The following is a 57,671-nucleotide window of genomic DNA, read 5'->3' as shown; positions in this document are numbered from 1 at the left end:
CTAAATAACTAAGTTACTTATTTAATTCTGATTATTTTGGATCATCAACGCTAATAATGTTTTGCAGGTCTAAGTGTTCTGATTGAATGCGTCTAATAATGTAAAATCTTCTAAAATGAGTATATTTAAGGAAACTATTTTACGGGTCTGCTGTATTGAAAATTTGCACGCTCTTAATACTGTTAAATGTAAAAATTTTCTACGGTATTTTTTTTGAAAGTTTTTTATTACGTTATCTTTTCTAGCCTTTTATTTACGGATCTCTATTGTACCAGTTTTTGGTTGTTTGACGGGAAAAAGACTCCTTTTGACAGATTAATTTGTTGTTTGTCGATTATTTTGATCGGGTATTCTATTATTAATACATATATTCGCAAAAATTTTTTGCATGAAAGTAATACAATACGTATCAATTTTTTTTTGTTTTTTTACTACAGCCCTTTACAGTCAAAATGAGTCCAATATAACCTACGGTTTGAAATTTGGCGCACTACATTCTAAAATCAGTAATCTGCCCGAAAGCATAAAAGGCAGAGACAATACATTTGACAACAGCGTTATGCAAAGTAAAGGCACTTACGGTTTAGAAGGTGGCTTTTTCTTAAATTTCAAACTTCATGATACCCGCGTTGCCATACAACCGGAAATTCTGTTCAGACAATCCGGTGAGAAAGTTTCTTATCGCGATGCGGTAGGAAAAGAATTTGAATTAGGACTCAATTATTCTTATTTAGAAATTGGTGCTTTGTATAAAGTTTATCCTTACGAAGGATTAAATCTGGGTTTTGGTGCTTTTTACGGCATTAGTTTATCTCCTAATAATGTTACTTATACTTCGAATGAAGCCGGAGGAATGTACGATGTTGCGACAAGACAGTTTTACCAGGACGGTCTTAACGGAGCGGATGACTTTTCACTGTGTTTTGCGGTTGGGTATGAATTGCATAAAAGTATACATTTTGATATGCGCTATTATTTAGGTGTAAAAGATGTAGTAAACAGTAATGCTTCCTCTTTTCAGTTTATCGAAAATCAAAACAAGAGCAGTGTCTTTTGTTTCTCTTTAGGTTATAGTTTTCATCAATGGTAATTTCAATTAAAAAAATGAAAAAAATTATTTTGCTTCTTCTTTTAGTAAGCACAAAATCTTTGTTTGCACAAGGCGACAGAGAGATTACGTATGGCTTTTTTGCAGGTGGAATTTATTCTAAAATGTCTAATCTTCCTGATGTGATAGTACCCAAAGGAATTTATCAGGGATATTCGCTAGAGGAAGAAGGAAAGTTTGGTGCAACAACGGGATTTGTAATCAATTGGAAATACCCGTATGCCAATGTAGCTATTCAGACCGAAGTTTCTTATTCCATGCAGGGGACAGATTTAAATTATAAAGATAATAAGGGACTTCAATACAAAATGACTTTTGGATACAGTTATATAAACGTTGGAGCGTCTTTTAAATATTATCCGATTGAAGGTTTTTATGTTGGTGTCGGACCTTATGTAGGTTTTAATTTGGACAGCAACAATATTAAATATACTTCTAACGCTCAACAAGTGTTTGGTAATTCAGGTGTTTATTTTGAGCCGGACGCCAATGTACAGAAAGTACTGAAAGAGTCGCTTACCGGTAAGAATTATTTTTACGGAATGTTGTCTGCAGGATACGAATTCAGTTCGAATTTGTCTGTTGGTGCCCGTTATACTTTAGGACTTACGGATGCTTTAACTACCGAAGAAAATGGCCATCGTTACAGTGAAAACAAAAATAAAATGAACAGTATTTCATTGATTATTGGATATTCATTTGATTTTGATGACCTGGGTAATTTTTAATAAACGATCATCTTGAAAATCAGGAGATATGAATAAGAAGATTTTTTTACTGCTAATGCTGCTGTCCACAACGACAGGTAGTTTGGTTTTTGCACAACAAAAAAGCGTACCCGGCAATGTTCAGGAACCTTTTTTTTGGATAAAATCAAGAGCCAATAACGACGCTTACTATTGGGAAAGCCTTACTAAAACAGAAGCAAAAGTTCCAACAAATACGCAAAAAGGAACGGCTTTTAATTTTAACCCCAGTATTATTTTTGATACCGCTCAGGATTCTTTAGTCCTGCCTTTGGGCGTTAACAGCAAAAAAAAGCAAACCGTATTTATGGTTTATAAAGTAAAAGACAGTTTGAAAGAACAACTTTTATGGACGATAAATGATACTAAAAAAACGGTTTCTGTTGCAACAAATAAACGCCTTGTTGATTTGAAAAAATACAGTTACAGGTCGTACAATGAAAAAGTCAAACTTCAAAAGGCGAATATTCATTTTTTCCAGCAAAACATAACCGACACTGTTGCGAAACCTTCTTCGCTGACTATTGGTTTAAAATCTAAGTTTGAAAAATTACCACCCGAAGAATTCAACGGAAACATAAGCGAAATTTTGGTTTATAACCGTGTTTTATCAGGTGTTGAAACTCAGAAAGTAGCCAGTTATCTCGCGGTTAAATACGGTATTTCATTGTCACAGTTTGAAATCAAAAATTATCTCAGCAGTTCGGGGATGACCATTTGGGACAACGATAAACACAAAGGATTTCAGTCTTCGATTACGGCAGTAGGACGAGACGATGTTAGTGGATTGCTGCAGCTAAAAAGCAGTAATATGGCCGAAGAAGGTTTATTGACGATGGAACTTAAAAGTAAAACGAACAAAATCCCAAATGATTATTTTGTTTTTTGGAGTGATAATGCAAAAAATCTTTTTGTAAAAAAGCAAGAACAAGGAGAGCCGGTAGGTGTTGACAGACAATGGCAACTAGATTTCACAGGTACTTCAGATCTAAACCTCGATTGGACTTTTGATCCAAAATTCATCAAAGGGACTTTACCTAAAGACACTTATTACTGGTTGTTGGTAGATAAGTCGGGAAAAGGAACTTATGAGGAGAATAATTCCGAGTACATTAAATTAGGAAGCACATCGAGTAAAGAAAAATTGGTACTAAAAGATTTTAACTGGGATCAGCAAAAATCAGGCAGTGTTAAATTTACTTTGAAAGTAGCGCCTCAAATGTTCAGTCGTGTTTGGATTACGCAGGCAAATTGTGGTGTAAATGCTTCAGGAGAATTAAATTATACGATTGAAGGCGGAGAAGGACCCTTCACAGTAACCGTTAAAAAACAAGGAACTGAAACCATTTTAAAACAATGGAGCCAAACAGCAAAAAGCAGCAACGGAGTTAAACTTTCTTCGGGGAATTATGATTATATCGTAAGAGACGCCAAAGGAAATTTATATTCGGAAACTGTTTTTGTGGCAGACAAACAAGGTACAGTTCCCAACTTAAAACCAGAATATCAATTAACAAACGGAAACGCTTTAACGCTGGACGCAAGTCTTGGTTTACCAACCGGGAATTATGAATATGAATGGTATTACGAGGGTAATTTTATCGATAATAATCCTAAAATACTCGTAGATCAGCCGGGTAATTATGAGCTAAGATTGTCTAATGAGCAGGAATGTAAAACGTCAAGTAAAATTGCAATTGCGACAGATGGAAAAGAAAATACAGACTCAAGTGTATTGATTTTATATCCAAATCCTACTGTTGACGGTCATTTTACTATTGCCATGCAGTTTGCCACAAAAACAAATGTCACGGTTAGTATTTATAGTCCAACGGGTACTTTGGTACAACAAAAGCAGTTTTCTCAGATTGAAAATTACATTTACGATGATGTGATTAAAGCCTCATCAGGAATGTATCTCGTTACCGTTAATTCAGATTTCGGAACAAAGACTTTTAAAGTTATTGTGCGATAATCTGACCGCTTAAAATTTAAATATTTTATACGAATAAATAAAATAAACGATTGCTCCCAGTCGATTACTATATGAAAAATAAAATTATAATTCTTGTCCTTTTAGTAAGCTCCTTTTTGTTTGCAGTGAATTTTAAGAACTATCCTGTAGTTTCTTCGTTTGCACAAGATCTTTTTGAAAACGAAAACGAAAGTAAAGCTCCAGTAACAGATTCAATTGATACGGCTCCAAAAGCAGTTAATAAAATAAAAGTATTTGATGCCGATATAAAAGAAGGTTTTATTGGGGTAAAAGACGAATCGGATACGGATGATGCCTACGATAATGTTTTTCATCTTGCGATAAACGAGATGCCTACTGTTTATGAAAATGCTTATTTGGAGTATGAATTATACGGTTACGATCAGTCGGCTTCGATCTCGAGAAGTTTAAATAATCAGGCGAGTATCGGGGGACAATTTTTGTCTAAGAATACGAGTTGGAGTTTACAATCAGAATTGCTTTCAGAAAAATCTTTGAGACAGGGAGATAACGTAATATTGTTCACCGCTCCCGAAGGAACTTCGAATAATTATAAAGTTAAAAACGTACAAATTGTATATCGTCCATTAAAACTTTCAAGTAAGTATACTTTATTAAAATCGGATGATAAATTGTATATCAAAGGGACTAATTTTCCTTCGCATATTAGCAAATTGAGTATTGATGGTATTGCTGTTAATGTCAATCAGCCGGAGTTTGAATTGATTTTGGATCGAAAAGATTTAAATTCGGATCAATATGTTACGGTTTATAAAGAAACCACAACAGGAGTTGGTAGCACTGAAAAATTAAAAATCAATGATTTCTTAAAAGCAGATACTTTCAGACCGCTTGAAAATGCTAAAGAAAGTTTTTCTAAGACCATCGATTTTAAAACGGCTAATACCCTTTCGTATAAAGATTTTTTTGCAGTTTTTCCATTAGGAGCATTAAAATCAGATGTTCAGGTGTCGGTAAGAGGCTTGCGTAAAATTGATATTGCGCCTTTAAACTCCGCAATGGTTAACGTTACGGGAGCAAATGCCGGATTTAGATTATTACCACACGGAACTCTTTTCGAAAAAGCGGTACGTTTATCACTTCCATTTGATAAAAAAGCAATTCCGGAAGGTTATACAGAGAAAGATATCAATGTCTTTTATTTTGATGAAAACAAACGTCTTTGGCAAGAAGTAAGCAAAGATTCGTTAGACATTAAAAGAGGAATTATCACTGCGAAAACAACACATTTCACGGATTTTATTGCCGGAATTATAAAAATGCCCGAATCTCCTGAAACTTCAGGGTATACACCAACAAGTATAAAAGATTTAAAAGCAGCAAGTCCGTTGGTTGGAATCCAATCGATCGCACCACCTTCAGCAAACGGAAGAGGAACGATGAGTACTGGTTTTAGTATTGTTTTACCAAGTGGAAGAGGGGGTATGCAGCCTTCGTTTAATTTGCAGTATGATAGTGATGGTGGGCACAGTTGGGCAGGAACGGGTTGGGATGTTTCGGCTCCTGCAGTAAGTATAGAAACCCGTTGGGGAGCACCACGTTATGATGCTCAAAACGAAACAGAAAGTTATGCGATTGCGGGCGAACAGTTAATCCCTAATTCACATAGAGCAACTTGGGTAGGCAGAACAGCAGACAAACAGTTTTATCCAAGAAGAGAAGGCGCTTTCCAGCAGATTATCAGAAAAGGAGCTTCAACTAAAGATTATTATTGGGTGGTAAGAGACAAAAGCGGTGTTGCCAGTTATTATGGTGGTAATGCATTTGGTCTGGCAACAAATGCAGTATTGCAGGATGCTTCGGGAAATATTGGTCATTGGGCACTTTGTTTCCAAGTCGATTTAAAAGGAAACTCGGTAAGTTATGAGTACGATAAGAAAGACGGAGAGCTGTATCTTAAAAATGTCTATTACACCGGTTTTGGATCAGAGAAAGGAAATTACAGTGTCTCTTTCATTAAAAATAGCGATTTAGGAGAAGTCAACAGACCCGATGTTCAGGTTTCGGCCAGACTTGGTTTTAAACAAACGAACAATCAGTTGTTGCGAAAGATAGAAGTTCGCTATAAAAACCAAATGATTCGCAGTTATGAACTGAATTATAAAGAAGGAGCTTTTAAGAAAACCTTACTGAAATCGGTTGCAGAATACGATTCAGAATCGAAATTATTCTACACGAATACGCTGGATTATTTTGATGATGTAAGAGAGACTTCAGGCAAATACAATCCTTTTGGACCCGAGCAGGTATGGAGTGTTCCAAGTGATAATATCAAGCAGGGATTCACAGGAATTAAAGACTTTGAAAGCAATCATACTTTAGCTGGAAGTACCAATGGAACTTCAACCGGAATCAATTACAGAATAGGTATAGGACTTCCTACTTTAGGGACTTTTAAATCGAATACGATAGGACCACACGGAGGAAATAGCTGGGGATCATCAGACGTTTCTGTCGTTTTACAAGATTTAGACGGAGATTCATTTCCGGATAAAATTTTTAAGATTGGTAATGATGTTTATTATCGCAAAAACTTATACGGTTCAGGGCAAAATGCCTTTGGAGAAGCGATTCGTATTGAGAATCTGGGGAATTTAGGTTTTACGAAATCAAAAACATTCAGTTGGGGAGTTGACGCGACCGTAGGTTTTGGATCGGCTTCTGTAAATGTCGGTTATGACGAACAACGCTCGACCAATAAAACCCAAAGTTACTTTATGGACTTTAACGGGGATGGACTGGTAGATTTTGCAGATGGCGGGAAAGTATATTACAACCGTATTATCAATGGTGTACCTCATTTTCTACCCAATAGTTCAGGAACTCCTTCGCCTGTTTCGGGTGATGGAAATCTAATTATAACGACTCCGGATCGTACTCAGGAATTACAGGAATTATTAGATAAAAATCCTTTGCATGATGTGGTAAGAGTATGGCAGGCTCCGGCAACGGGAGAAATTACTGTGACCCAAAGTTTTGCCTTGCTAGAAGATCTTTCCGTAGAACGTCAACAGTATAAAACGCGTGACGGACAAGGGAAAGCAGATGGTGTGCATTTGTATTTTCAAAAAAACAACAATTTGATATGGGATCAGGTTATTGGTGCTGATGATTATGGATTAAAAATAAAACCGGCTACAACTTTGTCCGTTCAAAAAGGAGAACGCTTGTATTTCAGAGTAAGTTCTATAAAGGATGGTAACTATGATAAAGTGGTTTGGGATCCAAAAATAGAATACACTAAAGCAATCGATTATTATAATGAGAGTGGGATTTTAAGAAATAAATTGATTGATGTTACTACTGTTACAGATGCAAATTTATTGTCTTTAAAAACCTATCAGGCTTCGAAAGACTTTTTTGTAAGTTCATCCAATCCGATAATAGTTCCAAAAGCCGGATTGATTCGTTTTTCAGGGCAATTTAAAAAACCGCTGACATCAGATCACGTTACTTTAAAAGTGGTTAAAACGGTAGTAGGTTCGGTAAACGAAACGGTGTTGTACGAAAAGAGATTTTTAGCTTCAGAAATTGTTACTTTAGATTTAGCGACACTTAGTTTTGCTATTGCTGAAGACAATGCTTTTGTGCGAATGAGGATTGAGACGGTTACGAATATTGATTTGAAAGCATTGGTGGTTGATCCAACCGTTACGATTCCGGGAGTAGCAGGAACAAGACCGGAAGACAATATTAAAAAGGTAGAGATCTCGCATTCGTTTTATAATAAAATAGATGGAAACTATATTATAACAGGAAAGAAACCTACTATTAACGGTAAACTAAATCTATCTGTAAATCCGGCAGATTACCAGTTAATTGCAGGTCCTGCCGCTTCAAGATACAATGGTAGACTAGTAATTTCTGCCAAACAGGGCACTAATTTAGTGGCTAGAAAGACGTTTAATGTGGTCAATGGAACATTGGTAGAAACGACTTCCGTTTTTGATGGTACCTATACCTATGCAGAGGCTAAAAAAGACCTTCCAATTGAATTGGAATTCTATGTAAGTGATCCAACTTTAACAGATATTGTCAGAGCTTATCCTAAAAATAATGCGCTGCAAATTGCTTATAATATAGTTGATGCGATCACAGATCCATTACTACCTGTGGTTTGGAATGACACTACAACTGAGTTTTCAATTTACAGTAACCTGCCATCGGAAGCCATTACTTTAGGATTATTGTACCGAAATTGGGGAAGTTTTATTGTAAATGGAAATCTTGCCGGTACTACAATTGACCAAACGAGATTAAAACCGCAGACCAATAGTGTAGACCCAAACAATTTTCCGGATTTAAACAATCTGAATCCGGATGCGATGCCTCCGGGCTTTGAAAGTTTCAAAGATTATTTCACGCAGTCTACCCAGATTTATTCCGAAAATATAGTATTTGGTGCAGAAAAAGCATCTTTTATTCAAAATGAATTTATTGGAAGTTCCCGTTTAGGAGAAGACGATATAGCGGAATATGTCGATTTTTCGTTGCCTCCAAACAATTTAGCAGGAGGAGCGACCGCAGCATTTGATATGATTACCGAAAGCAAAAGTAAAAGTTTTGCTGCCGGTGCCAGTGCAGGACCTGTTGGAGGAGGTTTGAGTACTTCTAAAGGAGATTCTTATGTGGTGCAGACCATGAGTGATTTTAACGGTGATGGTTTCCCCGATTATATCAGGGACGGTCAGGTGCAGTTTACCTCGCCTACAGGAGGACTTACTGGTAATAAAGCTGCGATAGGTGATTTTAGCCACTCCGAAAATACAGCTCAGGGAGGCAGTTTGTCCGGTAGTTATAGTCATGGTTCACCTGCAAATTCACTACAGTTAAGTGTCAGCAAAGCGGCCGTTACAAAAAATTACATGCAAACAGGAGCCTCCGGAGATGCCGAAAAAGGAGGTAAATCCGTTTCCTTAGGTGGAAATATAGGAAAAGGAGAAGACCATTCTGAGCAGGTATTTTCAGACGTAAACGGTGATGGACTGGCAGATAAAATCATAGCTGACGGAAGGGTGTCTTTAAACACCGGATATGGCTTTTTACCCGAAGAAAATTGGACGAATCTTAATTTTATCAATAAAGGGAAGTCAAAGGATTTTAGTGCCAATTTAGGATATAGCATCTATAATGGTTCTTTCTCCGGTGGTTTGAATTACGGAAGTTCTGTTTCTGACGGGACAAATACCTTTATGGATGTAAACTCAGACGGATTAGCAGATAAAATTACATATCGTGACAATGATGTTTTGGTTGAATTGAATATGGGTAATTATTTTGGTGCCCCTATTACTTATCCAAAATATTCGGCGATGTCAAGAAATAAATCCGTTAGTTACGGAGCCAGTATTGGTGTTTCTTATGATATTCCGTTGGTTCCACCAATTATTGTTATGAAATTAACACCAAGTATTGGTGGTAGTTTTGGAGCCAGTACATCTCGTTCCGAAGCTTCATTTTCTGATGTCGACGGGGATGGCAACATAGATTACATCGTGTCAAAAGATCAGAATAATTTAATTGTACGTCTTTCAAACATAAAAAGAACCAACAAATTAAAAAGCGTTACCAACGCAGCCGGAAACAGCTATGTGGTCGAATATGAGTTATTAAAGCCAACATATGAAAATCCTGCGTCTAAATGGGTTTTGCAATCCGTTGATATTTTTGACGGACATATTGGTGATGGTATTGATCATTCGATTACTAAGTTCAGATATGAAAATGGTTATTTTGATCGTCGTGAAAGAGAATTTTATGGTTTCGGAAAAATAATTCAGGAGCAAATTGATGCTGCCGATAATTCAGTTTTTTCAACTTTTATTGAAGAATTTTACAATCAGGATTATTTCAGAAAGAATCTTCTAAGATATAGTGCTAAGATTGACAAAAATAATAAAACACGTCAGGAATCAGAAAACGAATATAGTTTTATAGATGTGGCTACACAGGCAAGTGTTTCGGTTTCTGACTTGAATTTACCGGTGTGTGATGCCAAACGTATTTTTGTTGGATTGATACATACCAATCAAAAATCGTATGAAGGAGGAAGTGAGTATCTGGAAACTAACCTTTTTAATACTTATGATGCTAAAGGAAACATTACGCAATATGAAGATTTAGGGAATGGTAGTGCAGATGATAAGGTTACCGCTAAAATTACTTATCATGAGAGTACGACACCTTATTACAGTGGAATTGCAAAACAATTAGAAGTATATACTATTGAAGGATTACGTCGTAAAAGAGTAACAGAAATAAAAGCGACAACAGCTGACGTTACCCAAATTAGAAATTACAGCGCAGCGGATAAGATCGCAATTACTGATTTTATCTACGATGCATATGGGAATCTTCAGAAAATAACGGGGCCAGAAAACCACAAAGGGCAACGTATGACACTCGATTATACATATGATCCTGAAAATCATAGTTTTCTAACCGAAATAAAAGATGCTTTTGGATATCATAATACAATGGAATATGATTATCGTTTTGGAGATCTATTAAAAACGACTGATCGTAATGATCAGAGTACAGAATATAAGCTTGACGCCAAAGGTCGTACGGAATTGGTTCGTGGCTCTTATGAAATTGCCAGTGGAAAACCGTATACGATTTTTTACGAATATTTTCCGGAGGCAAAGGTACCATATTCTAAAACAAGAAATTATGATCCTGAATTGGATAAAGATATTGAAACTTACAGTTATACAGACGGGTTAGGACGGGCTTTGCAAGTTAAAAAAACAGCAAGTTTATTTACACAATCCGGCAGTCCTGATCAGGAAGCACAAATTATATCAGGTAAAATTATTTACGATGGTTTAGGACGTCCGACAGCGAGTTTTTATCCAACAACGACGAGTGTAATAGATAACAATTTTAGTACAGGGGTTTCAAATATAATGCCGACTAAAACGGACTATGATGAAATGGGACGTCCCGTTAAAGAAACCTTAACGGATGGAAGTTATAATACAACGAGTTTTGCTTTAGATAACATTGATGGTTTGCCAGTTTTACGTGCCACACAGACGGATGCCTTAAATAACACTATTCAAACCTTTACCGATGCTAAGGGAGAAAATATTGCCAGTCAGCACAATGATTTGCTGACTAAGTTTGAGACAAATGCGTTGGGTGAAACTGTAAAAGTAACTGATGCAATGGATCATGTTACTAAAAGTAGCTATGATTGGTTGGGGAGACGCGTTGAGTATATAAATCCGGACGCTGGAACAACAACTACAAAATACGATTTGGCAGGAAACATGACTTCCCGAATTACACAGGATATTAAAAATACAGTTCCAAATGGTGGTGCGATACAATATGAATACAATTTTAACCGACTTGAAAGTATAAAATACCCTAAAAATCCACAGAATAATGTACAGTATAATTTCGGTAAAGCTGACGGAACTGCATCCCGCAGAGGAAGGTTATGGTTTGTTCAGGATGCAAGTGGGGGACAAGAGTTTTTTTACGGAAAACTAGGTGAAATCGAGAAAGAAATTCGTACGCTTCGTATTACTCCTACAGATGTACAAACCTATATTTCACAGTTTGAATATGATACTTGGAATCGTATGCAAAAAATGACTTATCCGGATGGAGAAGTAGTTGATTACACCTATAATCGTGCTGGAAACCTGCAAAGTATGCAAGGTAAAAAAGAAAGTCATGTATATGATTATATAAAACAATTGTCGTACGATGAATTTGAACAGCGTAAGTACTTAAAATATGGAAATAATACAGAAACGAACTATACTTACGATTCGTCCATGCGCAGATTACAGCAGTTACAGGTCAAAAGTGGTTCGCGACAAGTGTTTGATAATTCGTATAGTTATGATTTAGAGGGTAATGTATTAAGCATAAAAAATGTTGCGCCTATTGTAAACAATACTCTTGGAGGTACAGCTTTGCACGAATATCAATATGATGGATTTTACAGGCTAAAATCAGCGAAAGCAACCTATCAGGGAGAATTTGTTAAAGCACAGTATGAGCTGAATATGAGCTATAATAAAATGCATAATATTACCAAAAAAGATTTGGTACATATTGTAAACAATGAGCAAAAAGGTTATGTTTTAGATTATAATTATGATAATGAACTTCATCCTAACGCTCCTAATAAAATTGTAGAAGCAGGAAAGACTGAACCAAGAGAATATGTTTATGATGGTAACGGAAACCCAACGAGTTATTCTGAATCTCAGAGTTTCAGAAAAATGACATGGGATGAAGAAAATCATTTGATGGGAATTAATGATAACGGACGAATACATCAATATACTTATGATTCAAATGGAGAGCGTGTAATAAAGAGTAGTGGTGACAGTCAAAACATAGCCATTAATGGTCAAACTGCTGCAACGATAGTTCATTCGGATGATTACACGGGTTATGTAAGCCCTTATTTCGTAATCAGCAAAGGGAAATTTACGAAGCATTATTATGAGAGTATGCGACGTATAGTAAGTAAGCTGGGTAATGGTGCGTTTGCACAACCATTAGGTATAACAGCCGGAGGTATAAACTATACGAAGCGAACTGCTGAACAGCAAAAAGCTTTGGATGCTTATGTAAAAAGTTTAGGCGTGCCTCCCGGGCCACCAACACAACATGGGATTTATGGAACACCTGAATTTACCGGTGACCCATATCCAAGTGAAGTTCTTAAACCAGTAGAGGAAAATCAGGAACCACCGGAAGGCTGGCCGAGAAATCCAATTTTCAACGCACCGGGTGATGTACCGGGACCACCCGTACAGTTTGGTCCGCCAATTGAACCAACAACAGTTAAAGCAGGTCAAGGTTTTACCGGAATTGGTTTGCCTGAAAATGATATTTTTTATTTTCACCCCGATCATTTAGGAAGTACGTCATACATTACTGTTAAAAACGGTAGTGTAAGTCAACATGTCGAATATGTTGCTTTTGGTGAAATACTGTTTGAGGAGCATAATTCGTCATTTTCTTCTCCTTATTTATTTAATGGAAAGGAATTAGACAGAGAAACAAACTTATCTTATTACGGAGCCAGATACCTGGACATGAAAACCAGTATGTGGTTGTCTGTGGATCCCTTGACTTTAAGAGAAGACTTTTTTGAAGCAGATGAAGAGAATCAATCGTCTACCGTTTTTAATCCTCAAAATCTTTCTTCTTATGTTTATTGTTATCAATCGCCAGTAAAATTTAATGATCCTGATGGGGAAAACCCTATATTAGGAGCCGTTTTAGGAGCTGCTGTTGACTATGGTATTCAAGTTGCTTCAAATTATGCTCAGGGTAAAAGAGGGATGGATGCATTTACTAAAAACATAAATTTATCTTCCATAGCGCTTTCTGCCGTTGAGGGTGGACTTACGTCAGGTGGAAGTGTAATAAAGAAAATAGCGGTTAAAAGTGCTGTTTTAGTGGTTAATAATGTTGTCGAAATTAAAACAAATGATAAAGGTGGCTTTGAAGCAAAAGTGGATAAGAACCCTAGAAATATTATTAAAAATATAGCTATTGATGCCACTGTAAATGGTCTTGCTAAAGGGGTAGGAACGAAAGGAGTTAAATTGCTTTCAAAAGCTGATATCAATAAAGGTACAATCGCTAAAACAATTAAAAAAGTTATAAGAGCAAGCGGCGGACGAGTAACTCGTGATGTAAATAATAAGGTTAAGAAGTTTTCAACAAAACTAATAGAACAAACAGCAAAAACTTTAGAAAATACGGCAAAGGCCGCTACATTAAAAACTGTTAATGATGCAAAAGACAAAACAAATGAATAATAAGAAAAAGAACAGTTTTTTAGTAAAACTAAAAAAGAGGATGTATTTACTAATTGCATTAAGTCCAATTCTTTACTTGTGCTTTAGTATATTTAAATGGCCCGTTTATAATTCTTTATTGGATAAGTATGCTGTCGTAAAAGAGGCAACAATTATTAATGAAAAAAACATTCAAGGTAAGGGAGTCATAACTCAGATGTTTACCTATTCATATGCGTTTTCTGCGAATGGGAAATTATATAACGGAGATTCCAAAAAGAGAGGCTATAAAATCGGTAATAAAATTGAGGTAGAGTATTTGGAATCTTTTCCAAGTATTAACAGACCCAAACAAATAAAAGAATAAGAGAAAAAGTTTTTTAATTAAGGTCTTTGGGTATTTCTTTATTGGGAATCCTTTGTTTTATTAAACTTTTAGGATGAAAATAAAAGACAAAATGGATACTTATACTAATGATAAAAAAACGCCAACCAAGCCAACCACCAAAGAGTACTTTAAATTAGCAGGTGTATTACTTGGTATTATAGCTTTTTTTGTATGGCTTTGTATCTATCTTATTGATGAAAAAACGGATGAAATTCAATATGTTAAAGAGGATTATACCACTTCGAAAGGAATAATTACTAAAATGTCTTTGTATAAAGGAAAAGCAGTGAGGATTAAATACGTTGTCAATGGAAAAGTATATGAGGAATCTGATGGAATGGGGAAAAAATTAAATAAAAAAGAAGGAGATTCAATAGCCATAAAATATTCCAATAAAAAACCGGAATTAATGGTTAGTGAATACAATTGGGATTATTAAAAAATCTCCCGTGTTTTGTCAATATGATTTTCGGTAGGAACGAGTACTGAAAACAAAAAAATAAGAATAATCGTAAGGATAAGTAAAAGGTACAGCAAAATATTTGACTGTACCTTTTTTTATTTTTGGAGTTTATGAAAAAAGATATCCAGCTTAAAAATCGTTTGACCGCAAAGAATGTGCGTAGATTTGAAAGCTTCGCTTAGGAAAACTGATCAAAGTTTAGGTGTTTGTGAATCCCTTCAATAATTGTTTTTCTGTTGCGGATAACTGCCCGTAATTTTTATACCGAAAGTCCGTAATTTTTAGTGGAGTGTAGCTTTTATTTTCGCTTAGGGTCAATTATGCGATCTGCGTTGTGACCTGAATTGCAAGAACATAAAAGTAGATTACAGGCTTCAGATCATTTGTTATATAGCTTCTTGGTAACAAAAGACAACAGTGATTAGCCTAGTTAACTCCTTGTCAAATAAACTAATGGTATAAAAGAATTACACTAAAATGGATCACATTAACCACAAAATTGGTAAAGACTATTGGAATAAAAAAATCAGTAAACTTACTTATTCTAAAGAAAATTTTCCGGAAAACTCTTCAACAGATTTTAGTACCGTTTCGGCTTCTGAACTTTCTTACTTCTATAAATTAACGGCTGAAAATACTATTGTAGAATTTACGGTGTTAATCGCCCTTTATAATATGTTGCTTCAAAGGTATTTTGAAGAGTCTAATTTTGTGTCCTCGAATATGTTTTTGAATGCTGAAAATGCAGTGTCATTTTATGTATTTCAAGCCATAGCTCAAAAGACGGTAAAAGAATTTATACAGGAAGCAAAAGAAGAAGTTCAGGACGTTTATAAGCATACAAACTATTACGAAGAGCATAGTATTGCCACAACATCGAATGTAAATGCTATTCCCTTTCAGTTTAATTACGGAGCAGAAAAAGAACAGCAAGTATTGTGCTGCGGCTGGTCCTTTCAAATCGAAAAACTGGAAAACAAAGATTTTAGAATGGCATTACATCATTCGGATAAATTTGTGGAAAGTGCTCTCGCCGGACATTTTTTAGCAAATTTTAAAAATCTATTAGCAGGACTAGAAGACAATATTACGACTTCAATTTCTAAGCTGCCTTTAGTTTTGAATGAAGAAAAAGAATTGCTGTTGCATACTTTTAATGCGACAAAAAGGAACTATGATACGACTCTGTCATTAGCCGAAATAGTAGAAAAACAAGTACAGAAAACACCACAGCATATTGCCGTTGTTTGTAAAGAAACCGTACTTACCTATGAGTCGCTTAATGAGCAGGCCAATCAGGTTTCGGATTGGCTGATTAAAGAGTATGCTATTGCAGCAGGCGATTTTGTCGGGGTTAAAATGGAGAGAAACGAAAAACTACTGATAACTCTATTAGCGGTTCTAAAGGCGGGAGCTACTTATGTACCCATAGATGTCAATTATCCGGAGGAAAGAATTGCCTTCATTGAAAAAGACAGTAATTGCAAGCTCGTTGTTGATGCTGTTCTTTATAAAGATTTTGAGGAGAAAAAGAACAACTACTCCAAAGAAAATCAGTCTGCGAACAGAAAATCAGCTGAGCTGGCGTACATTATATACACTTCGGGAACTACCGGAAACCCTAAAGGCGTGATGATCACGCATCAAAATGCTGTAGCCTTAATTGATTGGGCACAAAGAGAGTTTGACACAGATAGTTTTGATGTAGTGTATGCCGCCACATCACATTGTTTTGATCTTTCCGTTTATGAGATGTTTTACACACTTTCTGTTGGAAAAAAAATCAAAATACTAAATAATGCTTTAGAGATTGGCGCAGAATTGGCCAAGGATCAGAAGATTTTATTAAATACAGTACCTTCAAGTATTCGAAAGGTTTTGGAGGAAGGTTTTAGCCTTAAAAACGTGAGTGTAATAAATCTTGCAGGAGAACCTTTTCCGGTAGATATTGCAAAAAAATTGTTACTAACGAATGCCGAAATAAGAAACTTATACGGCCCTTCAGAAGATACTACTTATAGCACTTGTTACAAGTTATCTTCAGAAAAAAACTACACGACCATTCCTATTGGTAAACCCATTAGCAATACACAAGCTTATATTTTAGATGAAGCTTTACAACTGGTACCGGCTGGTATTGTTGGAAAATTATATCTTTCGGGAGACGGTGTGACAAAAGGCTACCTCAATCAACCCGAACTAACTTCGGCAAAATTTATAGAAAATCCTTTTGAGGAAGGAAATAAAATGTACGATACCGGTGATTTGGCAAAATGGGGCCCTGACGGGAATCTGATTTTCTTGGGAAGAAAAGACCATCAAATAAAACTCAGAGGGTATCGTATTGAACTTGGTGAAATTGAGAACGCCATTTCTTCTTTTTCAGAAAACATACTGCAAGCCGTTGTGGCGGTCAAAGAGCGTAAAGGAGAAGATGTTTTAGTAGGCTATTATGTAGAAAACGAGTTTATCGATAAAACAGTTTTAAGGGGACATTTAGAAAAACTCCTCCCAGGATATATGATTCCTGCTTATTTTATTAAACTAGAGGCAATTCCGTTGACTCCAAATGGTAAAGTAGATAAAAAAGCGCTTTCAGAAATTACGGAAACGGCAATCGTAAAAAGAGAATATGTAGCTGCGGCTGATGTTCTTGAAAAAACACTAGTCGAGATTTGGGAACAAGCCTTAGGAGTAGCGCCTATTGGTATGAACGATCATTTTTTTGAAATGGGAGGCCATAGTTTAATGATTTCGCAAATTATTAATGCCATCTACAAAAAACTTGAGAAGAGTGTTCCATATAAAATGTTTTATACCAATCCAACCCTCTCTGAGTTAAAAAAAGTATTAAAAAATAAAGAATATTTGCCAATTCCTTTGGCTGCTTTTTCAGAATCCTATCCATTGACGCACTCACAAAACCGACTGTGGTTGTTAAGTCAACTCGACGGCGGGAATGATGCCTATGAGATTTCAGGAGCGGTGGTGCTAAAAGGAGCTGTCAACCAAGCTAAATTTATTGAAGCCTTTAATCAAGTAGTGGCACATCACGAAATTCTGAGGACTTTTTTTAAGAAAGATCAAAACGGAGCGGTAAATCAATACATTCTGCCCAAAGAAGAATTTCATTTTGCCATAGACACTAAAGATTTTTCTCATCAGCAATCGCCATACGATGAGGTAAAGCATTATATTGAAGGAAAAAGTAAAAACTCCTATGATCTGACGAAAACTCCTTTATTCAGCGCTTCGTTATTGAAAACTACACCGGATAATTTTGTGTTTTATTTATCAATGCATCACCTGATAAGTGATGGATGGTCATTGGAAGTATTGACCGCACAGGTTTTAGCCTGTTATGATGCTTTGCATACCGGAGAGGCAATCAAGTGGTCTCAGGAAGCTGTTCAATTTAAAGATTATGCCGTTTGGTTGTTGGAAGAACAGAAAAAAGAAAGCTATCAGACCGCCCGATCGTATTGGCTTAAACAATTTGAAGACACCGTTCCGGTACTTCAATTACCGGTTTATGCGAACCGTCCCGCAGTAAAAACGTATGGAGGAAGTCAGTTGTATCATGTTTTAAAACCAGAAGTACTTACCGAGCTAAAAAACCTTTCCAAAAACTATCAGGTAACGCTATTTACAGTGTTAATGACGGGTATAAAAGCAGTATTATCCCGATATAGCAATCAAGACGACATTATCATCGGAACGCCAATAGCGGGGCGCGAACATCCTGATTTAGAAGATCAAATAGGGTTGTTTACCAATACGCTGGCCATACGAAATTCAGTAAATCAGAATGAAGGATTTTCGACCTTACTTCAAAGAGAAGGAAAACTGCTTTTGGAAGCTTATGAGCATCAGAATTTTCCATTTGATGCCTTGGTAGAAGAACTAAAAATAGCAAGAGACACCACAAGATCACCTTTGTTTGATGTGATGGTAGTGCTGCAAAATCAACAGCAATTAGCCAACTTTAAGCACTCCGCTTCTTCTACAGTAACGATCGAAGAGTTCGAAATTAACAGAGCAATTGCCCCTTTTGATCTCGTATTTACTTTTACAGAAAAAGAGGAGCTTACTTTAGAAATACTTTACAATACAGACCTTTATACAGAAAATTTCATCAAAGGATTGTCCCAACATTTGGAGAACTTGTTTGTTCAGGTGATAAAGAGCCCTGAAATGGTAGTAGGGGAAATAGATTTGGTTTCCGAAAATGAAAAAGAAACTTTACTACAGGTATTCAACGATACTGATATCGCTTTTGATACGGAGAAAACCATAATCCATTTGTTTTTAGAGCAAGTAGAAAAAACGCCACACCATATCGCTGTCCAATCAGAAAATCAGTCTTTGAGTTATGCCGAACTGGATAAAAGATCGAATAAATTGGCGAATTACCTGATTGAGAACTATCAAATTGTTCCGCATGATCTGGTAGCAGTTTTATTAGAAAGAAACGAACACTTGGTGGTTTCCTTGTTGGCCATACTAAAAACTGGTGCTGCATATGTGCCTATAGACAAGAATTATCCCGAGAACAGAATTAAAGATATTATAGATGATGTTGCGGGCAAAGTAGTGATAGACAATGCTTTTTTGGATGTTTTTTATAATGAAAAACAATTGTCCGCCGTTCAACCCGATGTAAAAACTGAAAGTACTGATCTAGCCTATGTAATCTATACTTCCGGATCTACCGGAAAACCAAAAGGCGTTATGATTGCACATCAGGGATTGGTTAATTTGTGTTTTTGGCACAAAGAAGTCTATAACGTTACAGCATCCAGCAGAGGAACTTTGTTTTCCGGGGTTGCCTTTGATGCATCGGTTTGGGAAATCTATCCGTATTTGCTATCAGGTGCCACACTTTACCCTATTGAAAACGAAGAAGTACGTCTGCAAACCAAATTGTTGACTTCTTTTTTGAAAGAAAACGAGATTACTCATGCGTATTTGCCTTCAAAAATATGTCAGGATATCATGGCAGATAACAGTTTGGCTCTATCGACTACGATACTTACAGGAGGAGAGAGTTTAAATTATGCAGTGGGTACTTCTTTACAAGTATATAATAATTACGGACCAACAGAAAACACGGTCGTAACAACCTATTACGATTGTAAAGAAAGCACAAAAGAGAAAGTATCGATCGGAAAACCTATCGCAAATACAAAGGTTTACATATTGTCTGAAAATTTAAAATTACAACCAATTGGAGTTATTGGAGAATTGTGTATTTCAGGAATCGGACTTTCAAAAGGGTATTTGCATCAACCGGAACTTACGGCTGAAAAATTTATTCAAAACCCATTTGCAGCAACAGAAAAATTATACAAAACCGGAGATTTAGCCCGATGGTTACCTGATGGAAATCTTGAATTTATAGAGAGAAAAGACAATCAGGTAAAAATACGAGGCAACAGGGTTGAATTGGCAGAAATAGAACATGTGATCAGAAGCTATGAACCTGCAATTTCTACTGCCCTGGTTCTGGCCAAAGAAATCAACAATGAACAGACCATTATAGCGTATTATACCGCAACGGTGCCTATTGACAGAAAAGCACTTAGAGCCTATTTAAAAGAACAGTTAGCCGATTATATGGTGCCGGCGTATTATATTGCATTAGAAACAGTGCCCTTAAATGCAAACGGTAAAATAGATCTGGCCAAGCTACCTGCAATCACCGAAGCCGATGTTCTGAAAAAAGAATACGTGGCACCGGTTAGCGAAACTGAAACAAAAATTGCCGTTATCTGGCAAGAACTTTTGGGGCACCAAATCATAGGTAGCACCGACGATTTTTTTGAACTTGGAGGACATAGTTTGCTGCTAACAAAATTAGTAAGCGAATATCAAAAGACATTCAAAATAGCGATTCCGCTAAAAACGCTTTATGCCAATACCAGTCTGAGAAGCCATGCCGCTCTTTTAAATGATTTAGCTCCAGACGTATATGAGATTGATAAATTACCTTCTCAGGAATACTATGAATTATCGCCATCGCAAATGCGCTATTGGTTGCTTTATAAAATCAAAGGAAAGTCAAGAGAGTTTAATATATACAGTACGCTGCAGTTACCGGATAACTTTGATCTAACCGCTTTTAAAACCGCGTTTGATCTTCTTTTAGAACGTCATGAGATTTTAAGAAGTGTATTTGTAGAAGAGGCCGGAATTCCAAAACAAAAAATCCGATCCCATTTATCAGTAGAAATCCCATGCTTCGAATCGGAATCGGATGCTAAAAAAGAGGTATTCGAACAGGAGTTTGATCTTGAAGCAGATGTTTTGTTTAAAGTGGCTATTTTGAAAGAAGGCCCGGCTCACCGTTTGTATTTTAACATCCATCATAGTATAAGTGACGGCTGGTCTATGGGAATTATATCGAGAGATTTAATGGATATTTATACAGCCACTATTCTCGGCAAACCTACTGAACTTCCTGAATTGGCTATACAATATAAAGAATATGCCCACTGGCAAAATAAGGTATTGCGGTCGTCGGATGTTAGTGTTTCCGAAAAATACTGGAAAGAACAGTTTGCCGGACAATTATCGTATTTGCAATTGCCAACAGACTACACGGCAAAAGTAAAAACGAACTATGGAACCTCTTCTTCTTATACCGTTTACATTTCAGAAGAACAGAAGAAAAAAATAGAAAAACTATCGGGAGAAAAAAAGACGAGTGTTTTCGCAATTTTTGTGGCTACGCTAAAGATCCTGTTGTTCAGACTCACTTCCGAAGAAGATATTACACTGGGGATTCCTGTGGCTAACCGAAATCATTACCAATTAAAAGAGGTAGTGGGGTGTTTTATAAATACGCTTATGTTGCGGGATAAAATAAATGAGAAGGAGTCTTTTGAAACCTGGTTGCAACGCGTTAATGAAACTTTAATAAACGCTCTGGCACATCAGAACTATCCTTTTGAACAGTTATTGGAACTCATAGATGCCCCCAAAAATGACAATGGTTTTCCGCTAAGTCCTGTGTTTTTGAATATGGTTGATTTTGATGCAAAATCGTTGGAAAGGATAGCCGATTTTAGGCCAAATCACGAACTACTGGAAGCAACTCCAAAGTTTGATATGGAATGTTACATAAAAAGTTTTACAAACGGATACAGTATCAACTGCGTATACGATCAGGAACTCTTTAAAAAAGAAACCATAACGTATTGGATAGACGCCTATTTGTCAATCATAGATCAGGTAGTGGTCGATGGCAAAAAAGCAGTACAGGACATACAAATATTTGAAGACTATATTTTTGAGGAAGACGATTCAAAACCGACCAATGATTTTGATTATTTTGAAGCAAGTGAAATTGAACAAAGTATCACACAGCGATTTGAAAAACAGGTAGCCAAATTTCCCGATCATTCCGCTGTATTTGCGAATCAAACAGTACTTACTTACAAAACGCTGAATAATTGCGCCAATTATTTGGCATTAGAAATCAATAAAAAAGCCAATCCGCAGACACGACGAGTAGCCTTGCTTTTAAACCATAATGAAACCTGCGTAATAGGAATGTTGGGAGTGCTAAAAGCTGGTTATGCCTATGTGCCTATAGATGCGAACAGTCCTTTGAGTAGAATTCAGTACCTTATTGAAGACTCAGGTTGTACGCTTTTGGTCTGTAATGCAACCACTGTAGAAAAAGCCCGACAGTTGGAGCAGGAAGTACCACAGCTAGCTATTATAACGATATCTGAAAACTATACTCTTCCCGAAATTTCAAATCCAAATAACAGTATAAGTCCTTCAGCGGAGGCTTATGTTTTGTACACTTCCGGTTCTACGGGAATGCCAAAAGGAGTTTTACAAAAGCAAAGAAATGTACTTCATTTTATCAGAGTATATACCAATAATGTTCGCATTGCCATAAAAGACAACCTAAGTGTTTTCTCTACTTATACTTTTGATGCCTCGGTAAAAGATATTTATGGTGCGATTTTAAACGGTGCTACCGTGAGCATTTACGATATTGTTGAAAATGGTCTTGACCCGCTTTCAGACTGGTTATTTGCGCAGAATATCACAATTATACATATGGTACCCACGATCTACAGGAATTTTTTAAAAGGACTGGAAGAGGACAAAGTCCTACCAACAGTGCGATTAATAGATTTGGGAGGAGAATCATGTCATAAGCCCGATTTGGATTTATTTAAAAAACATTTCCTTGAAGGTGCTTTTTTAGTAAACGATTATGGGCCGACGGAATCTACAATTGTGGCGCAAAAATTCTTAAAACACGCCTCACAGTTGACGAGAAGCAATGTGCCTCTGGGCAGATCGGTTGAGGAAACGGAGCTCTTTTTATTGGGTGAAAACAACCAGCGAAGAGGGGTTTATCAAACAGGAGAAATTGTTTTCAAAAGCGACTTCCTTTCATTGGGCTACCTAAACAGAGAGGAATTAACTGCGCAGGTTTTTACAACAGATCCCGCTACAGGAGAAGGAAGAATTTATAAATCAGGCGATATCGGAAAGATGCTCCCTACGGGTGAAATTGAGTTTTTGCAACGCAAAGATTCTCAGGTAAAAATCAACGGATTTCGAATAGAGCTGTCTGAAATAGAATACCAATTAGAACAAATTGAGTGGATAAAAGAGGCCGTGGTTTTACTTAAAGAATTAAATGGAAATAACCACATAACGGCCTATATAAAGGTAACCGAAGCTTTAGAAGTAACAAAAATTAAAATGCTTTTAGGAGAAATATTACCTAAATATATGATTCCGACGATCTATATAACCATGGAAGAATTTCCATTAACGAGAACCGGAAAAATAGAACGAAAAGCATTACCAAACCCTGAGGTATCGGATTTAAAAACCGTTCCTTATGTAGCGCCGAAAAATGACATAGAAAAAACCTTGGTCACGATTTGGGCTGAGGTGCTGAAAATTGATGCGCCAATTATAGGAACCGAAGATAATTTCTTCGAATTAGGAGGCAACAGTTTACAAGCCGTTGTTTTAATCAATAAAATAAATAAGACCTATAATACGGTATTTTCGATCGCTAATCTTTACGAAACTTTAAACATTCGGGATTTATCTGCTTTGTTGCACTTTTCGATACTTCAGAATAATGAAGATGATACGGTCTTGCAGGAATTGGATCAGGACGAAATTATTTTGTAAACCCGTCAATAAAAAATAATCAAAATTTGAATAGCCGTTGGTTTTAACCAGCGGCTATTTGCGTTTGAGTCAGGAAGCTTTAAGAAAAAAACTTGTGAATAAAGTTTTGGCTAAAGCTTCGTATTAAAAAACACCTACTAACCTGATTTTGATTATTAAGATGTTGATTTTTTACTATCGAGGTTTTCCTACAAGGTCTTTTTTTGACCTTGCAGGTATCCTAATTTATGCTTTACACCTAACAAGGTCAAGAAAAAGGCCTTGCAGGAAATAGAATAGTTCATAAAACACAATATGGATTGAACGTACTGCGCATTTTGTAAGTTTTTTCTAAGATAAAAATTCAGTGTTTTGGATGTTTTACAAAAGAATCAATTTTTTTTAGTTAAAATTAACATGCTTATTTGTTTGATTCTTAATGTTTTAGGGGCTTCACTGAAAAGACCGTAAATTAGATATCAAAAGTCCGTAATTTTTATTATTTGGTTACTGATATTTTTGATTAAAGTATTTTATGTGTAGCTACTAGAAGGGATTTTTATATGGCACATAACTGTAAATGAGGATGGTAAATGTGTGTTTTTTTTTGAAAATTAGATTTTTTGCATCACGTGCAGTTTACAAAGATTGGCGTTTTTATATCCGTTAAAGTTTGTGTTGAGAAAAAAGCTTGCGAAGTATTAAGAAACTAATCCATTATTTTTTTAGCAGTAGTTAAAGAATGAGGTAAAAAAAAAAAAAAAGAAAATGATCTGGAAAATAGAATAAAATACAAGACTAGATTAAAACTGTTTTTTTTATGAAAAATGAAATGATTAATAAGCTTCTTTCTTTGGGAGTTCAGTTGAAAATAATTGACGGAAATCTTAAGGTGAATGCTCCAAAGGGAGTATTGACAAAAGAGTTGCTGGAAGAGATTAAAGAGCACAAGGCCTACTTGATTAGCTTGATCTCTTCGAATATTTCAATTTCTAAAGCTAAGGTAATGGAAAGTTACCCGCTGACTCCCACGCAATATTTTATGTGGTTTACTCATGAATATCTGGGAGGAAACAAAGCTTACAACATCACTTCGACATTGAAGTTAAGTGGAAAACTCAATGCGACACTTCTGGAACAAGCATTTCAAAAAGTAGTTGCACGACACGAATCACTTCGAACCATTTTTAGAAAAAATCAAAAAGAAGAAATACAACAATATATCCGGACTAAGGAAGAAGCAAATTTTAAGCTTCAAACCATAGTTTCGGAGGATTCCTCTGTAGTGCAACTTCACAATCAAATAAAAAAAGAGTACCAAAAAGCTTTCGATCTGGAAAAAGATCTTTTGCTGAGCGCTACTTTATTAAAAAGAAACGAAGAAGAGCACATTTTGTTATTTGTGTTGCACCATATCATAGGCGATGGCTGGTCCTTGCAAATTCTAACCAGAGAAGTAATGCTGGTTTACAATAGTTTAGTCCATAACCAGGAAATACAATTGGCAGAACTGTCGATACAATACAAAGACTACAGCGAATGGCTCAATGAGAAACTTGCAAGTCCTGAATATCATAACAAATTAGAATATTGGAAGCAACAGTTTGAAACCAATTCCCCTCTATTAAATTTAGTTCCGGGAAAACGTCCGGTCATGAAAACGTATAACGGAAATATTCTTCAGCACGAATTTTCAAAATCGTTTTTAGCAGCATTAAACACATTTGGTAAAGAACAGCAAATGACTTTGTTTATGCTCTTAGTTGGAGGCCTTAATGGATTGTTTTCCAGATATACAGGTCAGAGCGATATAACCCTTGGTACTACTGTGGCAGGAAGAGAACATTCTGATATTGAGAATCAAATAGGTTTATACTCTAATGCACTGCCAATTCGAACAAAATTTGATAAGGAAGACAGCTTTTTGGAACTCATGCAGAAACAAAAGCAGACGCTTATCAAAGCATACGAAAACAAAGAATATCCTTTTACAGCACTTGTCAATCAATTAGCACTTCCTAAAGACCAAAGCAGATCACCATTGTTTGATATTATGGTGTTGTTGCAAAATCATCAGGGCTTGGAACTAAACGATCAAAAAGAAATTGATGGGATTGTGGCTACTGAATACAGCGAAATAGAAAGAGGTGTAAGCCAACTGGACATTAGTTTTGTATTTGTAGAAAGTGAAAAAGGACTGACATTAAACGTAGAATACAATACAGATATCTATCAGGAGAATTTTATAGCTAATTTGTTACAGCACTTTGAAGCTTTTGTAAGTTCGGGTTTGAGAAAGCCCGAACAAGCAATAAATGCTATTGAAATTGTATCTCCGGCAGAAAAAAATAAACTTCTTAACGAGTTCAATACGGCACTAACGCCTTACGATTCTTCTTTGACAGTAGTAAATCTTATACAATCAAAGGCTAAGGAAGCCCCAAATCAAACCGCATTTGTACACCAGGGAGAGAAAATCAGCTATGCCCAATTAGAAACCTACAGTACTAAACTGGCCAATTGTCTTTCGCAAAAATTCAACATAAAAAAAGGTGATTTTATTGGAATTGAACTGGAAAGAAATCCATGGATGATTATTGCGATTCTGGGTGTATTAAAAGCAGGAGCGGTCTACGTACCCATAGATCCTGCCTATCCCGAAGCACGAAAAAAGTACATACAAGAAGACAGCGGATGTAAACTGATTGTCAATACGCAAATCATAGACGAGTTTAAAAATAATGTAGAGCAATATGCTGAGACGCCTGTTGCTACGATTGCCCAAGAAGATTTAGCTTATGTGATCTACACTTCGGGATCGACCGGAAATCCGAAAGGGGTTCAGATTACACATGAATCTTTTGTAGATTATGTGTTAACGTTTAAAAATCATTTTCGATTAACGGCTCAGGATAGTGTAGTGCAGCAAGCCAGCATTTCTTTTGACACGTCTATAGAAGAAATATTTCCGATTCTTAGTAGCGGAGGAACCTTGTTTTTTCATTACGAAAAAGGGGATTTTGATGCGTTATTCAAGCTTTGCGAACAACACAAAATAACGGTTTTAAGTACGAATCCTTATGCATTGCAATACCTGAATGATACATACGATCAGTACGATCTTGGGATCAGAACACTGATTAGTGGCGGAGATACTTTACAAGCCGATCATGTTAGTAATTTATGGGACAAACTTGCCGTATTTAATACTTATGGCCCCACAGAAAGCACTGTTTGTGCGACCTATTATCAGCTAACAAATAAAGAAACAGTCATTCCAATTGGTAAACCAATAGTGAACAGGCAAGTATATATTATGGAGTCGGGTGCTACTCAATTAACTCCTGTTGGAATTGTTGGTGAACTTTGTATTTCGGGAAAAGGAATAGCAGCCGGATACTTGAATCAGCCTGAATTGACGAGAGAGAAATTTGTCTCCAATCCGTTTAATTCTGATTTGTTGCTGTACCGTACAGGAGATTTAGGTTATTGGATGCCCGACGGGAACATTGGTTTCATAGGCCGAAAAGACCAACAGATAAAAATTAGAGGATATCGTGTAGAACTTGGCGAGATTGAACAGGCACTACAAGAAGATAAAACCGTAACCACGGCAGTAGTACTAGCCAAAGAACGAGCCGGAGAACAAGTTCTTGTGGCTTATGTAGTCGGTACAAACATCAATATTGAAGCTTTAAAAAACGGCTTAAGAACAAGTTTACCGGATTATATGATTCCTGGGTTTTATGTAGAACTGGAAACAATTCCTTTAACTTCTAATGGAAAAATAAACAAACAAGCGTTATTGGCCATTGAAGATCTTGGCGTAAAAAATAACGAATATGTGGCCCCCGGAAACGATCTGGAATCTCAAATGGTTTTGTTATGGGAAGAGATTTTAGGAATATCCAAGATCGGCATTACCACCAGTTTTTTTGACTTGGGAGGACACAGTCTGAAAGTGATAAGACTCATCAATAAATTAGAAAAACTAGGATATAAATTAAAAGTCAAGGATGTTTTTGAATCCCCGACCATACTGGGAATTATAGCAAAATTACAACTGTCTGCGAGCGCACAATTTACCAAAATACCGGAGCAGGAATACTATCCGGTGACTTCTTCACAAAGACGTTTATGGACACTAAGTCAATTTGAGGGAGGCAGTGCGGCTTACAACATTGCGAATGTATTAGAATTGAAAGGCAAATTAGACCTGTCCTTATTTCAACAATCAGTAGATAAACTCATTGACCGACACGAGAGTCTTCGCACGGTTTTTAAAGCAGATGAATCGGGAGTGTTGAGCCAATATGTACTGCCAGCAGCATCGGTTGTTTGTCCGATAGACCTGCATCATGGATTAAATGAAGAAGCGTTATCAGCAAAAATAACCAGTCATGTCAACCATCCTTTTGATCTGGGTGAGGCACCACTGCTAAAAGTAGAAATTATAAGCTTTAACGATGCGCATTATTTACTCTTGTTTAATCTGCATCATATTGTAGGAGATGGCTGGTCGATGGAAATTTTATCCAGAGAAATAGTAGCCCAATACAACCATCTAAAACAGGCTACAGGAATTGCGTTACCGGATTTACCGATTCAATATAAAGATTACGCGCATTGGTACAACAGTGTGCCAAATCAGGAAAAATTAGCCGAATCAGGAAGTTACTGGCGCGAGCAATTTGCAGGTAATCTTCCGGTATTGGAATTGTTGACCACAGCCACACGTCCAAAAGTAAAAACGTATAATGGCGATAGTATTTCACATGCTTTCTCAATAGATTTTATTACCAAATTAAAGGGTTTTTGCCAACAGCATCAAGCTACTTTGTTCATGGCAGTAATGGCAGGATTAAACGGCTTGTTTTACAGATACAGCGGACAAACTGATATCATTCTCGGAACTCCGGTAGCAGGACGAGATTATCCGGATTTAGAAGATCAAATAGGATTATACCTGAACACACTGGCAATTCGAACTCGTTTTGAAGTAACCGATACGTATGGCAGTTTAGTAAAAAAACAAAAGAAGGTTTTGCTGGAAGGGTATGAGAATCAATCTTATCCTTTTGATGTACTGGTAGAAGAATTGGGGTTAAAACGAGACCTTTCAAGATCGGCACTTTTTGATGTTATGGTTGTTTTACACAATCAGCAAGATCTTTTTTCTAAAGAAGAAACTTTCGAAGAAATAACAATAGCGCCCTATAAAAAAATACAAAAGAACACAAGCCAGTTTGATTTGAGTTTTTCTTTTGCGGAAGGAAAAGAGAGTCTGAATCTGACGTTGAATTACAATACTGATATATATACCAAGGGTTTTGTTCAAAAACTGGTACACTATTTAGAAAAATTTATTTCTGAAGGGATAGAAAAACCGAACGATAGCATTGCCAAAATTGACTTTGTTCCCAGTGAAGAAAAACAACGTTTGCTGCACACTTATAACGCGACAAATAGAGCCTATCAAGAAAATAGAACTATAGTAGATTTGGTTAACGCTCAAATGCGTAAAACACCCGAGGCCATTGCGCTTGTGTGTGAAGATAAAACGATTACGTACAAAACGTTATCGGAAAAATCAAATCAGTTGGCACACTACCTGTTGGATCAATACGCTGTACGTCCGGGAGATTTTGTAGGTATAAAAGTAAAAAGAGATGAATGGTTGGTTATAGCCCTGCTAGCGGTCTTAAAAACCGGAGCGATTTACGTTCCTATCGATTTAAATTATCCGGAAGAACGAATCGCTTATATCGAACAGGACAGTTCCTGTAAAATTACAATAACCGAAAAAGTATTGCATGATTTTGAACAGGCAAACATACCGGTTGCAGAACTGCCGGAAATTAAAATAACATCCGATTCATTAGCTTACATCATCTATACTTCGGGATCTACCGGAAGACCAAAAGGCGTTATGTTAACCCATGATAATGCTGTAGCCTTTTTAGAGTGGAGTAAAGAAGAATTTGCTGCTGCTGATTTTGACATTCTCTATGCAGCAACTTCACATTGTTTTGATTTATCGGTGTTTGAAATGTTTTATCCACTGAGCACCGGAAAAAAAATCAGAATCATTACCAACGGATTGGCCATTGCCGATTACGTAGACAGCGACCAAAAAATATTCATAAACACAGTTCCTTCTGTAGTGGATAATTTACTGGAAAGAGAGATTTCTTTAAAAAATGTTTCGGTATTAAATATGGCGGGAGAACCTATTCCGATAGCGTTGAGCAATGCCCTGATCAAATATCCGATCGAGATAAGAAATCTGTACGGTCCGTCTGAAGATACGACTTATAGCAGTTGTTACAGGATTGAAAAAAAGCAGGAACATTCGCTTCCAATTGGAAAACCTATTTCTAACACCCGTTTTTATATCGTATCAGAGGAATTAGCCTTACAAGGAGAAGGACTAATAGGCGAGATCTGTATCTCCGGAAAGGGATTATCGGTGGGTTATTTGAATCAACCTGAGCTGACTAAGGAGAAATTTGTACCAAATCCGTTTGATCCCGGAACTGTCATGTATCGCACGGGAGATTTGGGCTATTGGATGCCCGATCAAAATATAGGTTTTGCAGGACGAAAAGACGATCAGATAAAAATTCGTGGATACCGTATAGAGCTGGGCGAAATAGAACATGCTTTACAAGAAGAAGAAACCATAAGCAATGCAGTAGTACTCACCAAGGAGCATGACGGAGAAAAACAAATTGTTGCTTACTTAAAAGGCGAGAATATTGACATGCAGCAAATACGTAAAAGCCTGTCACAAAAACTGCCGGGTTATATGTTGCCAACCTATTCTCTGTTGTTAGACGAAATACCCTTAACAGCTAATGGTAAAGTTGATAAAACGGCACTTTTAAAACTGGAAATTTTCAAAATAAAAGCTTCAGACTATGTAGCACCAACCTCAGAAACAGAAGCAAAAATAGCCGCCATATGGCAGGACATACTTGGTTTGGAAAAGGTAGGTATAACAGATGATTTCTTCGAATTGGGCGGACATAGTTTAAAAGCGACTGAGCTATTATCAGTTCTTCAAAAACAATTTGATGTATCGATCAATATTCAGGAATTATTCCTGCGTCCTACCATTCAGAATTTAGCAATGAATATTGAAAATGTGAAATGGGTGGAAGAAATAGATAACGAACGGTCTGTAAAAAAGATACTAATATAAAATTACACATGGAAACAATCTTTTTAATTAAAGAACTAAGAGAAAAAGGAGTAGCGGTAAAGCTAGTCGGGAATCAGCTGGAAGTATCTCTGTTAAAAGAGACTGTGGAGGATGAGGTAGTGGAAATAGTAAGAAATAATAAAGAACAGATTATAAGTTATTTACAATCTATTTCGATCAATAAATTTAAAGAAATACCCAAAGCCAAAGAAGCACTTAGTTATCCTGTTTCCAATGCACAATTTAGAATTTGGTTTGAATCACAGTCCACTACAGCCTCTATTGCCTATCACATTCCTTTTGAAGTTAAACTAGAAGGCGATTATGATCAAAATAGCTTAGAAGATGCTATAATTTATGTCCTGAACCGACATGAAATATTGCGTACCGTATTTCGACTCAATGCAGAAAAAGAACCACAACAACAGATACTATCCGTACAAGAATTAAACTTTAATCTCGATTACGAGGATTATTCAGAAGCTGCGGACTCTTTGTACAAAGTAAACGAATACATCAAAGAAAAAGCAAATGTGCCGTTTGATTTAGAGAATGGTCCTTTGTTGAGAGCTGCTTTATTAAAGTATGACAACAACAGCTATTATTTCTCCTGTATTTTACATCATATTATCTGCGACGCCTGGTCAATTCCAATTTTAAAGAGCGAAATATTGACCGCTTATAAGGCCTTACAGACGAATAAAGTACCCGCACTGGAAGAATTAAGAATTCAGTATAAAGATTATACGTTATGGAATTTGGATAATCTTGAAGGAGCATCTTTTCTAAAACAAAAGGATTATTGGTTGGCTAAACTTTCAACCGAAACTCCGGTTTTAGAATTACCCATTTCAGGTACACGTCCACCCGTAAAAACGTATAACGGACAAACGTTGAAAACCTATTTTAATACCGACATTTCTAATGCTGTAAGCTCTTACCAAAAAAGCCAGGAAGGTTCATTGTATATGGTAATGTTAAGCACTTTGCATGTGATGTTGGCGAAATACACGGGAAATAATGACACTATTATAGGAAGCCCTTTTGCTGCGAGAGAGCATATAGATTTACATAATCAAATAGGGTTTTATACCAATACTTTGGCCATTAGAAACAAAGTAGAACAATCCGATTCATTTGATACTTTTTTTACAGCTGTAAAACAATCCATATTAGAAGCACATAACAATCAGCAATATCCTTTTGAAGAAGTAGTAAAAGCTTTGAATTTAAAAAAGGATGCTTCAAGAAATCCTCTTTTTGATGTGATGCTGGTGGTTTTGCCAAAAGAAGGAGCAAAAAACGAAGAACAATTTGACGATGAGGCTTTTTCAGAAGCAATTACAGTCGAAAAATATACGACCAGTAAATTTGATCTATTAGTGTATGTAGAAGAGACCGAAAATGACTTGTTATCCCTTAAGGTAGAATACAATACCGATTTATTTGAGGAAAAATTCATAGCACAGTTTATAACGCATTATAAAAAATTAGTACACCTATTATTGACTCAACCTGCAAAAAGAATAGGAGCACTTAACTATCTTACAGAGAAGGAAGGAGTACTTAAACAAGAAGCTGCAACGGAAAAATATGTAAAAAAATGCGTGATAGAATTTTTTGAAAATCAAGTACAACGCACACCGGAAAATGTAGCGGTTAAATACGAAGATATTTCATTAACATATAAAGAAGTAAATGAATACACCAATCAGTTAGCACATTGCTTAAGAGAAAAATACAACGTAACTCCACAAACTAACGTAGGAGTAATTTTGGGACGTTCACATTTAAATGTCCTGGCAATGATAGGCATTATAAAAGCCGGTGGATGTTATGTTCCAATTGATCATAAATATCATATTGAACGTAAAGAGTATATCTTGGAAGATGCTGAAATACAAACAGTAATTTCAACAATAGATTTATTTGACGAAGAATTATCAGAAAAGGCAGCTATAATCAATTTAGATCAATTTGCATTTTCTGAATGGGATGATACTAATCTGAATATCGTAAATCAATTAGATGATCCTTCCTTCGTTATTTACACCTCAGGCTCTACCGGACATCCTAAGGGGGTGGTACAAACCCATAGAATGCTCAGCAATTTAATTCAATGGAATATTTATGACTCGGGTATAGAATCAGGATTAAAGCATTTGCAATATACCTCCTTTAGTTTTGACGTCTCCTTACAGGATTGCTGGTTTGTGTTAAGTAGTGGAGGGGTTCTGTTTATAACTCCGGAAGCAATGAAAATTGATTTCAGGAGACTTTTAGATTTCATTGTTGGCAATGCTATTGAAGTGTTGTGTTTTCCATTTTCTGCCTTGACGAACTTTTTTGATTTTCCAAAAGAAACATTTGTTAAAAACCATGAGATTAAACACATTATATCTTCCGGGGAGCAATTAATGGCGAATAATACGTTACAAGAATTTTTGGTACAAAACCCAAAAGTTAAATTACACAACCATTATGGCCCTTCAGAAACCCATGTAGTGACCAGTTATACAATGTGTAAGGAGGAAAACGAGATTGTATCTTATGTTCCAATAGGAAAACCGGTAGCCAATACTGCCATATATTTATTAGATAAGAATCAGCAACCGGTACCTAAAAAAGTAATAGGCGAGATCTATGTTGGAGGGGAACATTTAGCGCTGGGCTATTTAAAATTACCTGACCTGACTAACGAGCGATTCATCGCCAATCCGTTTGAAAAAGACGAGCGTTTATACAAAACAGGAGATTTAGCCTATGAAGATTATACAGGCAATATGATCTATTTAGGCAGGAATGATAATCAAATAAAAATTAGAGGATATAGAATTGAATTAGAAGAAATTAAAAACGTTATTCTGATTCAAGATCATGTAAATCAGGCTTTTGTTGATGTTGTGAATAAAGAAAAGGAGCAACTGATAGTGGCTTATATTGTACCAACTGCAGCCATTGACCGACTTTACTTAAAAAAACAATTAAGCAAGGTTCTTCCGGACTACATGTTACCTTCTCATATCGTTATCTTGGATGAAATCCCGCTTACACCTAACGGGAAAATCAATAAAAAAGCATTGCCTGAGATCGATGACAGTGCTTTAGTTACTACACAATATATAGCACCGGAAACGGACATAGAAAAGCAATTAGCAGAAATCTGGAAAGATCTATTAGGGATCGATAAGGTAGGAATCCTGGATAACTTTTTTGAATTAGGCGGGCATAGTCTGAGAATGCATAAAATGTTAAATCAAATAAAGACAGAGTTAACTACTGAAATAACATTTGAATTGTTTTTAAGTGATCCGACTATTGAATCGGTAGCGCTACATATCGAAAATTTAAAGTCGTTACAAAATCAAGTAACATTAACGGAGAAGAAAAAAATTCTTATATAAAATGAAAGCAGCCTCTATTTTAAAAGAAATAAGATTAAAGGGTTTAGATGTGAAACTATCCGGGGAAAATCTTGAATTGATTTTTCTGGAAGAAGATATTGATAACTCGCTCATTGAACTGGTAAAAGAAAATAAAGAAAGTATTCTCGATTACTTAAAGAAAATAACATTAGTTAGTTCTTCTAATAAAATTCTTAAAGCAGCTATAAAAGAGTTATACCCGGTAACCTCTTCTCAATTGCGATTTTGGATTTTATGCCAAATGGAAGATATTAACAGTGCCTACAATTTGCCTATTGTTTTAAAATTGGAAGGCGATATAAATACCACTAAATTACAACAAGCGGTTAATGCGCTTGTGATGCGACATGAGGTTTTAAGAACGCATTTTGTACTACAGGAAAATGGTGAAATAGCTCAAAAAGTTTTACAAGAAGCTGACTTTCAAATGGAAGTCAGAAATAATTGTTCGGACGAAGAAATTAAAAGTATTGTAACCGATTTTATAAAATCACCGTTTGAACTAAAAGAATCTTCTTTTTTGAAAACGCTGTTATTGCACAAAAACGACAAGGAATATTATTTAGGAATTAATATCCATCATATTATATCGGACGGGGCCTCTTTAGAAATTTTGATGTCTGATTTAGCACAAATCTATAATAGTTTAGTTTCCGAAAACCCGATTAATTTACAGGAGCTGCCGATACAATTTAAAGATTATGCCGAGTGGGTTAGTGATAAAGAAAATGTAAAAAGCGAAGAAAAATATTGGTTAGAAAAATTTTCAGGAGAATTGCCGGTAATTAACTTACCAACTTATCAATCCCGACCAGCTTTAAAGACCTATAAAGGATCCAGTTATACACATACAATAAGTCAAAAAAATTTAAAAAGCTTAAGAGTGTTTTCTAGCGAAAACAAAGGAACTCTTTTTATGTCATTGATGGCCGCTGTAAATGGATTATTGTATCGATATACTTCTCAAACGGATATTATTTTAGGAACTCCCGTTTCCGGAAGGAATCATGCGGAACTTCAAAATCAAATTGGCTTGTATATTAATACGTTGCCAATACGCATGCAATTTCAGGGAGATAGTTCTTTTTTAGATTTATTCAACCTGCAAAAGCAAACCTTAGAAGAAGCATATTCAAATTCAGGTTATTCATTTGGAGACTTGGTAGATAAACTTAATTTAAGCAGAGATGTAAGCCGCTCTCCTTTGTTTGATATTCTGGTGGCACATCAGCAAAAAAACGACGAATCAATTAGTTCTGATTTGTTTTTTGAAGGATTAAAATGTTCTTTTTATACCAATTATGAGAGCACAGTCAGCAAGTATGACTTAACATTTACTTTTTTTGAAGACGAAAGCAATCTGAGCTTATCTATAGAGTACAATACGGATCTCTTTCAGAAAAAATTCATTGAAGACCTGGCGGTTAATTATGAAAACTTCATAGTACAAAGTGTCAAAGAACCACAATTGGATATTAAAAGCACAAAGTATTTGGATAGTAAACAAATAGAAGAGCTCTTAAATAAATTCAATGCTACGACGCATCAGTATGATACGAAAGCAACAACTGTTTCTTTGTTTCAAAAGCAAGCCATGCTGTTTCCTGAAAAAATTGCTCTGGTATGCGATGGAAAAGAGATGACTTATAAAGAACTGGACGAAAAATCTACACGATTGGCTTCCTATCTTCACAAACAGGATGTACAATCCAATACTACAGTAGGGGTTTGCTTGGGACGTTCTATGGAAATGATGATTGCGATTCTTGGAATACTAAAGTCAGGAGCTTCCTATTTGCCATTAGATCCATTTTACCCATTGGATCGTATTGACTATATCATAGAACACAGTAAAACAAAAATTGTTTTAACAGACCAAGAGACCCAAAACATAATTTCTAAAAGCGTTAAAACCATTTCCGTTGCTACCTTGGATGCGGAGTCATTAGAAGCGTTTTACCTGCCAGAAATTGAAAGTACGTCATTGGCATATGTTATTTATACCTCAGGCTCTACCGGTAAACCAAAAGGGGTAAAAGTATCCCACAGGAATTTAGTGAACTTTATGGAGGGAATGAATCTGAAGTTTGATCAGACAACTCAGCATGAAGTGTGGTTAGCCATGACCAGTATAAGTTTTGATATTTCAATTCTGGAATTGTTATGGACATTGACTCGCGGAAGTAAGGTTGTAATTCATTTAGAAAGGCCGGTTCCTATTCTGCCTAAACCTAAAATGGATTTCAGTTTGTTTTACTTCCCTACCGGAACAAGTTCGGAAACCAATAAATACAAACTACTTATTGAAGGAGCCGGATATGCCGATAAAAACGGATTTGAAGCGATCTGGGTTCCGGAAAGGCATTTTCATGATTTTGGAGATCAATTTCCCAATCCGTCAATTGCCGCTGCCGCAGTTTCAACCATTACAAAAAATATAAAACTTCGCTCAGGAAGTGTGGTATTGCCGCTACATGATCCTGTAAGAGTTGCCGAAGAGTGGTCAATGATCGATAATTTATCTGAAGGGAGAGTGGAATTATCTATTGCTTCCGGATGGCATCCAAACGATTTTGTTTTAGCACCCAATGATTATCAGAATCGTCATCAATTGATGCATGAAAAAATAGACCTGCTAAAAAAGTTATGGAGAGGAGAAACCTTAACCCGTAAAAACGGAATAGGGAAAGACTTTGAATTTAAAATACATCCTACTCCCGTGCAAAAAGAACTTCCAATTTGGGTGACTGCCGCAGGAAGTGTAGAGACGTTTAGATATGCAGGAAGCATTGGAGCCAATGTTCTGACCCATTTGTTAGGCCAGAGTATTGAAGATTTAGGAGAAAAAATTGAAGTATACAGACAAACGCTTAAAGAGAACGGATTTGATCCGCAGAAAGGAAAAGTGGCGTTAATGTTACATACTTATGTCGGAAATAATGCGGAAGAGGTAAAGAATATTGTCGAAGAGCCCTTTAAAAATTATTTAAGAAACTCGCTGGATCTTCTAAAACCTCTTGCAGAAGAGCAAGGGCTGGACTTAAAAAGTGACGAAGAAGCCTTATTAGATATGGGTTTTTTAAGATTTTATAAAAGCAGTAGTTTGTTTGGAACTCCGGAAACCTGTTTGGAAATAATAAACCGCGCCTACAATATTAATGTTAATGAAATAGCATGTTTGATTGATTTTGGAGTAGAGGAAAAAAAGGTACTGGAAAATCTGGATCATTTATTTAGCTTAAAAGAGTTGGTAAGAAGATCTAAAGTTCAGTATGACTTTATTGTAAATCGCATGAATAAACTAACATCGGATGAAGAGGTGACAACACTTATTCAGCAGCATAAGGTTACACACATGCAATCTACACCATCGTTTTACGAAGAATTTTTATTGAATACGAAAGGTAAAGAAGCACTACAGCAAATAAAGACGCTTTTAGTTGGTGGAGAAGCATTAAAAAAAGCACTTGCAGAAAAGCTCCTTAGCGAAGTCAAGAATGATATTTATAATATGTATGGACCTACAGAAACAACGATTTGGTCTTCCGTAAAAACGGTAGCAACAAGCAACGATGTAACGTTAGGAAAGCCTATTGCAAATACAAAAATTTATATCCTGGATGCCTATAACCAGTTATGTCCGGTAGGGGTCTCAGGAGAATTATGCATAGGTGGAGATGGGGTATCTTTAGGGTATTTACACAATGATGAACTAACATCGTCACAATTTATAGACAACCCTTTTGAATACAACCAAAAAATATATAAAACAGGTGATTTGGCTCGTTGGATTTCTAATGGAGAGTTAGAATATCAAGGAAGAATAGACAGCCAGGTAAAAATTAAAGGGCACAGAATTGAATTAAAAGAAATAGAAAATGTAATTCTTGAGCACGAAACGGTCACGCAAAGTGCTATTTCAACTTTTGAAAACAAAGGACAAACGTTCCTTGTTGCTTATATCAAAACGGCAAGTTATACAGAAGAAAACAGCGTCAAAGAATTTTTAAGATTGCGTTTGCCACACTACATGATACCTCAATATGTAATAACGCTTGATGACTTTCCGCAAACACCAAACGGCAAAATTGATTATAAAAAACTGCCTGCTCCGAACGAGGAAATTAGTGCAACTAAAAACTATGTGGCTCCAAGGAATGAGATGGAAGAAAAGCTGGCAACATTATGGGGTGACTATTTAAAACTGGAGCAAATTAGTATCGATGATAACTTTTTTGAAATTGGAGGTAATTCCATGAAAGCCTTTCAATTGCTAGCCATATTGAACACCGCTTTGCATACAGATTTAAAAATCATATCCTTTTTTCAATATCCGACGATACGAACTTTGGGAGAAAACCTGAATCAGGATAAGTTATCCAATACAGTAAAAATAGAAGAAAATGAAATGGAAGATGTGGAGGAATTAATGGATTTTATGAACGATTTGTAAGATTAATAAAAGAAGTGGTGAATTAATTGAAGAATCTAATGTTACGTACGAAATGAAAAAAGATATAGCTATAATTGGATTGTCGGGAAGGTTTCCAAAATCAGATAATATAGAGGAGTTTTGGAAAAATCTGGTGGAGGAAAAAGAATTGATCCATTTTTTTACAGACGATGAGCTGAAAGAAAAAGGTATTGAAAAAAAAGTGTTGAACCGCAAAAATTACATAAAAGCGGCCTCATTTGTAGCCAATACAAATTTCTTTGACTATCCCTTTTTTAAATATACACTGGACGAAGCGAGAATAATGAATCCTCAAACAAGGATGATGCATCATTTGGTTTGGGAAGCTATAGAAGATGCTGCATGTGATATAGAGCGATATACTAAAAAAATCGGAGTCTTTTTAGGTGCTAACAAGGATTTAAATTGGAGTTTATATACGTCTTTGACAAATGATGTTAATGTTGATGAATTGACGAAGAGTAAGATGTCTAACCCCAATTTTATGGCCTCTCTGATAGCTCATAAATTAAATTTTAAAGGACCTTGTTATTTTATTGATACCGCTTGCTCAACATCCTTAAGTACGGTGCATCTGGCTTGTCGCAGTTTGCTTTTAAGTGAATGCGGAACTGCTGTAGTGGGGGGTATAAGGTTACTTTCAGAAAATGATTACGGTTATAAATATCAGGAAGGATCGATCATGTCAATCGACGGGCATAATCGAAGTTTTGATAGTCAATCATCCGGGACAATTGGTTCTGATGGTGCCGGTGTAGTCGTTTTAAAAAGACTGGAAGAAGCAATTAAGGATAACGATAATATTTATGCCGTTATAAAAGGTTCCGCCATGAATAATGACGGAAATGCCAAAGCCGGATATACAATGCCCAGCGTTACGGGACAAATAGAATGTATAAAGTTGGCTCATAAAATAGCAGGAGTTGAACCGGAAGATATTTCTTATATAGAAGCTCATGGGACAGGTACTAAAATTGGAGATCCTATCGAAATAGAATCCCTAAATATTGCATTTAATAATAGCACCAGCCATAAGTGTGCTATTGGTACGGTAAAATCAAATATGGGGCATGCCGACGAGGCAGCAGGAATTGCAGGATTAATAAAAACAGCTTTGTCACTAAATCACAAAACTATTCCGGCAAGTCTACATTATGAAAGCCCTAATCCAACGATCAATTTTAATGAAGGTCCATTCTATGTCAATCATTCTTCTAAAAAATGGGAAAATGTAGATGGAAAGGCTCGTACGGCCGGCGTTAGTTCGTTGGGAATTGGCGGAACAAATATTCATGTAATTCTTCAAGAAGCGCCCCTAAACGAGAATACAAAAGTAAAATCTAAATATAAATTAGTTCGATATTCTGCTCAAACAGAAAATGCTCTGGAGCGTTATGAAGAGAAGCTTTTAAAATTTATTGAGCATAAAAAAGAGGTAAGTATAGAAGACTTATCTTATACCTTACAAATAGGAAGAAAACAATTTGATTTTAGAAAATATCTGATTGTAAAAGAAGGCGATGATTTGATACAAGCTCTCAAGGATAAGAATACGTTCGCAACCGCTCTTTCTCCTAAAAATAATATAATCTTTATGTTTTCCGGTCAAGGAAGCCAATATGTGAATATGGGTAAAGAGCTTTATCAAACCTACCCTTTATTCAAAGAAACGTTAGACCAAGGGTTACTGTATTTAAAGGAATTTAACGATTTTGATTATAAAAATATCTTATTTAATGCTGACGCAGTAGCAGATACGAGAATAAACGAAACGTTGTTTACCCAACCGATTCTCTTTTTGTTTGAATACACACTTGCTCAATTGCTGATTTCTATTGGTGTTAAACCCAATTATATGATTGGTCATAGTCTGGGAGAATATGTCGCAGCTACAATTGGTGGGGTTTTTACTTTTAAAGACGCTTTGAAAATTGTCGCTAAAAGAGCTGAGTTAATGTCAAAAGTCCCAAAAGGAGAGATGTTAAGCATTGGAATATCAATTAACCAGATCAAAAAAGAAATAATTGAAGGTGTTTCTGTTGCTGCAATAAATGCTCATGATTCTTTTGTTGTTTCCGGTACAGAAACAAGTATCGCTTTAGTTAAAAAACAATTAGAGGAGGAAGAAATTCCATTTGTACTATTAAAAACGTCACATGCTTTTCATTCAACAATGATGAATGAAATACAGGAAGATTTTGAAAAAGAATTAGAAAGCATAACACTCCAAAAGTCTGAAATACCATTTATTTCTAACATAACCGGAAAATTTATAACTGATGAAGAAAGCACTTCAATAAAATATTGGTCTAATCATATATTAGAAAAAGTAGAATTTGAAAAAGGAATAAAAGAGCTTATAGCACTCAATAATTCTTTATTTATAGAAGTAGGGCCTGGCAGAACATTGGCAACATTTTATAAAAAGAGCCAGAATATAAATTTGGAAAACGATGTAATAACTACCGTAAAACATCACAAAGAAACAGTAGATGACGACAAGTATTTTACTGATTTTTTAGGGCAGTTATGGAGCAATGGAATAGACATTAATTGGGAGGTTTATTATGAGGGAGGAAAACCGAACAGGCTCTCAATTCCTACCTATGATTTTGATCGTTATGATGTTCCGTCTAAAGTAACTATAGACGAAAATTTTCTAAAGAGAGATGCTTTGGAACCGGGAAAAAAAGAAATTTCAGAATCCGTCTATATGCTTTCATGGAAATATATCCCAAGAAGTAAAAACAAAGGAACTCTATTTTCTAAAGCCGAAAAATATCTTTTTTTTAATGACGGATCATCATTTAACAATGAATTGATCAAAAAATTAAAGACAGATGGAAAACACATAATTGAAATTGTCAAAGGAGAACGATTTGAAGCGGAAAATCCTAATAAGATAATTGTAAATCCTGAGGTGTTAGGAGATTATGAGGAGCTTAACTCGCATTTAAGAACAGTAAATTTCAAGTTCGATTTTATTATTTATGCTTGGGAACTGTCTCATAAGAATGCTACAGAAGTACATAGAAAGTATCAGGACTATAACCTTACGTTTAATACTATTCAAACAATAATTAAAGCTTTTAAGTTAGACGAAATAACGGAACCTAAAAAAATAGCTGTAATTAATGATAAAAATAATACAGTTACCGGAGCAGAAAACAGCACTAACATCAATCAGCACACGGAGACTATGTTAAACGTTTTAACTCAGGAGTTTGTCAATATATATGCCACTTCTATTGATATTGATGTAAATGATGAACTCGAAAAATCAGTCTTCGAAGTATCCGGCGAGTTGGAAATGGAAACCAAATATTATAAGGTAGCCTTTAGAAATGGGCGCAGATGGATACCGAATTACGAATCTTTAGAGATAGGGCAAAAGGATAAATACAGAGCCCCAATCATAAAAGAAAAGGGGAATTATTTGATCATCGGAATGTTAGACGATATTGAATATGCTTTGGCCTCTCATCTCTTAAAAGAGTACCAAGCTAATGTAATAATCTTGTCTAATGCATTTCCCCAGCAATGGAATAAAAAGCAGAAACAATTATATGAAAAACTAAAAGAGTATTCAGGGACCATCACTTCCCTGCATGTTGATATAGCGGATTATGAAAGTTTTTTATTGGCATTTGAAAGTATCGAAAGTGAACATGGAACTATTGATGGGATTGTTCATATGGCAAGGAATATTGATATCACAGAAATTGCATTAGTAAATACGATTACAGATAATAGTATAGAAAAGCATTTTTCACCAAGAGTAAACGGATTTTTAAATATTGAAAGAATTACCAGAGACAGAAAAGTAGATTTTGTAAAAGTGATATCAAGCTTGTCTTCTTTTTTAGGTGGAATTTCTTATGGCGCATATGCTTCTGCCTCTGCATTAATGGATAGTATAGTACTGCAAAAAGCAAAAGCCAATTGGTCTATTATAAATCTGGATAGAGTACAAGAAGAAGAACCCTGGATCAATCAAAAAGAAGTAGTAACAACTTTTCATAACTCATTTATTTATGAGGATATAAAACAAATTATAGTCTCCAAAAGAGATATTCATAATCCAGTAAGTGCCATTAAAAAGGAAGTTAAGTCGATACTAAATGCTGAAATAAACAGGAAAACACTTAAAACCAGTTATGCGGAACCCAAAACGGAAAAGGAATCTCAAATGGTTAAAATCTTTGAGGATTTATTTGGTTTAAAAGGAGTTGGAACACAAGATGACTTTTTTTCATTAGGAGGGGATTCATTAAAGGCGATGGTGCTGATTAATATATTGAAGAAAGAAACAGGTATCGCAATTACCATTGCGGAGATCTTTTCAAATAAAACGGTATACGACCTTTCCTCGTTAATAGAAGAAAAGAAATGGTTACAAGAAGATAAAATACAGGTTAATCAATTGATAATTTGAGGCTAAGCAATGAAAAATTTATTAAAAGAATTAAGAGAAAATGAAATTTATATTTCATTAGACGGAGAGGATTTAAAACTAAAATTTAACCATCAGGAAATACCGCAAGAGCTTATTTCCAGAATCAAAAAAGATAAAGAAGCTTTAGTTCAATACTTAAAAGAGCAAAAAACAACTAGTGATGTAGCATTGGCAATTGCTCCGGTATCGGTATCAATTGACGGGTATCCGTTATCTTCATCACAACAGCGTCTTTGGGTATTAGATCAATTCGAAGAAGGCTTGTCTTCTTATAATATAACGCAGCAGGTAGAATTAAAAGGAGACTATGACATAAAGCTTTTTCAAGAAGCCGTATTTGCAGTTATAGAACGCCATGAAATTTTAAGAACCGTTTTTAGAAAGAACAGTAAAGGGCAAATATCGCAATGGGTTTTGAATAGCGATGAGGTAGATTTTTTTATTGGGTATGAAGACTTTTCAGGTGAAGAACAGCCAATGAATGCTGTGTCTTCTTATATTCAAGAAGATAAATTGAAACTATTTAATCTGGAAAAAGGGCCTTTATTAAGAGCCGCAATACTTAAGACTGCAGTAGATCAATACGTTTTTCATTACAATATGCATCATATTATTGGTGATGGTTGGTCTATGGGCGTATTAGCAAACGATGTAATGTCATTTTATAAAGCATTTACGACCAAAGAAAAAGTACAATTATCGCCACTGTCAATTCAGTACAAAGACTATGCAGCCAGTCAACTGGAAGGATTGAATAAACCGGAAAAGGAAGGGCATAAAAAATATTGGTCAGAGGTGTTGTCGGGAGAGTTACCGATAATAGATTTACCAAGTAGCAAAACAAGACCGCCATTAAAAACTCAAAAAGGAAATACTTTAGAGGTCTATTTATCAAGTGAGTTAACTAATTCTCTAAAGCTTTTTACGAAAGATCAGGAAGGCAGTTTATTTATAAGCCTGTTAGCACTTTGGAATGCTTTGGTTTACAGATATACGGGACATGAGGACCTTCTTATTGGTACTCCGGTGGCTGGTAGAAACCACATAGATCTGGAAAATCAAATTGGATTTTATGTTAACACCTTGGTATTGAGAAACAAAATCAATCCGGAGGATGATTTTTTAACCCATTACAAGAAAACCAAAGAGCAAGTATTAAGTGCTTTCTCTCATCAGGAATACCCATTCGATCAGATTTTAAATGATTTGAATACTAAAAGAGATATCAGTAGAAGTGCCATTTTTGATATGATGATGGCGCTTCAGAATACCGGCGATAAAATTAAAGGGGGACATACTATTGAGGCAAATGTTATTGTAGATAAAGGAGAAGAGTTATCTAAAATGGATTTGGAAATAAACTTTGCCGAAATTGGCGATAAGTTACTTTTTAAACTAAACTACAATACCGATGTTTATAGTAAAGCCACTATGTCCGGAATAATGATGCATTTTATTCAATTGGCTGAAAATAGTATCCTGACACCAAATGTTTCAATAAAGGCATTGAATTATTTGAGCAAATCTGAAAAGAATCTGTTAGTTACTCTTTTTGACAAAACAGATACCCCTTTCCCTAATGAAAAAACAATAATTGATTTATTTGATGAACAAGCTTTAAAACATCCGCAGAGAATTGCTTTAACGTATGAGAATTTCTCTTACACCTATAAAGAATTAGACGAGATATCAAATCAGTTTGCGCAGTATTTAGTTGACAATAATACTATTCAGCAAGAAGATTTAGTAGGTCTGTTACTGGAGCGTAGCCAATGGGTGGTAATAGCAATACTGGCGATATTAAAAACCGGTGCTGCCTATCTGCCTTTAGGAATCGATTATCCAACGGAGCGATTGGATTATATCAAAAAAGACAGCGGTATAAAATTATGTATCGATACTGCCGTAGTTACTGAATTCGAAAACAAGAAAGACCACTATACCAAGACTGGTTTTAGTAGAAAAATAAATCCAAATAACTTAGCCTATGTTATTTACACCTCAGGAACAACAGGTAATCCTAAAGGTACTTTAATAGAACACCGCAATGTAGTTCGATTATTTTACAACAAAGACTTTCAGTTCGATTTCAACGAAAACGACGTTTGGTGTCTTTTTCATTCTTATTATTTTGATTTTTCGGTTTGGGAAATTTTTGGAGCCTTATTGTTCGGTGGTAAGCTGGCAGCTGTGACAAAAGAGGAAACAAAAGATTTTAATGCTTTTTCTAACTTCATAGCTGAGCAAGGTGTAACTGTATTGAATCAAACGCCAACAGCTTTTAAACATCTTCAAAAAATAGTTTTAGGCTCAGATAAATCTTTTAGTACCCGATATCTTATTTTCGGAGGGGAAGCTTTGATAACATCCTCTTTAAAAACATGGAAAAACCATTTCCCTGATTGTAAAATAATCAATATGTACGGTATCACAGAAACAACCGTCCATGTCACTTATAAGGAAATAACTAAAAAAGAAATTGCTTCAATCGAAAGTAATATCGGGCAACCGATACCAACTTTGGGCTGTTTGGTATTAGATAAATTTCAACAAATAGTCCCTTTTGGAGTAGTTGGAGAATTACATGTTTATGGCGAAGGATTGGCAAGAGCCTATCTTAATAATAAAGCGCTTACCGATACAAAGTTTGTGACGCAGGAAATAGAATCAATTGGTAACATTAGATTATATAAAACTGGAGATTTAGTTAAATGGGTAGAAACTGGAGATTTAATTTATTTAGGTAGAAAAGATAACCAGGTTAAAATTAGAGGGCACCGAATAGAATTAGAAGAAATAGAGCATTATTTAATTGATAAAGAGGATATCGAAGAGGTTTCTGTCGTTGTGAATAAAAATAATGAATCTGAAAATGAATTGATTGCCTATTTCGTTTCGAGTAAAGTACAAAATGCCTCGGACCTTAGAAAATACCTTGCCAGCAGAATACCAGATTATGCGATCCCTTCCTATTTTGTTCAATTAGATGGTTTTCCTCTAACCACAAATGGAAAAATAAGCCATAAAGATCTTCCGGATCCTAAGGAATATAAGGTTGTTACAAATGAAAATTATGTAGCGGCCAGAAATGAAACAGAACAAAAATTAGTTCAGATTTTAGCGAAGGAACTAGAAAGAAGTCATCAGGAAATAGGAATTCACGATAACTTCTTCGACCTCGGAGCAAATTCTATCAAACTTATAAAGATTTTGAATGAGATTAATACACAGTTTAATACCACTATTAAACCTGTTTTATTATTTCAATATTCTAATATAAGTGACTTAATGGAGAATGTATTCCATCAATCAGAGGATGAAACGGAGAATGAGAAAGCTTCTTTTTCTGATGAAATAGATGAAATTATAGATTTTCTATAGGAGCAATTTTGCGAGTCAGAGCAAACCAATAATAGTAAACGTGCATCGTAGATTTTATCTGTTGATAAATTAATTTTTATAAAGACCTTCTTCTAATAATGGAAAGTAAATTAAATAGTGTAAGAAAAAAAGATATTGCAATTATTGGAATGTCCGGTAAGTTTCATAAATCAGAAAACATTGAAGCTTTTTGGAATAATCTTGTAAAGGGTCAGGAACTGATTCATTTTTATGACGATGAAGAATTAGAAAAATTGGGTATAGGCAAAGAGTTGCTAAAAAAACCTAATTATATCAAATCAAGCGCCTTTATTGACAATTCTGAAAGCTTTGATTATTCTTTTTTTGGATACACAAAAGAAGAAGCAGAACTTATGGATCCTCAAATAAGAATCATGCACGAACATGTTTGGTTGGCATTAGAAGACGCAAGCTATAATCTGGATCAATATAAAGAAAAAATAGGGTTGTATTTATCTGCATCAGATAACTTAAACTGGAGAGCTGAAACGCTATTAAATCCAAATAATGCTGTAGGTTCTTTTATGACAGCGAGACTCGCAGATAAGAATTTTATCAGTACTTTAATTTCATATAGCCTAAATTTTAAAGGGCCTAGTTTTTATATAAATACAGCATGTTCAAGTGCCTTAACAGCATTGCATATTGCCTGTAGAAGTCTATTATTGAAAGAATGTTCAACTGCTTTGGCTGGCGCGGTGAGCATTAATACGACGACGGAGTATGGGTACTTGTATGAAGATGATTTAATATTTTCAAATGACGGTCACTGTAGAACATTCGACAAAGATTCCTCCGGTACTACTTTTGGAGAGGGTGTGGGTGTTGTCGTTTTAAAAAGACTGGAAGATGCTTTAAATGATAAGGACCATATTTATGCCGTTATCAGAGCAACTGCAGTAAATAATGATGGTAAAAGAAAGGTAGGATATACAGCGCCAAGTGTTAATGGTCAAGCCGATTGTATCAAATTAGCCCATAGTTTTGCCGGAATAACCCCTGAAGATGTCAGTTACATAGAAGCACATGGAACAGCAACTAAATTAGGAGATCCTGTTGAAATTGAAGCTTTAAACAAAGCATTTAATTATAATAAAAACCATTCTTGCGCCATTGGTTCTGTTAAATCAAATCTGGGTCATCTTGATGCGGTTGCAGGAATTGTCGGGGTTATAAAAACGGCTTTGTCACTTAAAAATAAGATGCTGCCTCCTTCTATAAATTATAAAGAAGCAAACCCTGAAATTAACTTTGAATCCGGGCCTTTTTATGTAAATGATAAACTGCAAAAGTGGGTGTCTAATCAGGATCAATTATTAAATGCCGGCGTAAGTAGTTTCGGTATTGGAGGTACAAATGCCCATGTTGTTCTGGAAGAAGCTCCGGAGTTTAAAGAGAATTTCGATTCAAACTTGTACCAGCTGATTACTTTTTCTGCTAAAACAAAAACAGCTCTTAAAAACTATGAAAAAACGCTCAGAAATTTTTTAGAAAAGAACGAAGAGGTTAAGATTCCTGCTTTGGCCTATACGCTAAACACGGGGCGTAAAGATTTCAGATACAGAAATTATATTGTTTGTAAAAATAAAGAAGAAGCGATAAATCAGCTGATTCAGCTTGATACAGTTCCGGAGAAGGAGATTAGCAATAACAGGAAGAAAAAGATTGTTTTCATGTTTTCCGGTCAAGGCAGCCAGTATTTTCTGATGGCTAAAGAAGTGTATTTAAATAATCCTTTCTTTCAATCAATAATTGACGAAGGATTTAAAATAATAACCAAATTAACCGGAATAGACTATAGTATAATCTTAGGATATACCAACAGTGAAACCGTTAACAAAGAACTAATTAATAATACTTTTTATACACAGCCATTATTATTTTTAGTAGAATACGCTTTTGCAAAACTCTATATAAGATTAGGTGTTACACCTGACAGTATGATAGGGCATAGTTTAGGAGAATATGTAGCGGCTTGTATCAGCGAGGTTTTTTCATTTGAAGATGCTCTGTATGTAGTGACAAAAAGAGCCGAGTTAATGGCAAAAATTGAAGAAGGTGATATGATTGGTATTGGGGTAAATCTAGCTGAGATTAAACCTTTACTTCCAAAAAATGTGTCTATTGCTGCCATAAATACGGCAAATTCATTTGTGGCATCCGGAACAAAAAAGGCTATTTCAGAGTTTACGGAAATACTGGGTGAAAATAACATAAGTTATGTGCCTTTAAAAACCTCTCATGCTTTTCATTCCGAGATGATGGATAGTATTCTGGAAGAGTACGAAGAAATTATTAAAAAAGTCACGCTTTCGTCCCCTAAATTTCCATTTGTATCTAATCTGACAGGTGAAGAAATAACCAAAGAGGACGCGACTTCAGCAAAATATTGGGTGGCTCATTTAAGAGGGACAGTGAACTTCTTTGACGGTATAAATTATTTATTACAAAAAGGAGATGGCCTTTATATAGAAATTGGTCCTGGTCATACTTTGACTTCTTTTCTGAAACAAAATCAGTATTATAATTCGGATCAAACAGCTGTTCATTCGATTAGGCATATAAAAAATGATGTCAATGATTATCAGTTTTTTAACGAGTCTCTAGGCCGTATTTGGGAACACGGAATTGAGGTTGACTGGGAAGCTTATTATGATTATCAAAAACATTATAAAATACCGGCTCCTACTTATGTATTTGACAAAACAACATTACCGGTTAAAGTAAGTCCGATTACCCAATTGATGAATAATGGAGGCGCTTTTAAAAATGCGGAAAGAAGCATTTTCAATTCCTATTATGTAAACAATTGGAAAAAATCGTTAATCGAGAGCTCAGAAAAAAAATCCGAAGAAAAAGGAGTTTATCTGATCTTTTCAAATAGTGGAAAAACCATAAAAGCTATAGAAAATCAAATGCTATCGCTGGGTAATGAGCTTGTTATGGTTACTAAAGGATCTTCGTTTGTAAAGTCAGATTCAGGTATTTATAGCATTGACCCTAATAACAGTACTAATTTTCAGGAGCTGTTTGCTGATTTAAAAGCAAAGAAAATTAAAGTTTTAAATGTCATATATAACTGGTTGATTGATGCTCCAAAGGAAGAGGATGTAAACTACAATCCTATAAAGTTCTTGTACGAATCAGTAAATCAATTTTCAATAAAAGTAACTTTCTTATCTAAGTTCAATACTAGAGTTTTAGGAAATGAAGTAAGTAGTATTTCAATGGACTTCGCAATAAAAATGGCGGATTTATTTGACAGAAAAGAAAGACTGTTTACGAATTATATACTTGACGCAGACCAGGATCAGGATGATCCGGTACTGATCGAAAATATTGTTAATGATCTAATATTTAACGAAAAAGATAGCACTGTAGCCTATAGAAACAACAATCGTTGGGTACCCTTTTTTGAAAATATAAAATTAAACAGTACTAAAAAAAGCACGGAATTTGAAGGAGAGAAAAATTATTTGGTAATTCATTCTACAGCCGGTATTGTGAAACCGATTGTGGATCATCTCTCCTCTTTATCGAATAATAGTAACGTTTTATTACTTTGCGGTAATACGACCGCTAATGAGGACTCAATAGCTGAAAATGTAATAAAATATCAGACCAATTTAGAATGTCCAAAACAATTTAAAGAAACTATTGAATTCATTCTTAAAGAGCATGGGAGTATTTCCGGAATAATTTGCAATCCTGAACTATGGAACGAGCAAGTAGAGCTGGAGCCATTAGATGTAGCTGATTTGGCCACTGAAGTTAAGATTAAAACTAGTTTTATTGACAATCTTTACGAGGCTATTAAAAACATAAATATAGATTTTGTTTGGTTTCCTCTAAGACTTTCTTCCATAATAGAAGGCTCAAAATACAGACCGGGTGTTTTATCTGAAATTTATACCACCTTATTCAAAGAACATAAGAGCGATGAACTGAGCCATTGGATCACGGTTTATTTGGATGATTTAACTGGTAGAAAATTAACCGATGAAGAAATTATTACGGTGTTCAAAAACTCATTTTTGACTAAAAATATTTCGAGTTTAATGGTGTCTCACCGTGATCTGAATCATATTATAGCAGAATCTAAAAAAACCGAAGATCCAGTATTAACTACTAAAAACACTATTGAACGTCCAATCGTAGTGACTGCCTATACCGCCCCTGAGACCAAATTGGAAGCGGAATTGTGCGAGATGATACAAGATTTTTTTAATTATGAAAAAGTCGGAATCACAGATGATTTCTTTGAGTTAGGAGGAGATTCCCTAAAGGCCATGATTTTTATAAAACGAATTGAAAAACAATACAGTATTCTATTAGACTTACAGGATTTTTATCAGAAAGCAACGGTAAAAATGATTGCAATGGAAATCGATTTGGCGACCAAGATTTTGAATGTTCAAACAGCAAAAACTAATATGATTAAGATATAAATTATGGAAATAATTGAATTAATAAAAGAAATTACCGATCATCAAATAAGCTTAACCTTAGATGGTGATGATTTGCAAATCAGTTTTGACGGGGATCAATTGGACCCCAATATCATTTCAAAATTAAAAGAACACAAAGCAGAGTTAGTAGCCTACTTTAAAAAATATGCTTCAGCTAAAAAATTTGAAGAAATCAAAAAAATTGAAGCTCAGGAAAGTTATGCCTTATCGCATTCTCAAAAGAGGCTTTGGGTTTCATCTCAATTTGAAGGCGTTTCTGAAGCTTATAATATGCCTGCATCGATTGAATTAAAAGGGGACTATGATATTGAAAAATTCAAAAAAGCAATAGTCTCCGTAATTGAAAAGCATGAAATATTACGTACCGTATTTAGAAAAAACGATAATGATGAAATTCGTCAATGGGTTTTGCCTGTTACGGAACTCAATTTTGTTATCAATTACAAGGATTTTAGTGATAAAGTGGATCAATTAGAAGTCATAACAGATTATATACAAGAAGATTCATATAAGAAGTTTGATTTAGAAAATGGGCCACTATTGAGAGTTTCAATTTTCAAAACTTCCGGTAATGAATATACCTTTTATTATAATATGCATCACATTATAAGTGATGGATGGTCTATGGGCGTATTAGCTAAAGATGTTTTAAATCATTATAAGTTATACGCATCTGGGAGAGAGAATGAAATTGAAAAGATGGAAATTCAATACAAAGATTATGCAGAATGGCAGCTACAACAATTAGCAAAACCTGATGCTACCCATAAAGACTATTGGGGAAGTGTTTTCTTTGAAGAGTTACCAAGAATTAATTTGCCTTCAGGTAAAAAAAGACCATTATTAAAAACACATAATGGTGCGTCAATAGAAACATATTTATCAAAACCTTTAACAGAAAAATTAAAGCAATTTTCTAACGATAATAAAGGCAGCCTTTTCATAACCTTATTAGGGATATTAGATGTATTAATTTATAGCTACACGAATATAAATGATATCGTAATTGGGGCTCCTGTTGCTGGTAGAAACCATGCGGCTTTAGAAAACCAAATAGGTTTTTACGTAAATACTTTGGCACTCCGAAATAAAATTGACGCTCAGCATTCGTTTAAAGAATTTTATGAAGAAGTTAAAAAGAACACGTTGCAAGCGTTTTTACATCAAGAATATCCTTTTGATTTATTAATTGAGGATTTAAATTTAACAAAAGATGTTAGTCGTAGTCCTCTTTTTGATATCATGTTAATTCTTCAAAACACCGGTGATGATACAGGAGAGATCTTTGAAGAAAAAAACAGTATCGATATAGAAAGTAAAAACCTGTGCAAAGCTTTATTTGATATAGAATTTCACTTTTCAGAAACAGATGGGCACCTGTTTTTAAAAGCAGTTTATAATACAGATTTGTATGAAGAGGACATGATTAAGACACTAATAGGTCATTTCAAACGAATTTCAGAAATAGTAGTATGCTCCAATGATCCAATAGAAAAGCTTGATTTTTTAAGTGCCGAAGAAAAAAATGAGCAATTAGTCCTATTTAATAACGTAAAAAATAAATCTACTTTAAGTAAGTCAATAGTGGATGTAATAGAAGAAATAGCCAAAGAATTTCCTGATGAAATGGCTATATCTGATAAAGATACTAAACTTAATTATAGTGAATTCAATAAAATTTCGAATCAATTTTCAAGCTATTTGATTGAGCAATTTAATGTTCAGCCTAATGATTTTATCGGAATAAAATTAGCTCAGGGGCATTGGGCTATAATTGCTATTTTTTCAGCACTAAAGGCAAATGGAGCTTATGTTCCAATAGATGTTAATTATCCCGCAGAAAGGATTGATTTTATTGAAAATGATGCGCAATGTAAAGTAATAATAGATGATAAAGTAATAGAAGAATTTATTACAAGAAAAACATCTTATTCTGATGAAAATAGGATATTAAATATCAAACCTTCAGATTTGGCTTATGTTATATATACTTCCGGTTCTACAGGAAAACCAAAGGGGGTTTTAATTTCACATAAAAATTTAATGCATTCTAATAATGCAAGAATACAAGCTTATGAAAAAGTAAATGCTTTTTTACTCTTATCTTCTATTGCATTTGATAGTTCTATAGCTGGGATCTTTGGAACACTTAGCGTTGGAGGTAAATTATGTATACCTCCTGCAGATATGTTAGAGGATATTGAATACCTAACAGATTTCATCCGGAAAGAAAAGGTAAGTCACTTTTTAACTGTGCCTTCCTATCTTAAAATATTATTGCAACCTCTTTCGCAAATGAGCAATGATTTAAAAGAAATCATTGTAGCAGGAGAATTATGTCATACCTCATTGGTTGACGAATTTCATGCGGTTAAAACATTAAGCGATTGTACTTTATTTAATGAATATGGACCTACTGAATGCACCGTCTGGAGCTCTGTATACAAATATAATAGGAATGAGCCTGTCATTTCTACCATAGGGAAACCTATTGGTAACACCAAAGTTTACCTGTTAAATAAGGAGCAAAGACTTATCCCTAAAGGAGCTATAGGTGAATTATATATTTCGGGAGAAGGTGTAGCACAAGGATATTTAAACAGGCCAGAATTGACCTCAGAAAAATTTATAGAGAGTCCATTTGAAAAAGGAGTAAAATTATATAGAACAGGAGATGTAGCGATATGGTTGTATGACGGCAATATTGAATTTCTTGGAAGAGCAGATAATCAGGTAAAAATTAGAGGATATAGAATTGAGCTTGGAGAAATAGAATCTTATATAAGACAGATTGAAGGTATCCGGGAAGTAGTTGTGTTAGTAAAAAAAGGAGTTGCAAATCAAGAAGAGCTATTCGCTTATATTGTTGCAGATAGAGCATTCAATGTAGCGGAAATAAGGAATTTCCTGATCGATAGAGTACCTAATTACATGATTCCTGCACATTATCAGCAATTTGAGAAATTTCCACTTACACCTAATGGTAAAATTGATACTAAAAAGTTGCAACAACTTCATGAAAATCAATTATCTGTAAAAGTTGATTATATAGCTCCCAGAAACACAAAAGAGGAAGTTTTAGTGACGATATGTCAAGAAGTGTTAAAACATAAACAAATTAGTGTCAAGAATAGTTTTTATGAATTAGGAGGTGATTCTATAAAATCTATTCAAATAGTTTCCAGATTAAAACAAGCTGGATACACTCTAAAAGTCGAGCAAATATTAAGGAATCCTGTTATTGAGAATTTAGCATTGCTTTTAACTTCAAGTGTAACCATAATTAATCAAAAAGAGGTTGTAGGAGAATCCCCTTTAACTCCTATACAACATTATCTTTTCGAAAACCCTAATGTTAATGCGCCACAGCATTACAATCAGTCAGTACTGTTAAAAAGTGAGTCAAGAATAAAAAGCATCGTATTACAAGATTGTATCCATAAGTTATTGGAGCATCATGATGCTTTGCGAATCGTCTTTAAAGAAGAGAATGGAAAAAGGATACAATACAATAATCCCTTTGATGTAAGAGATTATATAGTAATTGATCATGATCTGACGACTTATGAAAACCCATTAGACGAAATGACTGCTCTGTCTGAAAAGCTGCAAAAATCATTTAATCTTACTAATGGTCCGTTACTTAAAGTGGCACATTTCAAAATGAATGACGGGGACAGACTGGCAATAATAGTACACCATTTAGTAATAGACGCTGTTTCGTGGAGAATTCTAATTGAAGATTTATTAACACTGTACAATCAGGCAGAAAAAAATGAAAAGTTAGTATTGCCATTAAAAACAAATTCATTTCAACAATGGGCAATATCGCAACAAAAACATGCCTACAGTAAAAAAATGATTAATGAAGCATCATACTGGTCTACATTAAGTCAAGAAAAAGCAGCTCGAATAAAAACAGATTATAAAATCAATGAGAGCGCTGCAGCCCTGGAGAATCAATTCACTTTTAGCTTAGACACACAAACAACAGAGTTGCTACAAACCAAATTTCATAAGGTTTATACAACAGAAATCAATGATGTATTGTTAACGGGTTTAGCATTGGCCATAAAAGAAGTGTTTGAACAGGATCGTACCATAATTAAGATGGAAGGCCATGGAAGAGAAGATATAATTGAAGATATAGATGTTAGCAGAACCATTGGTTGGTTTACAACAGAATACCCTTTAATATTAGACATTACAAATACAGAGGAAGATATAGATAGCCTAATAAAAGTAAAAGAAAATATTAGAAAAATACCTGCTAAAGGAATAGGTTTTGGGATTTTAAAATACTTGAATGAGGACTATGGAGCGCTGGAAATAAATTCATCCATATCGTTTAATTATTTGGGAGATTTTGACAACTCTTTCTCAGAAAATTTTCAATCTGATTTTAGTTATTCCTCCGAATCTATTGGGGATAACATTGCAAAAGAAAATTCAGATATTTCTCTTTTAAGTATTACAGGATCTACAGAGTCAGGAAAACTTTCTATGACTATAATGTACTCTGATTTAATGTATTCTCACGATACAATTAAAAAATTATCAGAGGCTTATCAAGAAAAATTATTAATGTTAATTGAGAAGGTATCAAAGAAAAACGAAACCTATAAAACACCTTCGGACTTGCTGTTCAAAGAATTAACGGTAAATGAATTAAGTCAGATTAAGTCAACGCAAACTATAGAAAATGTATATGAGCTTTCGCCATTGCAACAAGGTATCTATTATCACTGGCTAACCAGCAAGTCGAATTCGTTATATTTTGAGCAAATATCCTACAGATTGCAAATAAAAAATATAGAGATTAGTGAAGTTCATGAAGCCTATAAAAAATTAGTTGAACGACATTCGGTACTGAGAACGGGTTTTATAAATAATATAATTGACATACCGCTACAAGTAGTTCGAAAAGAAGTAGCGGCAAATTTTTATTTTGAAAAGCTGCCTGCTTCTATAAAAGAAAGGAATATTGATGACTATGTTAAGCAATTTAAGTTGAAAGACAGAGAGGAAGGCTTTATACTTTCCGATAGTTCATTAATGCGATTAAAAGTACTTGATTTAGGAAATAATTATTATGAGTTTGTATGGAGTCATCATCACATATTAATGGATGGATGGTGTATGAGTATATTGATTAATGATTTTAATCAGTTATTAATGGGTATTAGTGGAAATAGTACTGTTAATCTGGCAGAACCAAAGCCATATTCAGAATATATACATTGGTTGAGGTCTGTAGACACGGATGAATCGATGGGATACTGGAAAAACTATCTGGAAGATTATAACACTGTGGCAATTCTACCTTTTGTTAAAGATTTAGCACAAAGTACTTATACAGAAGGGACACAATCCTTAAAGATCGAAGGGGAGTTATTTACAAAAATGCAAACTTTATGTAATTCAGCCGCTATTACACAGAGTACTTTTTTACAATCTGTCTGGGGATATTTATTATCAAAATACAATAATACAAATGATGTGGTTTTCGGAGCTGTAGTATCTGGCAGACCTGCAGACTTAAGTGAAATTGAGGATATGATAGGATTGTTTATTAATACAATCCCAATCCGAATAAAACACCAAGAAAAGGATACTCCACTTACGCTTCTAAAAAGAATGCAACAAATGGCAATTGATAGTAATGCACATCATTATCAAAATTTAGCAAAAGTGCAATCTCAAAGCGAACTAGGTACCGAATTGATTAATCACATTATGATTTTCGAGAACTTCCCAATTCAAGAGGCTGTAAAAGAAAGTGCCAGCTTGATTAATAGGAGTGACGAATCAGATCAGAACTTATTTGTTGAAGCTATCGAGGTCTTTGAACAAACAAATTATGATTTTAATCTTATGGTGTTGCCATCGACGACCTCCATGCGGATTGATTTTAAGTTCAATAGTGAGAAATATGACGCAGCATCAATAGAAAAATTATCACGTCATTTATTTAACGTTATTGAACAATTTGCAACACTGGAGAATAAATATTTAACCGAAATTGATTGCCTATTAGATGATGATCGCGATTTAATATTGAATGTATTCAATGCTACAGCAGTTAAGTATGAAGAGGATAAAACAGTATTAGATTTATTTAAAGAATGTGTTTCAGAATTTCCGGATCGCACAGCAGTGAGCTATCAAGATACAATTATTAGTTATCAGCAACTGGATGTTCTTACTGATCAGTTATCTCATTACTTATGCGAGAATTTTGAAGTTCAGCCAAATGATTTAGTGGGTATAAAACTAGAGCGCAGTCAAAAAATGTTGATAGCTATCTTGGGGGTTCTAAAATCCGGAGCAGGATATGTTCCAATAGATACACATTATCCTGAGACTCGATTAGAATATATAAAAAGCGATAGCAGTTATAAGATCTGCATAGATGATGCCGTATTAGAGATATTTGAAAAAGAAAAAAGCAACTCTAAAATTCCAGCAGTACAGAGAACAGTTTCGGGCACAAATATAGCCTATGCGATATACACATCCGGTTCAACAGGTAATCCTAAAGGAGTTTTAAATGATCACTCAGGATTATATAACAGGTTGTTATG

Annotated in this window: 14 protein-coding genes (1 of these 14 cut by a window edge); all 14 read left to right on the top strand. The window is 35.1% G+C overall.

The window, feature by feature from the left end:
• Window positions 1-388: 388 nt before the first annotated feature.
• Window positions 389-1,090 carry an outer membrane beta-barrel protein gene (locus tag ACHRV5_RS13730; RefSeq protein ID WP_047773459.1) on the top strand — a complete coding sequence of 234 codons (702 nt, stop codon included), beginning with the start codon at window positions 389-391 and terminating at the stop codon, window positions 1,088-1,090.
• A 14-nt stretch (window positions 1,091-1,104) separates the two neighbouring features.
• On the top strand, window positions 1,105-1,836 hold the full coding sequence (locus ACHRV5_RS13725) for an outer membrane beta-barrel protein (RefSeq protein WP_395427132.1): 732 nt from the start codon (window positions 1,105-1,107) through the stop codon (window positions 1,834-1,836).
• A 28-nt stretch (window positions 1,837-1,864) separates the two neighbouring features.
• Window positions 1,865-3,829, top strand: coding sequence for a T9SS type A sorting domain-containing protein (locus ACHRV5_RS13720; protein ID WP_395427131.1), 1,965 nt, complete (start codon window positions 1,865-1,867; stop codon window positions 3,827-3,829).
• Between the two features lie 71 nt (window positions 3,830-3,900).
• Window positions 3,901-13,671 carry a SpvB/TcaC N-terminal domain-containing protein gene (locus ACHRV5_RS13715; RefSeq protein ID WP_395427130.1) on the top strand — a complete coding sequence of 3,257 codons (9,771 nt, stop codon included), beginning with the start codon at window positions 3,901-3,903 and terminating at the stop codon, window positions 13,669-13,671.
• Window positions 13,664-14,017, top strand: a complete 354-nt coding sequence (locus ACHRV5_RS13710; protein WP_395427129.1) for a hypothetical protein — start codon at window positions 13,664-13,666, stop codon at window positions 14,015-14,017. The genes ACHRV5_RS13715 and ACHRV5_RS13710 overlap by 8 nt, the downstream gene beginning before the upstream one ends.
• 73 nt (window positions 14,018-14,090) lie before the next feature.
• Complete coding sequence (locus tag ACHRV5_RS13705) at window positions 14,091-14,477, top strand: hypothetical protein (RefSeq protein WP_395427128.1); 387 nt, start codon at window positions 14,091-14,093, stop codon at window positions 14,475-14,477.
• A gap of 501 nt (window positions 14,478-14,978) precedes the next feature.
• Window positions 14,979-23,678 carry an amino acid adenylation domain-containing protein gene (locus tag ACHRV5_RS13700; protein WP_395427127.1) on the top strand — a complete coding sequence of 2,900 codons (8,700 nt, stop codon included), beginning with the start codon at window positions 14,979-14,981 and terminating at the stop codon, window positions 23,676-23,678.
• A 799-nt stretch (window positions 23,679-24,477) separates the two neighbouring features.
• Window positions 24,478-30,861 carry an amino acid adenylation domain-containing protein gene (locus ACHRV5_RS13695; RefSeq protein ID WP_395427126.1) on the top strand — a complete coding sequence of 2,128 codons (6,384 nt, stop codon included), beginning with the start codon at window positions 24,478-24,480 and terminating at the stop codon, window positions 30,859-30,861.
• Window positions 30,862-30,869: 8 nt separating this feature from the next.
• Window positions 30,870-34,265 (top strand): amino acid adenylation domain-containing protein, encoded by a 3,396-nt coding sequence (locus ACHRV5_RS13690; RefSeq protein WP_395427125.1) that lies wholly within the window; start codon window positions 30,870-30,872, stop codon window positions 34,263-34,265.
• 1 nt (window position 34,266) lies between these two features.
• The gene (locus tag ACHRV5_RS13685; protein WP_395427124.1) at window positions 34,267-38,739 is read left to right on the top strand and encodes a MupA/Atu3671 family FMN-dependent luciferase-like monooxygenase; all 4,473 of its coding nucleotides are present in this window, start codon (window positions 34,267-34,269) and stop codon (window positions 38,737-38,739) included.
• Between the two features lie 52 nt (window positions 38,740-38,791).
• On the top strand, window positions 38,792-43,195 hold the full coding sequence (locus tag ACHRV5_RS13680) for a beta-ketoacyl synthase N-terminal-like domain-containing protein (RefSeq protein WP_395427123.1): 4,404 nt from the start codon (window positions 38,792-38,794) through the stop codon (window positions 43,193-43,195).
• A gap of 9 nt (window positions 43,196-43,204) precedes the next feature.
• Window positions 43,205-46,597 carry an amino acid adenylation domain-containing protein gene (locus tag ACHRV5_RS13675; protein WP_395427122.1) on the top strand — a complete coding sequence of 1,131 codons (3,393 nt, stop codon included), beginning with the start codon at window positions 43,205-43,207 and terminating at the stop codon, window positions 46,595-46,597.
• A gap of 98 nt (window positions 46,598-46,695) precedes the next feature.
• The gene (locus tag ACHRV5_RS13670) at window positions 46,696-51,066 is read left to right on the top strand and encodes a beta-ketoacyl synthase N-terminal-like domain-containing protein (protein WP_395427121.1); all 4,371 of its coding nucleotides are present in this window, start codon (window positions 46,696-46,698) and stop codon (window positions 51,064-51,066) included.
• A gap of 3 nt (window positions 51,067-51,069) precedes the next feature.
• Window positions 51,070-57,671, top strand: partial view of an amino acid adenylation domain-containing protein gene (locus tag ACHRV5_RS13665; protein WP_395427120.1) — the 5' portion only. 4,486 nt of this gene lie beyond the right edge of the window; the window shows 6,602 of its 11,088 coding nt (coding positions 1-6,602); the start codon lies at window positions 51,070-51,072; the stop codon falls past the right edge of the window.

Source organism: Flavobacterium sp. FlaQc-52 (genome assembly GCF_044007495.1).
Lineage (GTDB): Bacteria > Bacteroidota > Bacteroidia > Flavobacteriales > Flavobacteriaceae > Flavobacterium > Flavobacterium cupriresistens.
Note: the sequence above shows the minus strand (reverse complement) of the source record. Positions and strands in the feature narration are given on the sequence as shown.

Bases quoted from the DNA above. Each gene is read 5' to 3' on its own strand.
- ACHRV5_RS13730 (WP_047773459.1), top strand. From the start codon at position 389: ATGAAAGTAATACAATACGTATCAATTTTTTTTTGTTTTTTTACTACA.
- ACHRV5_RS13725 (WP_395427132.1), top strand. From the start codon at position 1,105: ATGAAAAAAATTATTTTGCTTCTTCTTTTAGTAAGCACAAAATCTTTG.
- ACHRV5_RS13720 (WP_395427131.1), top strand. From the start codon at position 1,865: ATGAATAAGAAGATTTTTTTACTGCTAATGCTGCTGTCCACAACGACA.
- ACHRV5_RS13715 (WP_395427130.1), top strand. From the start codon at position 3,901: ATGAAAAATAAAATTATAATTCTTGTCCTTTTAGTAAGCTCCTTTTTG.
- ACHRV5_RS13710 (WP_395427129.1), top strand. From the start codon at position 13,664: ATGAATAATAAGAAAAAGAACAGTTTTTTAGTAAAACTAAAAAAGAGG.
- ACHRV5_RS13705 (WP_395427128.1), top strand. From the start codon at position 14,091: ATGAAAATAAAAGACAAAATGGATACTTATACTAATGATAAAAAAACG.
- ACHRV5_RS13700 (WP_395427127.1), top strand. From the start codon at position 14,979: ATGGATCACATTAACCACAAAATTGGTAAAGACTATTGGAATAAAAAA.
- ACHRV5_RS13695 (WP_395427126.1), top strand. From the start codon at position 24,478: ATGAAAAATGAAATGATTAATAAGCTTCTTTCTTTGGGAGTTCAGTTG.
- ACHRV5_RS13690 (WP_395427125.1), top strand. From the start codon at position 30,870: ATGGAAACAATCTTTTTAATTAAAGAACTAAGAGAAAAAGGAGTAGCG.
- ACHRV5_RS13685 (WP_395427124.1), top strand. From the start codon at position 34,267: ATGAAAGCAGCCTCTATTTTAAAAGAAATAAGATTAAAGGGTTTAGAT.
- ACHRV5_RS13680 (WP_395427123.1), top strand. From the start codon at position 38,792: ATGAAAAAAGATATAGCTATAATTGGATTGTCGGGAAGGTTTCCAAAA.
- ACHRV5_RS13675 (WP_395427122.1), top strand. From the start codon at position 43,205: ATGAAAAATTTATTAAAAGAATTAAGAGAAAATGAAATTTATATTTCA.
- ACHRV5_RS13670 (WP_395427121.1), top strand. From the start codon at position 46,696: ATGGAAAGTAAATTAAATAGTGTAAGAAAAAAAGATATTGCAATTATT.